General features: G+C 41.4%; 62 protein-coding genes and 3 tRNA genes (1 of these 65 only partly in view). 36 read left to right on the forward strand and 29 right to left on the reverse strand.

Going from position 1 to position 55431, the window contains the following annotated elements; all coding sequences use genetic code 11:
* Positions 1-191: 191 nt before the first annotated feature.
* On the forward strand, positions 192-1448 hold the full coding sequence (lysA, locus tag V7P40_RS03165) for a diaminopimelate decarboxylase (protein WP_333784656.1): 1257 nt from the start codon (positions 192-194) through the stop codon (positions 1446-1448).
* Positions 1435-2151: an LPS export ABC transporter ATP-binding protein gene (gene lptB / locus V7P40_RS03170; protein ID WP_333784657.1), complete on the forward strand. Its 717-nt coding sequence runs from the start codon at positions 1435-1437 to the stop codon at positions 2149-2151. The genes lysA and lptB overlap by 14 nt, the downstream gene beginning before the upstream one ends.
* Here lptB and topA read toward each other — a convergent pair.
* From topA to speD, 8 genes are all read right to left on the reverse strand, one after another.
* A complete protein-coding gene (gene topA / locus V7P40_RS03175) occupies positions 2114-3718 on the reverse strand; it encodes a type I DNA topoisomerase (RefSeq protein WP_333784527.1) in 1605 nt (534 codons plus the stop codon). The genes lptB and topA overlap by 38 nt on opposite strands.
* Positions 3715-4464: a tRNA (guanosine(37)-N1)-methyltransferase TrmD gene (trmD, locus tag V7P40_RS03180; protein ID WP_333784528.1), complete on the reverse strand. Its 750-nt coding sequence runs from the start codon at positions 4462-4464 to the stop codon at positions 3715-3717. The genes topA and trmD overlap by 4 nt, the downstream gene beginning before the upstream one ends.
* A complete protein-coding gene (locus tag V7P40_RS03185) occupies positions 4461-5321 on the reverse strand; it encodes a site-specific integrase (RefSeq protein ID WP_333784529.1) in 861 nt (286 codons plus the stop codon). Before V7P40_RS03185 ends, trmD begins: the two co-directional genes overlap by 4 nt.
* A gap of 16 nt (positions 5322-5337) precedes the next feature.
* Positions 5338-5409, reverse strand: a tRNA-Val gene (locus V7P40_RS03190).
* Between the two features lie 2 nt (positions 5410-5411).
* A tRNA-Arg gene (locus tag V7P40_RS03195) sits at positions 5412-5485 on the reverse strand.
* 11 nt (positions 5486-5496) lie between these two features.
* Complete coding sequence (gene pdxJ, locus V7P40_RS03200) at positions 5497-6231, reverse strand: pyridoxine 5'-phosphate synthase (RefSeq protein WP_333784530.1); 735 nt, start codon at positions 6229-6231, stop codon at positions 5497-5499.
* 3 nt (positions 6232-6234) lie between these two features.
* Positions 6235-7050, reverse strand: a complete 816-nt coding sequence (gene moeB, locus V7P40_RS03205; protein WP_333784531.1) for a molybdopterin-synthase adenylyltransferase MoeB — start codon at positions 7048-7050, stop codon at positions 6235-6237.
* Positions 7051-7075: 25 nt separating this feature from the next.
* Positions 7076-7471, reverse strand: a complete 396-nt coding sequence (gene speD, locus V7P40_RS03210) for an adenosylmethionine decarboxylase (RefSeq protein ID WP_333784532.1) — start codon at positions 7469-7471, stop codon at positions 7076-7078.
* A 95-nt stretch (positions 7472-7566) separates the two neighbouring features.
* Here speD and V7P40_RS03215 point away from each other — a divergent pair, with 95 nt between their 5' ends.
* Complete coding sequence (locus V7P40_RS03215; protein ID WP_333784533.1) at positions 7567-8049, forward strand: RsmD family RNA methyltransferase; 483 nt, start codon at positions 7567-7569, stop codon at positions 8047-8049.
* Positions 8018-8500 (forward strand): pantetheine-phosphate adenylyltransferase, encoded by a 483-nt coding sequence (coaD, locus tag V7P40_RS03220; RefSeq protein WP_333784658.1) that lies wholly within the window; start codon positions 8018-8020, stop codon positions 8498-8500. The genes V7P40_RS03215 and coaD overlap by 32 nt, the downstream gene beginning before the upstream one ends.
* Here coaD and V7P40_RS03225 read toward each other — a convergent pair.
* Positions 8497-8937 (reverse strand): glycine cleavage system protein H, encoded by a 441-nt coding sequence (locus tag V7P40_RS03225; protein ID WP_333784534.1) that lies wholly within the window; start codon positions 8935-8937, stop codon positions 8497-8499. The genes coaD and V7P40_RS03225 overlap by 4 nt on opposite strands.
* Before the next feature lie 38 nt (positions 8938-8975).
* Between V7P40_RS03225 and V7P40_RS03230 the strand changes: the two genes are divergently transcribed.
* The 5 genes from V7P40_RS03230 to mazG are packed head-to-tail and all read left to right on the forward strand — an operon-like array spanning position 8976 to position 14820.
* The gene (locus tag V7P40_RS03230) at positions 8976-9605 is read left to right on the forward strand and encodes a phosphoribosyltransferase family protein (RefSeq protein ID WP_333784535.1); all 630 of its coding nucleotides are present in this window, start codon (positions 8976-8978) and stop codon (positions 9603-9605) included.
* Positions 9606-9653: 48 nt separating this feature from the next.
* A complete protein-coding gene (gene rpoD, locus V7P40_RS03235) occupies positions 9654-11369 on the forward strand; it encodes an RNA polymerase sigma factor RpoD (RefSeq protein ID WP_333784536.1) in 1716 nt (571 codons plus the stop codon).
* Positions 11356-12282, forward strand: coding sequence for a tRNA (adenosine(37)-N6)-dimethylallyltransferase MiaA (miaA, locus tag V7P40_RS03240; RefSeq protein WP_333784537.1), 927 nt, complete (start codon positions 11356-11358; stop codon positions 12280-12282). Before rpoD ends, miaA begins: the two co-directional genes overlap by 14 nt.
* A complete protein-coding gene (aspS, locus tag V7P40_RS03245) occupies positions 12269-14059 on the forward strand; it encodes an aspartate--tRNA ligase (RefSeq protein WP_333784538.1) in 1791 nt (596 codons plus the stop codon). The genes miaA and aspS overlap by 14 nt, the downstream gene beginning before the upstream one ends.
* Entirely contained in the window at positions 14056-14820 is a 765-nt protein-coding gene (gene mazG / locus V7P40_RS03250) for a nucleoside triphosphate pyrophosphohydrolase (protein WP_333784539.1), read from the forward strand. Before aspS ends, mazG begins: the two co-directional genes overlap by 4 nt.
* Here mazG and V7P40_RS03255 read toward each other — a convergent pair.
* From V7P40_RS03255 to V7P40_RS03315, 13 genes are all read right to left on the reverse strand, one after another.
* On the reverse strand, positions 14768-16033 hold the full coding sequence (locus V7P40_RS03255; protein ID WP_333784540.1) for an epoxyqueuosine reductase QueH: 1266 nt from the start codon (positions 16031-16033) through the stop codon (positions 14768-14770). The genes mazG and V7P40_RS03255 overlap by 53 nt on opposite strands.
* Positions 16030-17490, reverse strand: a complete 1461-nt coding sequence (locus V7P40_RS03260) for a leucyl aminopeptidase (protein ID WP_333784541.1) — start codon at positions 17488-17490, stop codon at positions 16030-16032. Before V7P40_RS03260 ends, V7P40_RS03255 begins: the two co-directional genes overlap by 4 nt.
* Before the next feature lie 19 nt (positions 17491-17509).
* Positions 17510-17585: transfer RNA gene (locus V7P40_RS03265), tRNA-His, on the reverse strand.
* Between the two features lie 22 nt (positions 17586-17607).
* Positions 17608-20856: an AAA domain-containing protein gene (locus V7P40_RS03270; protein ID WP_333784542.1), complete on the reverse strand. Its 3249-nt coding sequence runs from the start codon at positions 20854-20856 to the stop codon at positions 17608-17610.
* 1 nt (position 20857) lies between these two features.
* Positions 20858-21202 (reverse strand): hypothetical protein, encoded by a 345-nt coding sequence (locus V7P40_RS03275; protein WP_333784543.1) that lies wholly within the window; start codon positions 21200-21202, stop codon positions 20858-20860.
* Positions 21203-21578: 376 nt separating this feature from the next.
* Positions 21579-22472: an acetylglutamate kinase gene (argB, locus tag V7P40_RS03280; protein WP_333784544.1), complete on the reverse strand. Its 894-nt coding sequence runs from the start codon at positions 22470-22472 to the stop codon at positions 21579-21581.
* A complete protein-coding gene (gene murA / locus V7P40_RS03285; protein ID WP_333784545.1) occupies positions 22453-23745 on the reverse strand; it encodes a UDP-N-acetylglucosamine 1-carboxyvinyltransferase in 1293 nt (430 codons plus the stop codon). The genes argB and murA overlap by 20 nt, the downstream gene beginning before the upstream one ends.
* Positions 23717-23890, reverse strand: coding sequence for a hypothetical protein (locus V7P40_RS03290; RefSeq protein WP_333784546.1), 174 nt, complete (start codon positions 23888-23890; stop codon positions 23717-23719). Before V7P40_RS03290 ends, murA begins: the two co-directional genes overlap by 29 nt.
* Positions 23887-24186, reverse strand: a complete 300-nt coding sequence (locus tag V7P40_RS03295) for an Lrp/AsnC ligand binding domain-containing protein (protein ID WP_333784547.1) — start codon at positions 24184-24186, stop codon at positions 23887-23889. The genes V7P40_RS03290 and V7P40_RS03295 overlap by 4 nt, the downstream gene beginning before the upstream one ends.
* The gene (gene hemA / locus V7P40_RS03300; RefSeq protein ID WP_333784548.1) at positions 24125-25360 is read right to left on the reverse strand and encodes a glutamyl-tRNA reductase; all 1236 of its coding nucleotides are present in this window, start codon (positions 25358-25360) and stop codon (positions 24125-24127) included. Before hemA ends, V7P40_RS03295 begins: the two co-directional genes overlap by 62 nt.
* Before the next feature lie 149 nt (positions 25361-25509).
* Complete coding sequence (locus V7P40_RS03305) at positions 25510-26538, reverse strand: bifunctional oligoribonuclease/PAP phosphatase NrnA (protein WP_333784549.1); 1029 nt, start codon at positions 26536-26538, stop codon at positions 25510-25512.
* Positions 26539-26574: 36 nt separating this feature from the next.
* The gene (gene lpdA / locus V7P40_RS03310; protein WP_333784550.1) at positions 26575-27969 is read right to left on the reverse strand and encodes a dihydrolipoyl dehydrogenase; all 1395 of its coding nucleotides are present in this window, start codon (positions 27967-27969) and stop codon (positions 26575-26577) included.
* On the reverse strand, positions 27959-28168 hold the full coding sequence (locus tag V7P40_RS03315; RefSeq protein WP_333784551.1) for a hypothetical protein: 210 nt from the start codon (positions 28166-28168) through the stop codon (positions 27959-27961). Before V7P40_RS03315 ends, lpdA begins: the two co-directional genes overlap by 11 nt.
* Before the next feature lie 49 nt (positions 28169-28217).
* Here V7P40_RS03315 and atpB point away from each other — a divergent pair, with 49 nt between their 5' ends.
* The 14 genes from atpB (at position 28218) to V7P40_RS03385 (ending at position 39104) form a co-directional block, all read left to right on the forward strand.
* Positions 28218-28877, forward strand: a complete 660-nt coding sequence (gene atpB, locus V7P40_RS03320; RefSeq protein WP_333784552.1) for a F0F1 ATP synthase subunit A — start codon at positions 28218-28220, stop codon at positions 28875-28877.
* Positions 28878-28903: 26 nt separating this feature from the next.
* Positions 28904-29206 carry an ATP synthase F0 subunit C gene (gene atpE, locus V7P40_RS03325; protein WP_333784553.1) on the forward strand — a complete coding sequence of 101 codons (303 nt, stop codon included), beginning with the start codon at positions 28904-28906 and terminating at the stop codon, positions 29204-29206.
* A 34-nt stretch (positions 29207-29240) separates the two neighbouring features.
* Positions 29241-29387: a 50S ribosomal protein L34 gene (rpmH, locus tag V7P40_RS03330; protein WP_333784554.1), complete on the forward strand. Its 147-nt coding sequence runs from the start codon at positions 29241-29243 to the stop codon at positions 29385-29387.
* The gene (gene yidD, locus V7P40_RS03335) at positions 29384-29590 is read left to right on the forward strand and encodes a membrane protein insertion efficiency factor YidD (RefSeq protein WP_333784555.1); all 207 of its coding nucleotides are present in this window, start codon (positions 29384-29386) and stop codon (positions 29588-29590) included. The genes rpmH and yidD overlap by 4 nt, the downstream gene beginning before the upstream one ends.
* Positions 29590-31083: a YidC/Oxa1 family insertase periplasmic-domain containing protein gene (locus tag V7P40_RS03340; RefSeq protein ID WP_333784556.1), complete on the forward strand. Its 1494-nt coding sequence runs from the start codon at positions 29590-29592 to the stop codon at positions 31081-31083. Before yidD ends, V7P40_RS03340 begins: the two co-directional genes overlap by 1 nt.
* On the forward strand, positions 31080-31994 hold the full coding sequence (gene rfaD / locus V7P40_RS03345) for an ADP-glyceromanno-heptose 6-epimerase (protein ID WP_333784557.1): 915 nt from the start codon (positions 31080-31082) through the stop codon (positions 31992-31994). The genes V7P40_RS03340 and rfaD overlap by 4 nt, the downstream gene beginning before the upstream one ends.
* Positions 31991-33010 carry an ATP-binding protein gene (locus V7P40_RS03350; protein ID WP_333784558.1) on the forward strand — a complete coding sequence of 340 codons (1020 nt, stop codon included), beginning with the start codon at positions 31991-31993 and terminating at the stop codon, positions 33008-33010. Before rfaD ends, V7P40_RS03350 begins: the two co-directional genes overlap by 4 nt.
* A gap of 20 nt (positions 33011-33030) precedes the next feature.
* Positions 33031-33711, forward strand: coding sequence for a phosphate signaling complex protein PhoU (phoU, locus tag V7P40_RS03355; protein ID WP_333784559.1), 681 nt, complete (start codon positions 33031-33033; stop codon positions 33709-33711).
* On the forward strand, positions 33711-34325 hold the full coding sequence (tmk, locus tag V7P40_RS03360; protein ID WP_333784560.1) for a dTMP kinase: 615 nt from the start codon (positions 33711-33713) through the stop codon (positions 34323-34325). Before phoU ends, tmk begins: the two co-directional genes overlap by 1 nt.
* Positions 34326-34335: 10 nt before the next feature.
* A complete protein-coding gene (locus V7P40_RS03365) occupies positions 34336-35790 on the forward strand; it encodes a glycogen/starch synthase (protein ID WP_333784561.1) in 1455 nt (484 codons plus the stop codon).
* Positions 35780-36250, forward strand: a complete 471-nt coding sequence (rfaE2, locus tag V7P40_RS03370) for a D-glycero-beta-D-manno-heptose 1-phosphate adenylyltransferase (protein ID WP_333784562.1) — start codon at positions 35780-35782, stop codon at positions 36248-36250. Before V7P40_RS03365 ends, rfaE2 begins: the two co-directional genes overlap by 11 nt.
* A gap of 95 nt (positions 36251-36345) precedes the next feature.
* Positions 36346-38019, forward strand: a complete 1674-nt coding sequence (gene carB / locus V7P40_RS03375; protein WP_333784563.1) for a carbamoyl-phosphate synthase large subunit — start codon at positions 36346-36348, stop codon at positions 38017-38019.
* An 18-nt stretch (positions 38020-38037) separates the two neighbouring features.
* Complete coding sequence (locus V7P40_RS03380; RefSeq protein WP_333784564.1) at positions 38038-38679, forward strand: site-2 protease family protein; 642 nt, start codon at positions 38038-38040, stop codon at positions 38677-38679.
* Complete coding sequence (locus V7P40_RS03385) at positions 38676-39104, forward strand: hypothetical protein (protein WP_333784565.1); 429 nt, start codon at positions 38676-38678, stop codon at positions 39102-39104. The genes V7P40_RS03380 and V7P40_RS03385 overlap by 4 nt, the downstream gene beginning before the upstream one ends.
* Here the strand turns inward: V7P40_RS03385 and V7P40_RS03390 are convergent.
* The gene (locus V7P40_RS03390) at positions 39096-39578 is read right to left on the reverse strand and encodes a bifunctional nuclease family protein (RefSeq protein WP_333784566.1); all 483 of its coding nucleotides are present in this window, start codon (positions 39576-39578) and stop codon (positions 39096-39098) included. The two genes, V7P40_RS03385 and V7P40_RS03390, sit on opposite strands and share 9 nt — an antisense overlap.
* Before the next feature lie 35 nt (positions 39579-39613).
* Between V7P40_RS03390 and V7P40_RS03395 the strand changes: the two genes are divergently transcribed.
* From V7P40_RS03395 to V7P40_RS03420, 6 genes are read left to right on the forward strand one after another with little or no spacing between them, the layout of a single operon-like run.
* Positions 39614-40264, forward strand: coding sequence for an ABC transporter ATP-binding protein (locus V7P40_RS03395; RefSeq protein ID WP_333784567.1), 651 nt, complete (start codon positions 39614-39616; stop codon positions 40262-40264).
* Positions 40245-41069, forward strand: a complete 825-nt coding sequence (nadC, locus tag V7P40_RS03400) for a carboxylating nicotinate-nucleotide diphosphorylase (protein ID WP_333784568.1) — start codon at positions 40245-40247, stop codon at positions 41067-41069. Before V7P40_RS03395 ends, nadC begins: the two co-directional genes overlap by 20 nt.
* A gap of 10 nt (positions 41070-41079) precedes the next feature.
* The gene (glgP, locus tag V7P40_RS03405) at positions 41080-42759 is read left to right on the forward strand and encodes an alpha-glucan family phosphorylase (RefSeq protein ID WP_333784569.1); all 1680 of its coding nucleotides are present in this window, start codon (positions 41080-41082) and stop codon (positions 42757-42759) included.
* Positions 42760-42763: 4 nt separating this feature from the next.
* Entirely contained in the window at positions 42764-43654 is an 891-nt protein-coding gene (locus tag V7P40_RS03410) for a ferritin-like domain-containing protein (RefSeq protein ID WP_333784570.1), read from the forward strand.
* Positions 43647-44210, forward strand: coding sequence for a D-sedoheptulose 7-phosphate isomerase (locus V7P40_RS03415; RefSeq protein ID WP_333784571.1), 564 nt, complete (start codon positions 43647-43649; stop codon positions 44208-44210). Before V7P40_RS03410 ends, V7P40_RS03415 begins: the two co-directional genes overlap by 8 nt.
* A complete protein-coding gene (locus V7P40_RS03420; protein WP_333784572.1) occupies positions 44207-45004 on the forward strand; it encodes an NAD(+)/NADH kinase in 798 nt (265 codons plus the stop codon). Before V7P40_RS03415 ends, V7P40_RS03420 begins: the two co-directional genes overlap by 4 nt.
* Here the strand turns inward: V7P40_RS03420 and V7P40_RS03425 are convergent.
* From V7P40_RS03425 to V7P40_RS03435, 3 genes are read right to left on the reverse strand one after another with little or no spacing between them, the layout of a single operon-like run.
* Positions 44939-46015, reverse strand: coding sequence for a PHP domain-containing protein (locus V7P40_RS03425; protein ID WP_333784573.1), 1077 nt, complete (start codon positions 46013-46015; stop codon positions 44939-44941). The genes V7P40_RS03420 and V7P40_RS03425 overlap by 66 nt on opposite strands.
* A complete protein-coding gene (trpS, locus tag V7P40_RS03430; RefSeq protein WP_333784574.1) occupies positions 46012-47193 on the reverse strand; it encodes a tryptophan--tRNA ligase in 1182 nt (393 codons plus the stop codon). The genes V7P40_RS03425 and trpS overlap by 4 nt, the downstream gene beginning before the upstream one ends.
* Positions 47194-47248: 55 nt before the next feature.
* Entirely contained in the window at positions 47249-47449 is a 201-nt protein-coding gene (locus tag V7P40_RS03435; protein WP_333784575.1) for a protein kinase, read from the reverse strand.
* Between the two features lie 154 nt (positions 47450-47603).
* Between V7P40_RS03435 and V7P40_RS03440 the strand changes: the two genes are divergently transcribed.
* Positions 47604-48698, forward strand: a complete 1095-nt coding sequence (locus V7P40_RS03440; RefSeq protein ID WP_333784576.1) for a S41 family peptidase — start codon at positions 47604-47606, stop codon at positions 48696-48698.
* On the opposite strand, the gene V7P40_RS03445 is transcribed toward V7P40_RS03440, so the two are convergent.
* Both V7P40_RS03445 and V7P40_RS03450 read right to left on the reverse strand, forming a co-directional pair.
* Positions 48655-49167, reverse strand: coding sequence for an AAA family ATPase (locus V7P40_RS03445; RefSeq protein WP_333784577.1), 513 nt, complete (start codon positions 49165-49167; stop codon positions 48655-48657). The two genes, V7P40_RS03440 and V7P40_RS03445, sit on opposite strands and share 44 nt — an antisense overlap.
* Positions 49168-49172: 5 nt before the next feature.
* Complete coding sequence (locus V7P40_RS03450) at positions 49173-49673, reverse strand: DsbC family protein (protein ID WP_333784578.1); 501 nt, start codon at positions 49671-49673, stop codon at positions 49173-49175.
* A gap of 14 nt (positions 49674-49687) precedes the next feature.
* Between V7P40_RS03450 and murD the strand changes: the two genes are divergently transcribed.
* Genes murD through V7P40_RS03465 form a run of 3 tightly spaced genes read left to right on the forward strand, consistent with a single transcriptional unit; the run spans position 49688 to position 53411 of the window.
* Entirely contained in the window at positions 49688-50947 is a 1260-nt protein-coding gene (gene murD / locus V7P40_RS03455) for a UDP-N-acetylmuramoyl-L-alanine--D-glutamate ligase (protein ID WP_333784579.1), read from the forward strand.
* Entirely contained in the window at positions 50928-52271 is a 1344-nt protein-coding gene (locus V7P40_RS03460; RefSeq protein ID WP_333784580.1) for an MFS transporter, read from the forward strand. The genes murD and V7P40_RS03460 overlap by 20 nt, the downstream gene beginning before the upstream one ends.
* A 3-nt stretch (positions 52272-52274) precedes the next feature.
* A complete protein-coding gene (locus V7P40_RS03465) occupies positions 52275-53411 on the forward strand; it encodes a hypothetical protein (protein WP_333784581.1) in 1137 nt (378 codons plus the stop codon).
* Between the two features lie 3 nt (positions 53412-53414).
* On the opposite strand, the gene V7P40_RS03470 is transcribed toward V7P40_RS03465, so the two are convergent.
* Positions 53415-53660 (reverse strand): curli assembly protein CsgG, encoded by a 246-nt coding sequence (locus tag V7P40_RS03470; RefSeq protein WP_333784582.1) that lies wholly within the window; start codon positions 53658-53660, stop codon positions 53415-53417.
* A 51-nt stretch (positions 53661-53711) separates the two neighbouring features.
* Here V7P40_RS03470 and V7P40_RS03475 point away from each other — a divergent pair, with 51 nt between their 5' ends.
* The 3 genes in view from V7P40_RS03475 to ispG are tightly spaced (at most 11 nt apart) and all read left to right on the forward strand, a layout consistent with a single transcriptional unit that may run on beyond the window.
* Complete coding sequence (locus tag V7P40_RS03475; RefSeq protein WP_333784583.1) at positions 53712-54044, forward strand: hypothetical protein; 333 nt, start codon at positions 53712-53714, stop codon at positions 54042-54044.
* 10 nt (positions 54045-54054) lie between these two features.
* Positions 54055-55251 carry a phosphoglycerate kinase gene (locus V7P40_RS03480; RefSeq protein WP_333784584.1) on the forward strand — a complete coding sequence of 399 codons (1197 nt, stop codon included), beginning with the start codon at positions 54055-54057 and terminating at the stop codon, positions 55249-55251.
* 11 nt (positions 55252-55262) lie between these two features.
* Positions 55263-55431, forward strand: the beginning of a protein-coding gene (gene ispG / locus V7P40_RS03485) for a flavodoxin-dependent (E)-4-hydroxy-3-methylbut-2-enyl-diphosphate synthase (RefSeq protein WP_333784585.1). The gene runs 902 nt beyond the window's last position; only the first 169 of its 1071 coding nucleotides appear in the window; the start codon lies at positions 55263-55265; the stop codon falls past the right edge of the window.

Below are 55431 nucleotides of genomic sequence, written 5' to 3' on the forward strand. Positions count from 1 at the left end.
CGTTCCCAGCCCACCGTGTGGGATGGAGACTTTGCCTTTTGTTGTGTTTGTGTTGTACTTGTATTAGTTCCTAGCCCACCGTGAAAGTTAAGGCTTTTCTAAGATCACTCGTTGGGAATCCTTTCAAAGTCTTAATTCCAAAAGCTTTTTTCTGCCGTGAGTGAGCAACTGTGGTAGAATAAAAAACTATGCTGTTGAAAGAGTATAATCCCTACCTTGAGTACAAAGGTGGAGAACTTCATTTAGAAGAGGTTTCTTTGAAAGAGTTGGCAAAGGAGTTTGGCACTCCGCTTTACGTCTATAGTGCTTCTTACATCAGAGATAGAATAAAAGCTTACAGAAAAGCCTTCCCGGATGCTCTCATATGCTATGCGGTAAAGGCAAACTTTAATCCTTCAATAATAGCCTTAGCCAAAGAGGAAGGAGCTGGTGCGGATGTGGTTTCTGGTAGTGAGCTTTACTTGGCTTTAAAGGCAGGAGTAGAGTCTTCTAAGATAGTCTATGCGGGTGTGGGAAAGACAGTTCAGGAAATAGAGTTTGCGGTTAAGCAAGACGTTTTGATGTTCAACGTGGAGTCCTCTATGGAACTTGATGTGCTAAACGACGTGGGGCAAAAGCTAGGCAAGAAAGTCAGAATAGCCATAAGGGTAAATCCAGACGTAGATCCTAAAACCCATCCTTACATATCCACTGGTATGAAGAAAAGTAAATTTGGCATAGACATAAAGCAGGCAAAGAAGGAGTACGAATACGCAAGGAAGCTGAAAAACTTAGAGATCGTCGGGATACACTGTCACATTGGCTCGCAAATACTGGACGTTTCTCCTTACATAGAGGCGGCGGAGAAGGTAGTAGAACTTTACTGGGATTTAAGCAAGTCTGGGTTTGATATAAAGTATTTAGACCTTGGTGGTGGCTTGGGTATAAAGTATCAGCCAGATCAGGCAAACCCAGAGCCAGAAGATTTAGCCCACGCCATAATGCCAAGCCTAAAAGATGTAAAAGCTCAGATAATTTTAGAGCCCGGAAGGTCCATAGTGGGGAATGGGGGCATCTTGATAACTCAGGTGCAGTTTCTAAAGGATAAAGGACACAAGCATTTTGTGATAGTGGATGCGGGTATGAACGACCTTATAAGACCAGCTATATATTCTGCCTACCATCACATAGTGCCTGTGATGGAAAGAAACTCAAAATACATAAAAACTGATGTGGTGGGTCCCATATGCGAAACTGGGGACTTTTTGGCTCTGGATAGGGAAATTCCTTACGTTGAAAGGGGAGATTATCTGGCGGTGCTTTCTGCGGGAGCTTACGGCTTTGCCATGTCTTCCCAATACAACGCAAGACCAAGAGCTTGTGAGGTTTTGGTGGAGAAAGGAAGCGTGAAGGTAATAAGAAGAAGGGAAACTTACGAAGATATAATTGAAAGAGTTGCTTGTTGCTGACGGTATAAAGAAAAGATACAAATACAGGGAAGTTTTAAAGGGGGTTAGTCTATACGTAAGAAGGGGAGAGGTGGTTGGACTTTTGGGTCCCAACGGTGCGGGAAAAACCACACTTTTTAACTGTCTGGTGGGCTTTTTACCGGTAGATGAAGGAAAAATAGAGCTGGAAGGTAAAGATATAACAAACATGCCTGCCCACAAAAGGGCAAAGGAAGGCCTATCCTTTCTTCCACAGGAGCATACGCTCTTTGAAGATCTAAGTGTTATGGAAAACTTGCTCATCTTTTTAGAGTTCTTTGAAGAAAGCAAAGAAGGCCAGCTGGCAAGGGCAGAAGAGCTTTTAACAGACTTTGGACTTTACGAGTTAAGAAATCAAAAAGCGGGAAGCTTGTCCGGAGGCCAAAAGAGAAGGTTAGAAGTTGCCCGCTGTCTTATACCAAAACCCAAATACATACTCTTTGACGAGCCCTTTGCGGGCATAGACCCCATAATGGTAGCGGACATAAGGCAGCTAATTCTTAACCTAAAAACCCAGGACATAGGCATTCTCATAACAGACCACAACGTCAGAGAAACCATAAAGGCGGTGGATAGGGTGTATATTATTTCAGAAGGGACCATTTTAGCCCAAGGAGAACCTTGGCAGGTAATAGAAAATCGAAAGGTTAGAGAAGTTTATCTTGGTAAAGACTTCCAGCTGTGATTTCGTTAAAAAGATGTCTCACCGTTTCTTTCCAATCCTTTTTACCTTCTTCCACCAGGTCCAAAAGCTCTTCCATCTTAGCGGTATAGCTGTAATCTACGAGCTTTGGAGAGTTTTGCATAAGAAAGTCCATCACCTGAAAGGCTATAGGAGTAGGCTTTAGCTCACCCTTTTCTACCACCACATAACCCCTTTCCTTTAGGGTTTTTACTATAGTGGAGTAGGTTGATGGTCTTCCTATGCCCAGGTCTTCCAGTTTTTTTACAAGGCTTCCTTCTGTGTATCTCCTGGGTGGTTGGGTTTGTCTTTCTTCCAAAAGGACCTGCTTTGGCTTTAGGATTTGTCCCTTTTCAAGCTCTGGCAGTTTTTGCTGTAGAAAGTCGTGCGGATAAAATTTAGACCAACCGTCAAAGATCAGCACCCTTCCTTTGGCAACTATTTCAAGGTTTTCTTGCCCTATGGGAACCAAAGTTACCCTTTGGTTTTCCAAGATGGCAGGCGTGGATAGGCTTGCCAAGGTCCTCCCAACTATCAACTCAAAGAGCAAGAGTTCTTCTTTGCCTTCCGGTTTTTTGTAAAGGTTTGTGGGTCTTATGCACTCGTGGGCGGATTGCACGTGAGCTTTCTCTTTAAACCTTCTGAGGGTTCCCACGTAATCCTTTCCGTGGTGCTTTTCTATCCAAGCCAAAAATTCCTGAGCCTTTTTTTCGTTCATGCGGTGGGCATCCGTTCTTGGGTAAGTTATAAAACCCTCTTCGTAAAGCGCCTGGGCAATCTTCATCGTTTTATCCACACTCAGCTTTAACCTCTCGTTGGAAGCTCTTTGAAGCTCTGGAGTGTTAAAAGGCTTTGGTGGTGCTACCTTTTCCTGCCGCTTTTCCACCCGCTTTACTTCAAAGAAGGCGTCTTTTAGCTTTTCCATGTAAGGTTTAGCATTTTCCGGCTTTTCAAACCTTACCTCCAAATAGGCATGGAAGTCCTCAAAAAGGACCTTTACATAGTAAAACTTTTTCTTCTTGAAAGCTTGTATTTCCCTTTCCCTTTCAACTATCAGCCTCAAAGCAGGAGACTGTACCCTTCCCACAGAAAGTCCCTTTTGCCTAAGCTTTTTACAAAGCTCAGGGGAAAGTAAGTATCCGATCAATCTGTCTAAAACCCTTCTTGCAAACTGGGCTTTAACAAGGTTGAAGTCTATACCCCTTTTTTCCCTTATGGCCCTTTTTATTGCCTCCTCCGTCACTTCGTAGAAATAAACCCTATATATTGGTTTTTTCGTCTTCCTTAGCTCTTCCCAGAAAAAGTAAGATATGGCTTCCCCCTCTCTGTCTGGGTCTGTTCCAAGGAGAATAAGCTCAGAATTTATGGCATGCCTTTTTATGTCTTCAAAGACCTTTCTTTTGCCTCTTCTCCACCCAAAAAAAGGAGTAAGAGTTTCTAAGTCAACTCCTAGCTCATCCTCTGGTAGGTCTTTGATATGTCCTCCCGAAGCCTTTACCAGATATTCCTTTCCTAAATACTTGCTTATGGTCTTTGCCTTTGTGAAAGATTCTACTACAAAGAGAATCATGGTTTCTTTCCTTCCATCCACTCTTCAAAAGAAAGACCTTTTTTTATGGCTTTTAGCATATCCTCCTCCAGGGGGGACAGATCTTCAGGTACAAGGTCTGGTCTTTTTTCAACGGTTCTTTTTATGGAGTGCCAAAGCTCCCAAAGCTCAATCAGCTTGTGATTGCCAGACAGTAAAACTTGGGGCACCTTCATTCCCTTAAACTCAGCTGGTCTTGTATAGACAGGTGCGCCCAGCCACCTTCTGAAAGAATCTTTTTTTATGCTCTCTGGCTCACTCAAAACGCCGGGCAAAAGTCTTGCCACTCCTTCCAAAAGGGCTAAAGCAAAGATCTCCCCTCCGGAAAGCACAAAATCCCCCAAAGATAGCTCCTCGTCCGCTAAAAAGCTAACTCTCTCGTCAATGCCCTCATACCTTCCGCATATTACCAGCAGACTGTCTAACTTAGAAAGCCTGTCTAAGTCCTCTTGGGTAATTGGCTTGCCCCAAGGTTGGGCTATTACAGTATAAGGTTTTCCATACTTAGAAACTAAGTCTTCGTAAGCCAGCAGTATAGGTTCAGGCTTTAGAACCATTCCTGGATGTCCGCCGTAGGCATAGTCATCCACCTTACCCTTTGGTGCATAGTTCCTGGGGTTTATGGTTATCACTTCTAACATACCTTTTTTTATAGCCTGAGAAACTATTCCGTATTGGCAAAAGCATTCAAACAAGTTTGGAAAAATGGTGATTGAGAAAAACTTCATCCTTTCAGAAAGTTCTCTACTACAGCCTTTGCCCTCTCTGGACTGAAACGATAGTAAATGTCTATGGTGGTTTTAATGTTGGCGTGCCCTGCAAATTCTTTAACCAGTTCTGCAGGGAATCCTTGGTTTATAAGGTTTGTGATGTACGTATGTCTGAAACTGTGTAAAGAGAAGTGAAAACCAAGCTTCTTGGAAAGCCGGTTTGTGTAAACTTGTAGAGAAGCTGCATTTACGCTTAGCGTATCTTCGTAGTTTTCCAAAAATCTGCTTAGACCTTCAGTAAATCTGTAAGTTTCTTCCCTTGAGGGGCCTATCAAGGGCGCCATTCTTTCCTTTTTTCTTTTAGTTATCTCCGCAGGTAGATGTATCCAGTATATACCGCTCTTATCCAAGAAAAAGTGCTCAGGCCTAAGACTTTTATATTCTGAAAGTCTTATTCCACTGTATAAGAATAGTCTGTATATGTTCTCGTACTTAGAGCCTTTAACTTTTTGGAAGATCCTTTCTAACTGACTTTTTTCTAACGCCTTTGGCTTTCTGTAAAGTGTGTGCAAACCATAATCTTCCTTTATATCCTCTATAGCTTCTTCTATTTCAGAAAAGCTATCCTTAGGTAAAAATCCTCTTCTGGTCAAAAATTTATAAAAATGTCTGATGGCAGAAAAGTGAGTTAAAAGGGATGCAGCAGAAAGCTCTGACAGATCTGCATACTGGTAAAGTTCTTTTGAGGAAACTTCAAGTGGGTTATCTGTGCTGACTCTCTTCAGAAAGGACTTTACAGCATTGACGTAAGTTATAGTAGTCCTTTCGCTTCTCGTCCTTTCTAAGTGCTTCTTCCAAAGTTCTAAGAGCTCCACATAGTAAATTATAAAATGGGCGATGGAGGAGTCGAACCTCCGACCTCCATCGTGTGAGGATGGCGCTCTACCACTGAGCTAATCGCCCAACGTCCCCGGGAGGAGTCGAACCTCCGACCTCGAGATTAGGAATCTCGCGCTCTATCCTCCTGAGCTACGGGGACTAATAGACATATTATAATCCCGATTTTATTCTATCAATGAACTCTCTTACCGCCCTTTCAAAGCCAAAGAGAACCGCATTGGAAACTATGGAGTGTCCAACATTTAGCTCTTCTACGTAGTCTTTTAGCTCTTTTACTAAGTCTGACACGTTCTGGTAAGTTAGTCCGTGTCCTGCGTAGACTCTCAAACCTAGTTCTTTAGCCAGTATGGATGCTTTTTTCAGCCTTTGAAGCTCCTCTCTTGCTTCCTCTTTTTTGTGTTCGTTCCAAAGGTTGGCGTATCTTCCGGTGTGTAGCTCTACCGCATCTGCACCAACCGCCTTTGAAGCAATTATCTGCTCTTCTTCTGGTTCCACAAAAAGAGACACCTCAATGTTAGCAAGTTTTATTTCTTTAAGGTAGTCTTTCAAAAAGCCTTCTAACCTTACCACATCCAAACCGCCTTCCGTAGTTATCTCCTCCCTTCTTTCTGGCACTAAGGTTATTCTGTTTGGTTTCACTTCAAGGGCTATGTTTTTCATCTCCTCCGTAGGTGCCATCTCAAGATTTACAGGAATTTTAACTAACTGTTTTATGAGCCTTAGGTCTTCGTCTTGGATGTGTCTTCTGTCCTCTCTTAAATGCAGTGTTATCTGATGAGCACCCGCCTGCTGGGCTATCAGGGCAGCAAACACCGGACTTGGCTCAAAGGTCCTTCGGGCTTGTCTTAGTGTAGCTACGTGGTCTATGTTTACACCCAATCTCATACTTTAGAAATGTATATCGCAGACCTGCTCGTATTCCACGAGCTCTTTGATGACTGCCTTTTCACTGCAAAGTGGACAGCTTGGATCCTTTCTTAATTTAACCTTTCTGAATTCCATAGAAAGGGCGTCCATTATGAGAAGCTTACCCACCAGTGGCTCACCTATTCCAAGAAGGAGCTTTATGGCTTCTGTGGCCTGTATGCAACCCATGATGCCACCTATGGATCCAAGGATGCCTGCTTCTTGGCAGGAAGGGACCAAACCTGGTGGGGGAGGCTCTGGAAACAGACATCTATAACAAGGTGACTCTTCCTTCTTTCTAAAGTCAAACACTGAGATTTGACCTTCAAACCTAAGCATGGCTGCGGAAACCAAGGGCTTTCCCGCAAAGTAGCACGCATCGTTTATTAGAAATCTGGTGGGGAAGTTATCGGTCCCATCCAAAACCACGTCGTAGTCCTTGATTATGTCCAAGATGTTTTCTTTATTTATGCGAGTGTTGTAAGTTATTACCTTCACGTCTGGGTTTAGTCTCTCCACCGTTTGCCTTGCAGACTCTACCTTTGGAATCCCCACTCTATCCGTGTTGTGGATGATCTGTCTTTGCAGGTTAGAAAAATCCACCACGTCAAAATCTACTATGCCAATGGTTCCAACACCAGCGGCGGCTAAGTATAGTATGGAGGGAGAACCCAAACCTCCCGCACCTACGACCAAGACCTTTGACTTCAGAAGCTTTTCCTGCCCTTTACCACCTACCTCGGGCAGTATAATGTGCCTAGCATATCTTTTTATTTGCTCTTCTGTAAAGTTAAACATTTTTTATCTCCCAAGAATGTAAAATTTATACCTTTAAAAGAACGCTTTGCAAATCTGAACCCTCGTAACTACCTATCAATCCCCTCTCATGCACTTGCTTGTCTATCCTAGTGGGCTCTAAGGTAGATATTATGTAATCCATGGCTTTGTAAGCCTTAGATGGATCCCCGCAGGTATAAACATCCACAGTAGCTAAACCATGTTCTGGCCAGGTATGGATGGATATGTGCGATTCAGCCAAGAGGATAACCCCCGTAGCTCCATGTGGTTGGAATTGATAGTAGTGAGAGGAGATCTTGGTAAGACCTGCTACTCTTACTGCGGTTTCCAAGAGGTGTTTAATATCTTCCACCCTGTCAATCAGATCAGGGTTAATGCCGTGCAGGTCCGCTAAGATATGCAGTCCGAGGGTCTTTGCCATTTCCTTTCCTCCTTGTCAAGGTTTTTTAAAATTTTGACAAGCCAAACCATAACAAAAACCTCCTTTAACAAAGAATACAAATTATAATAACTTTTATGAAAAAATCAAGTAGAAGATCTAAACTTAGACCCACCTCTTCTATGGTTAAGCAAGCTGTGTTCAACATGTTGGGAGATATAGAGGGAAAGCTATTCATAGACCTATTTGCCGGAAGCGGTCAGATGGGTTTTATGGCTATGGAAAGGGGGGCTAAGGTAATTTTTGTGGAAAAAAACAGAAAGTTAGCTCAATTAATAAAAGAAAAAGGCGGCAATGCGAAAGTTTCCGATGCTATAAAATTTTTAGAGTCCTTTGAAAGCTCACCAGACATAATTTTTGCAGATCCTCCATATGATTATCAGAATTACAAAAAATTAATAGAAGTTGCGCTTAAAAAGCTCTCTAAAGGTGGTATTTTTATACTTGAACACAGAAAAAATCAAAACTTTGAAGCAGAAAAGGTAAAAACTTATGGAGATACCGCCCTGTCTATCTGGAGGAAAGAAGATGATGAGTGTGGTCTATCCGGGGACCTTTGACCCACCCCATTTGGGACACCTTGACATAGTCAAAAGAAGCTGTGCGTTGTTTGACAAGGTAGTGGTAGCCATAGCTAAAAGCCCCAGAAAACACCTGCTGTTTGACCTTGAGGAAAGGCTGGACATGTTCAGAGTTATGGTTGAGGACCTGGGTACGAAGGTGGAGGTAAAGGGCTTTGAGGGCTTGCTTGTAGATTTTATGCAAAGAGAGGGTATAAAGGTAATAGTCAGGGGAGTTAGGCTATTTACCGATTTTGAATACGAGCTTCAGATAGCATTAAATAACAACAAGCTTGCAGGCGTAGAAACCATATTTATGATGCCTTCTCAGGAATACATACACATAAGCTCTACCATAGTCAGAGACATAGCCAGCTACTGCGGAAAGTTAGAAGGCTTAGTCCATCCTTACGTCGCTAAGAAAATAAGGGAAAAGTTTGGATGTCTTTAACCTTTGCACTCCACCCCTTCTCTATCTATGTATTCCTTCATTCTCTCTAAGGCTATCTCTCCAGTTACCAAGTCCTTTAGATCCCTTTCAAGGTTAGTGGGTTTTATTACAGCTATCCATCCCTCTCCATAGGGATCTTCGTTTATAAGTTCAGGCTCGTCAAAGAGCCTTTCGTTTCTTTCCACTATCTCCCCCTCTATGACAGCAGGTATAGGACCTGTCCATTTACCGCTTTCCAAGGAGGCAATGGGTTTTCCCTTTGGCACCTGTTTGCCCGGTGGTTTTATCCTCACATTTACCATCTTACCTGCCCTTGTTTGTCCTACGTCCGTTGCCCCCACACGGACCAAGCCCTTTTCTTCTATTTTATACCACACTTGATTTTCTATATCGTAATAGAGTTCCTCCGGTATCTTGCATCCTTTGTATGTTTTCATGGCGGAAATATTTTAACGGCATAAATTAATACAAATGTATGATTTTTAGCAATAGGCAAGAGGCTGGTAGGATCCTCGGTGAGTGGTTAAAAGATAGATTGAAAAGGAAAGGAGCGTGTGTGGTCCTTGGTATACCCAGAGGGGGAGTGGTTGTGGCAAAGGAGGCGGCAAAGATTTTGGGTTGTCCATTGGGTGTTCTAATAGTCAGAAAGCTCGGTGTTCCAGAAAATCCAGAATTAGCCTTTGGTGCTATAGACCCAGATGGGGAAATATACTTAGACAAAAACACGGTTGAGTACTTTAGGCTAACACCAGAGACCATAAAGAAGGTCGCACAGGAAGAGCTGAAGAAGATAAGGGACAGAGAAAGGAAATTTGAAAAGGGTAAAATATCCCAATTTGAAGAAGTAGAGTTTATTGTGGTGGATGACGGTATAGCTACCGGTATGACCGTAGAAGCTGGAGTAAAGTATCTAAAGAGAAAGGGCGCCAAAAGGGTGATAGTGGCAGTGCCAGTCTGCCCAAAAGATACTGAAGAAAGATTAAAAAATTATGCAGATGAAGTTTATTGCTATCACTCTACTACCTCTTCTCCTTTTGCGGTAGGAATGTTTTACAGGGATTTTAGACAAGTGGAAGATGAAGAGGTCCAAAATCTGTTGCAATAATGCACGCCCAGACCTATATTATAAAGTTTTGAATAGAGGAGGTAAAGGATGATTAACAAAAGTCTTATGAAAAAGCTTATCTCCTTGGGAGAAAAAGGCTACGTTACTTACGATGAGTTGAACGAGGCATTGGGCGATAGTCTGATTGACACGGAGCTTTACGAAGAGGTAATGGATTTTCTTCAGGAAAGAGGTATCAAGCTTCTTGAAACTGAGGAAGAAGCTAAAGAAATAACAAAGGATGAGGATTTCTTGGTATCTACCGACCACCTTTTGCAAACGTCCAAGGACGGCGATCCTGTAAGGCTTTATCTCAGAGAAATGGGGAAAATACCCCTTTTAACAAGGGAAGAGGAGATAAAGTATGCTAAGCAGATAGAGATGGGTAGAAAGATAATGAGAAGGGGGCTTCTGAGAACTTCCTTTTTGGTGGAGAGAGTTTTGAGGGAGTGGGCAAATGTATGCAACGGAAAGCTAAGGGTTCAGGACATTATGGACACCTTTGACGAGAGCAAAACTGTGGAAGAGTATGAAGAATCACACGAACAGTTAGAAAGACAGTTTATACAAAAAGGCTTAGAATTGGCAAAGGCATACAAGGATGCGCTTTACTGGAGGGACCTGTATCTTTCTTACAAACTTCCTGAGTATAAAAAGGAGTACTTAAAAAAACACGCAAAAATGAACAGAATACTCAAGGAAATGAAGCTAAAATACTCAAAGTTTGAAAGGATAGCGGACGAGCTTCTAAACCTTTATCAAAAGTACAACAAAAAGCTAAAAGAATACGAGCAGAGAAAAGTAAAACTTGAAAAGATCCATCCAGACATAGAGCAGCTAATAAAGGAGTGCGACTATAACGTGGAGTTGCAGTTAAAGGCAGAAAGGGCTGGATACAACTTTGCAAGATTACAAATGCTAAAAAGTGAGTTCTTGGCAATACAAAAGGAACTTAAAGAGTTAGAAAAAGAACTTGGAATCTTGCCCGACGAAATAAAGAGAGTCACGCAAATAATAAAAGAAGGTAGAACGAAGGCAATTCAGGCAAAGCAGGTAATGGTAAAGTGCAACCTTAGGCTCGTGGTTTCTATAGCTAAAAAGTATGTAAATAGAGGTTTGCCCTTCTTGGACCTTATACAAGAGGGTAATATAGGTCTGATGAAGGCGGTGGATAAGTACGACTACAGAAAGGGATACAAGTTTTCTACCTATGCCACGTGGTGGATAAGGCAGGCGGTAACTAGGTCTATAGCAGACCAAGCAAGGACCATAAGAATACCTGTTCATATGATAGAAACGATAAACGACATAACCAAAGCTCACAAAAAGCTATTCCAAGAGCTGGGTAGGGAACCGCTGGCGGAGGAAGTTGCAAAGTATTTAGGAATACCTATAGAAAAGGCAAGAAAGGTCATGAGGATCTCCCAAGAACCGGTGTCGTTGGAAACTCCCATAGGAGACGACGAGGATGCCCATCTGAAGGACTTCATAGAGGACAAGAGCGTACCTTCACCGGAGGAAGAGGCTACCAGAAGATTGCTAAGGGAACAATTGATAAAGGTTCTCCAGACGTTGGGCGAAAAGGAAAGGGAGATTTTAATGTACAGATACGGCCTTGTGGACGGCACCGAATACACTTTAGAGCAAATAGGTAAGATGTTCAACGTAACGAGGGAGAGAATAAGGCAGATAGAAAACAAGGCTATCAGAAAGCTAAGACATCCCGCGAGGGCTAAGTACTTAAAAGACTTTGAATCAATTTAACATCCTGCTTATAGGGGGTCCTACGGGCAGCGGTAAGTCTGAGCTTGCCTGCGCTTTAGCCAGCAGGATAGGTGCAGAGATCGTAAGTGTAGATTCAATGGCAGTCTACAAGTACATGGACATAGGGACTGCCAAGCAAAAAGACTGCAGGGTAAAACAGCATTTAGTAGATATATTAAAACCGGGAGAGTACTTTGACGCCAAACTGTTTGAAAATTTAGCCCTGAGGGCTATAGAGGATGTAAAAGACAGGGGGAAGGTTCCCATTCTCTGTGGTGGCACTTACCTGTACTTTCAGGTTTTACTCTACGGTCTTGCAAACACACCAGAGCCAGATTGGAATCTGAGAAAAAGGCTGTATTCTGTAGCCGAAAGGAAGGGCAGCGCATACCTTTACCAAAAACTGAAGGCAGTGGACCCAACTTACGCAAAAAAGGTCCATCCTGAGGATACAAGGAGAATAGTCAGAGCCTTGGAGGTATTTCTTCAGACTGGAAAGCCTTTTTCTTTCTTTCACAGATGGCAAAATCCAAGGTTTAGTTTTGTTGGATTTTACATCAAGCGCTCTTGGGAAAGTTTATCCAGAAGGATTGAGCAGAGGGTAAAAAGAATGATAGAGGGAGGTCTTTTGGAGGAGGTTAAAAAACTTTTGGAAATGGGCTTTGAAAACTTTCTGACATCCCAGCAGGCTATAGGCTACAAAGAGCTTGTGCCGTACCTTAGGGGAGAAATAAAATTAGAAGATGCGGTCGAAAGGATAATAAAAAACACCAAAGAGTATGCAAAGAGACAGATAAGGTGGTTCAGAAAACAGGGATGGGTGGAAGTGGATATGGATCGCATGAGTTTGGAAGAAGGAGTGGATTTTGTCTTGAAGGTTTATAATAGATATCTTCGTGATGAAAAGAACTAAATACTGCGGGCTTGTATCGGAAGAGGATCTGGGAAAAGAAGTAGTGCTTTGCGGTTGGGTTCATAGGGTTAGGAACCACGGGGGAGTGGTGTTTTTGGACCTAAGGGACAGGGAGGGAATAGTGCAGGTGGTAGTGGAAGAGCTTATCTCTCCCGAAGTTTACGATATAGCGGACAAACTTGGTGTGGAAGATGTGGTGTGCGTGAAGGGAAAGGTGAGAAAAAGACCACCGGGAACAGAAAACCCAAAGCTAAAGACAGGAAAGCTGGAGGTTTTGGTTGAAAAAATAGAGGTTCTTAATACTTCTGAAGTGTTGCCTTTTCCCGTAGAAGAAGAAACGGCGGTATCTGAAGAGACAAAACTGCGCTACAGGTATATTGACCTTAGAAGGGAGGCAATGAAAAGAAACATCCTTTTTAGGCACAGAGCCTATCAGGTTATAAGGGATGTGTTCGTAAAGAACGGCTTTGTAGAGGTAGAAACACCTTTGCTTACTAAATCCACGCCGGAGGGAGCAAGGGACTTTTTGGTTCCTTCAAGGTTGCAACCCGGAAAGTTTTACGCTCTTCCCCAATCTCCCCAGCTCTTCAAACAAATTCTTATGATAGCTGGGTTGGATAGGTATTTTCAGATAGTAAAGTGTTTGAGGGATGAAGATTTAAGGGCAGACAGACAGCCGGAATTTACGCAGATAGACTTTGAAATGTCCTTTGTGGATGAGGAAGATGTCATTGGTATCACAGAGGAGCTAATAAAGACCCTATTTAAGGAGCTTTTGGGGATAGAGGTAAAAACACCTTTTGACAGGATCAGCTACTTTGAGTGTATGGAAAGGTACGGAACCGACAAGCCCGACAGAAGGTTTGGGCTTGAGCTGGTAAATCTGGAGGATGTTTTTAAAAACACCAACTTTAAGGTCTTTAAAGAAGCCATAGAAAGCGGTGGAACGGTAAAGGCTATAAACTTCAACGCTGGAGAACTGTCAAGGAGTCAGATAGAGGAGCTTACTGGTTTTGTTCAATCCTTAGGTGGAAAGGGCCTGGCTTGGATACGGGTAGAGGATGGTAAACTAACTTCTCCCATAGTGAAGTTCTTAAAAGAGGAAGAGGTAAAAGCTGTGCTTGAAAGAACAAAGGCGAAAGCAGGAGACACTATACTCTTTTCAGCAGGCAAAAAGGAATTGGTCTATAAAGTTTTGGGTAATCTAAGAGTTCATCTTGCCAAAAGCTTTAAACTTGCGAAGGATGGCTTTGATTTTCTGTGGGTTGTGGATTTCCCGCTTATGGAGTGGGACGAGGAAGAAGGAAGGTTCGTCTCTTTGCATCACCCCTTTACTTCTCCAAAAGAAGAAGACATACCAAAGCTTTATCAAGCTCTTCACACTCAAGACCTTGAGGAGAAAAAAAGGCTGGTGCATTCAATTAGAGCAAGGGCTTATGACCTTGTGATCAACGGCTACGAGGTGGGCGGGGGTTCCATACGTATTCACAGAAAAGACTTGCAAGAGAAAATTTTCAAACTCTTAAACCTGTCTGAAGTAGAGGTAGAAGAAAAGTTTGGTTTTCTTCTGAAGGCTCTCAGCTACGGAGCGCCACCCCACGGAGGCTTGGCCATAGGTTTGGATAGGCTTTTGGCAATCATGCTGGGCTTGGATTCTATAAGGGATGTTATAGCTTTTCCAAAAACTCAGAAGGGCACCTGTCCTTTGACAGGAGCGCCAGACTATGTTTCTCCAAAGCAACTTAAAGACGTGCATATAAAAACCTTAGAGGTATGACGCCCTTTGAAGAGCTTTTAAAAATAATGCAAACCTTAAGGGAAAAATGTCCGTGGGATAGCAAGCAAACTCACCAAAGCCTTAAAAAGTACATGATAGAAGAAGCTTATGAGCTTTTGGATGCGATAGACAGTAGGGACGACCAGAAGCTAAAAGAGGAGTTAGGAGATGTACTTCTTCAGGTGATCTTCCATTCCCAAATAGCAAAGGAGAGAGGTGCCTTTGATGTGTGGGAGGTGATAGAAACCTTGAATGAAAAGCTGGTAAAAAGGCATCCTCATGTGTTTGGAGCAGAATCTGCTCAAGAGGCTTTGAGCAAGTGGGAAGAAAATAAAGCAAAAGAAAGGGAGAGTGTTTTAGACGGAGTGCCAAAAAGCCTTCCTGCTTTGATGAGGTCCCAAAAGCTTCAGGACAGGGCAAGCTTGGTGGGCTTTGACTTTGAAAGCATAGAGCAAGTTTTTGAAAAGATAGAAGAGGAAATGAAAGAGCTGAAAGACGCCATAAAGGGTGGAAACACAAAGGAGATAAAGCACGAGTTAGGAGATGTGCTTACCGCTGTTGTGGAGCTTGCAAGGTTTTTAAAAGTAGATGCGGAAGAGTGCTTACAGGAGGCAAACAATAGGTTTGAAAGGCGTTTTAGATTCTTAGAAAGAAGGGCAAAGGAGCTTGGAAAGGATCTTAAAAGTATGACACTACAGGAAATGGACCTTATTTGGATGGAATCAAAGCGTTTTGACTACGATAATCCACAAGCATATTAGGCTCTCTTCCTACACGCTCCTTTAGGAACTTACTACCTGCTTTTGCAAAGGATTGGGCACCCAAAAGGGCTATACTTAACCTTTTTTCTTTTATTTCCATAAGCTTACTTTCTATAAATCTACACACTTGCTCAAGACTTACTCCGCTTCCGTCCTGCAGCGTATCTGCCGGAAAGCCTATCAGAAGTTCCGAGTTCTCATCTCCTATCAGCAAAACTGAAGATGTATCCCAACAGATTTCTGCTTGAAGCTCTGCAGATATGCGATTGTTTAAGAGTTTCTCCTTTTGTTCCATACTTACCAAAAAGGTGGGATCCGCCATAGGACTTACCTCTTCCAGGGGCATATCCTTTAGCTCTTCTACCAACACCACCTTCAACCCTCCCTTGTTGTAATATAAGGTATTTTCTATAACTTCTTCCACGTCAGCCTTCAGCGTACCCTTTATGGCCCTTGAAAAGGGTTGAACTAAAAAGGGTATAGAGCTTTCTCCAACTTTGAGGCTTGCGTGCAGGAGCTTCCAGTTTATGAAGGAAAACTCCCACTCTTTACACTTCAAACCCAAGTCTTCCGCAAAAAGTCTTAGCTCCTTTATAAAAAGCCTTTCCTCTTTGCTTGCTGGCCTTCTTCTGCCCAAAAAGGACACAAGGTCCCACATGGCTTTTTCCTTCTTTTGCTTAAAAAGACCGTAAATGCATCCGCAATAGTCTTGATGATAGATCTCCATATTTTTGGAAAGCCTAAACATCTCCTGCGTGCCCCCACCCTTTCTGTAGTCTAAGGCTAAGAACTCCACTCCAAAGTTTTTGGCAAGGTTAGAGCCCACTTCAGAGAGAACCTTAAAGTCCTTTTTCGGGCTCATAAGTAAAGTGGTGGTGTAATAAGAAGCTCCGACCTGCTTTGCATACTCAAGGGACCTTGAAAGTCTGTAGTCAAAGCACACCTCACACCGTTTGCCCCTCTCTGGCTCGTCCTCTAAGCCTTTCACAGCCCTGAGCCAGTTTTCCACATCATACTCTCCTTCCACCAGCTTTATCCCCAAGCTCTGACATACTCTTTTTGTCTCTACAAGCCGTAGTTTATATTCTTCGTAGGGATGTATGTTTGGGTCGTAGAAAAAGGCGGTTATTTCAGACTGAGGAAAGTCCTGCCTTAGCCTTTGGAGAAAATAAACCGCATCCGGCGCACAGCAAACGTGGACTAAAATCTTCATGAGTATTTACGAATAATATACTCCACACAGGTTCTAAGCCCAAAGCCTGTGGCTCCCTTTGAGTAATAACCAAATTCTTCTTTGAAGTAAGCAGGACCTGCTATGTCCAGATGGATCCACTTTATGCCCTCTTTAACAAACTCCTCCAAAAACATGGCAGCGGTTATAGCTCCGCCGTATCTTCCCCCACTGTTTAGCACGTCTCCATTTCCTTTTTTTATTTTTTCCCTGAGCTTTTTGTCATCCATCGGCAGTTTCCAAAGTCTTTCCCCTGTGTCCTTTGAGATCTTAAGAAACTCATCCCCAAACTCATCGTCGTTGGTGAAGAGCCCAGCGGTGTATTCTCCCAAAGCTACCACACAGGCTCCAGTGAGCGTTGCCATATCCACTATCCTGGATGGTCCAAGGTTAGAAGCATAAGAGAGGGCATCTGCCAAGGTTACCCTACCTTCTGCGTCGGTGTTGTCTATCTCTATGGTCTTTCCGTTCATAGCTCTTATTATGTCGTCAGGTCTGTAGGCTGTGCCACTTGGCATGTTCTCCGCCGCTCCTATTACTCCATGAACTTCTACCGGAAGCTTTAGCTCGGCTATCGCCCTTAGTATGCCAAGGACCGTGCATGCGCCCGCTTTGTCCATCTTCATCGTCCTCATGTAGTCTCCCGTCTTTATGTTTAGTCCCCCGCTGTCAAAGGTAAGCCCTTTACCCACAAAAACTATTCTGTCCTTTGGCTCCCCTTCTGGCTTGTAAGTAAGATGGATAAACCTGGGTGGTGTGGCAGAGCCTTTCCCCACACTCCAAAGGGCCATCATACCCATCTCCTGAATTTCCTTCTCGTCGTAGATCCTACACTCTAAATGGTATTCTTCGGCAAGTTTTTTGGCAATTTCCGCCAAGGTTATTGGATTTATCACGTTTCCCGGCTCATTTACCAAGTCCCTAACAAACCTCTGAGCTTCTGCCAGTATTTTGCCCACGGTTATTCCCCTCTCGTCTCCACCGTAAAGTTCAATCTTTGAGATCTTCCCTTTTTCCTCTTCGTTGTTCTTGGTTTTATACTTGTCAAAGGTGTAATCTCCCAGTATGGCACCTTCTACTATAGCCTTTGAAACTTCTTCGCTTAGCTTCTCTCCGGCATAAATAAGTAAATCTTTTACCTTGTCCCTCTTTGCCCTCTTTACGATCAGCGCAGTGGTTCTTCTAAAATTGTCAAGGCTAACCTTCTCTTTTTTACCCAAACCTCCCAAGTAGATGGTTACCACGTTTTGGTTTTTTATCAAGTTTATCTTGGATACAGAATCTTCTTTTCCCTTAAAGTTTTCTGCCTGCATAAGCATTTTTACTTCTTGCTGTAAATCACCAAGGTAGCTAAGGTTTGATTGATCATCCTCATAAAGTAGAACAGCGATAGGTATATCTAAGCTTTCTATACTTTTACTCACAGACAAGATTTCCATGTTTTCCTCCTTGAATAGATGGGGAGGGTGACGGGACTCGAACCCGCGACCCGTGGATCCACAGTCCACTGCTCTGCCAACTGAGCTACACCCTCCTAACGGATAATAAAATTATACTCAAGCTTGAGCTTTTTCAATGAACAAAAACTCTTCTATAACTTTCCTAAGGTTTTCAATTTCTCCTTTTAGAATAGGATTTTCCTTATCTAACCAGCCGTTTATGTACCATTTGTAGTATGGAGTGTGTATTATTTTCCAACCAGCTCTTTTGAGTCTTTTTGCCCTCTCCACATGCCAGTCTGCATATTCTAAGGTTTTATTCCCTAACATTCTAAAGTGGTGTGGGCCGTCAACTTCTACAGCAAGAAACTTTTTGAGCTGTTTGCAATATATAACAAAATCTAACCTATATCCGCAAGATTCATATTGGTTGAAAATTTTAATTTCTGTTTTGTATTTTTTCTCTAGTTCTTCAACAATTTCCTTAAGGTGGTAATAGACTGCTTCCTCCAGTTTAGATTCAAACTTACTAACATCCAAACTTCTATCCGACGGTTGTTCTGTGTGGTAACTTTCAAAGTGGAGTATGTATTTTTTTGTAAGATTAAAATTCTGCGGAAGCCCTGCATAAACTAAGAAGGTAAAATACTTTGCCCTGCTGGTAGCTACATTAAACCTGTTTTTTTGCTCATAATGATTCCTACTTTGAGAACATGATTCGTCTAAAGCGAGAGAGATTATCATAATATCCTTTTCATGTCCTTGAAACTCCTCGGGGGTTCCTACAAAAATATTATCGTAGCCTTCTTCCATAAGTCTTAGTCTTATGTATTCTACCTGATCCCTCACAAAAGAAAGAACACCTATCTCAAAGTCCTGAGGCACGTATTCAGGAAGTTTTACATCTTGATAAGCTCTACGGTCTTTCAAACTCTTTATTATTCTTAAGACCTCTTCCGCTTCAGCATCAACTATTTTTTGCCTTGTGGACCTTTTTCCTTCAACTTTTATAGATTTAAAAGCTATACCCTCCTTGGTGGGATCCCTTGTCATTATGTGGAGTTTTCCATCGTAAAACTCCCTTGAAGTAAAGCTTGCCAAAGGATAAACTGACCTAAAGTGTTCGTCCAACATAACTATTGCGTCTTCATTTACATAACTTAGCGAATCTGATTCTTCAGAATGTTTGTCAGGAGATAAAAACTCAAGGATGGAAGCTTTTGTTAGAACCAACCTTCTCTTTTTGGCTTTCTCGTAATCCATCCCTGCTGGTTTGTACCTTTCCCATACAAGTGTATCAAGTTTATTGCTAATCCTAAAGCCTAAGCCTACTGCTTCTAAATTAAGTTGCTTGTGATCCCCCACTACGCAAACGCTTTTCCCTCTGTAAAAAACAGGTATTATCTGAGCTAAATTTACCTGAGAAGCTTCATCCACTACAACTAAGTCAAACAAGTTCGGCTTCATAGGAAGTATTCTGTCCACGTTTGGTATATCAGTTATCCAGACGTTAAAGATCTTTAATACATTTTCGTAATTCACACGTTCCTGCGCTTCCTTAAGCAATCGGTCTTTTGTGTAATGAAATATTGACTTCAAATTAGAAAGGTCTTCCTTGTATTGCAAAGATATGCTGTATATTCTATCCAAAACCAAGGTTGCTATTCTTTTACGTGCAAGCTCCATTATCTCTTTCTCTAAGCCACTGAGGGTTTTGGAATAATCATGAAGCAATCCTTTAAGCTTATCCGCTGTATGCTGGATCTTACGGTATCTATCCAAGAGCTCGTCCAGACTTTTGGCGAAATAGGAAAGTCTTTTCCCTTTGTCAAAAGTTTTCATTCCTAATTTTTTCAAAAACCTTTTGCGACGCAGAATATATATACCAATTTTTGTTTTACCTTTTTCTTCCAATGTCTTAAAGGTTGATTGCTCGCTTTTCAGAAAATCCATGAACCTTTGAATTTCTCTCTTATAGGTCTGGTATAGCTTTTGGATGAAATCTCTTTGAATCTCGTATTCATATTCAAAGTTAGTTAAACTCCTCTCAAAGCTCTGAGTTTTTTCTGTGTATTCTTCGGTAAGCTTTAAATATTTTTTATATTCTTCAACAATTTTCCTATAATCTCTAATCTTTTGCTTAAGCTTATCTTCCGTATTCTTCAGATCTCGTTTTATTGAATCTATACTTATGTCGTCCAGCTGTTTGATGATGTTTTCTATGTTTTCTTTAGTCTTTCTTTTATGTTCCTTATAAAAGTATATGAAGGGCAAAAAGTTTTCGTCTGAGGAGAGTATTCTTGAAAGCTTTTCAAAGAGCACCTTTATGGCAGGAGCTTTTTGTGATACGATTAATATCTTCTTATCAAGCAGTATAGACAGGAGCGCCAAAGCGGTTATAGTATGGCTTTTGCCAGTGCCGGGTGGTCCTTGTATGTATGATACCTCATGATTGATAGCGTTTTCCAAAGCCCTCTCTTGGTTTTTAGAGAGAGGTATAGGAATTTCATACTTGAGGTCCCCCAAAGAAAAGGTGCCCAACTTTTCAAGATTCACTCTCTCTGACAAAGCGGAGCTTAGTAGTTTTTGCAAAACTTTGTTCTTCAAATCTCCCTGTTCTTTGATTTCTTCTATCAAAAGTTCCAAAGATTTATAAGTAGAAAGCTCCGTAGGAAAATTACTAAGAAACAGATAAATTCCGTCGTAATAATAATTCTGTTGGTTTGCTAAAATTTCAAAGGATAACTTTTCCTGTAAGGTGTTAATCTTTTCTTCAGATTCAAGCATATAGTTTATTCGTTCCACAACTTCTTCAGCTAAGTCTCTCAAAGATTCCAAATCAGCGCATGTTTCCACCTTCTCTTCTACTTCTTTAACAAAATCCAACAGATCATCCCTTACCCCGTATTCCTCATCTTGTCCCAAAGGAAGCTTATCAAAAATGTCATAGTTCAGAAAAAAATTTCCTATGCCCAAAGTTATTTTTCTTTCTTCTTCCCTTACGTCCAAATTAACCACAAATATAGGAGCAAAAACTCTTATCTCGTTTATAGTATCTGTTTTGATAAAATACTTCAAAAGACCCACACCCAAAAATAGCGCTTTATCATCAGAATTTGCTATATCCTTTAACTTTTTTTTCAAAAAGTTGTATAGATCTCCCTCGCTTTCCCTTGTAATTTCCAATCCATCGCCAAATTTTAAGTCTTCTTTTAGAAAGAATAGGTTTTCTTTAAGAACTTCAGGGTTTATCCTTTTTCTTCTGGGTGTAATAAGCAAATTACTAAAATCTACCCTAACACCTATCTTTCTACTAAGTTCTCTTAGATAGCTAAGATACCTTATAACATCATCTTTCCCAACCATTTCATAGGTCTTTATCAGTTATTTCTTCAGTAATTAATTTATACATTTTGTTTATACCATCTTTAAGTTCTTCAACCTCTTTTTGTGTAGTTTTTAATTGTTGATTTGTTAAGCTTGCATATTCCCCTAAGCATCTTACCAAGTTTTCTAAGTTGTTTTTTTCTAACCGGTTTAAAAGAGCCTGTAATTCTTTAAATTTTTCTTCCTGATTCCTTAGATTTTCCTGATTAATCTTCTGTATATAAACTTGAAGTCTATTAACATTCCTCTTTAAATCAAACAACAAAAACGCAAATAAAATTCCAACTCCTGCAACTGCAAGCGCTAAAAAAATTAAAGGTTCCATAAAGGAAAATTATACCGTACTCTAAATGGAGAAAACTGTGCGTTCTGTTAATTTCTCATACGATGCATATCGTTGATCTTTAGTAAGTGGGTATATAATTACTTTTATGTATTACGTGTCAAAGATAACTCCCCTCTTTTTGTTTAAAGCACTTATATTTCTTGGACTTTCTTTAGCCCTCAGGCGTACTGACTGGCTTCTTTCTATAGTATTTTTACTCTACGGATTTATCGCTTCTACACTGATCGGCGCTATGTATCAGATAGTCCCCAATTCCCAGAGCAGAAAGCTCTATTTTCCCAAACTACCTTATTTTAGACCTTCTTCTAGACACTGCCAGCCTTGTTTCTTCTTTCATCAGTATTACTAACCTTTTTTAAAGCACTATCTGCGTTCCTATACCTTCGTCGGTGAAAACTTCTAAAAGGATAGAGTGGGGGAGCCTTCCGTCTATTATATGAACTTTTCTAACTCCATTTTTAAGAGCTTCCACACAGCTTTTTAACTTGGGAATCATACCACCTTTAACAGTTCTCTCCTGTATTAGTTCTGAGACTTGATCAACCCTCAAGGTTGATATTAGCTTACCTTCTCTGTCTTTAACTCCTTCTGTATCCGTCAGGAATATAAGCTTTTCCGCCTTTAGTGCTTGGGCTATCTTAGATGCGCATATGTCCGCGTTTATGTTGTAAGCTTCACCGCTTTCGCCCACCCCCACTGGTGCTATAACTGGGATGTAGTTCTTTTCCAGAAGGGTTAGCAAAAGCTCCACGTTTACCTCTTTAACATCCCCCACAAAGCCCAGGTCTTCCTCTGGCACTTCTAAGCCAAGCTCCTTGAAGTAACTCTCTTTGTCTAATTTTTCTGCTTTTATAAGATTACCGTCCCTTCCAGAAAGACCGACTGCGTAAATGGTCTTTTTTGTGTGGGTATTTATAAGAGCTACGATGTCTTTGTTTATGTCTCCAGAGAGAACCATCTCCACCACGTGCATGGTCTCCTGATCAGTCTTTCTTATACCACCTACAAAGTGGGGTTTGTGTCCGAGCTTTTCTAAAATTTGACTTATATGGGGACCCCCTCCGTGAACTATCACCACCTTTATGCCCACGTAAGCCAAAAGCACAACATCCCTTGCAAAGCTGTCCCTTAGCTCGTCATTGAGCATGGCAGAACCACCGTACTTTATGACAAAGATCTTTTCGTAAAATTCCCTTATGTAGGGTAACGCGGATTGAAGTATTCTTGCTCTATCCAGTGCTTCTTGCATAGGTTACTCTTTCTATGCATGCTCCAAGGCTTTTTAACTTCTCCTCCAAACGCTCATAACCTCTGTCCAAGTGATAGATTTCTCTAACTATTGTGGTACCCTCTGCCACCAAGCCAGCCAAAACTAAACTGGCACTTGCCCTAAGGTCTGTGGAAAAAACCTCCGCACCGCTTAATCTATCCTGTCCAAAGACGATGGCTGTTTTCCCTCTTAAGGATATCCTTGCTCCCATCCTCTGAAGTTCATTTACGTGCTGAAATCTGTTTTCAAAGATGTTTTCCGTTATCTGAGAGATGCCATCGGCAATACAACAAAGAACCATAAACTGGGCTTGCATATCTGTTGGAAAACCTGGATATTCAGAGGTGGATATTTCCAACGGATTTATCTTACCACCGCCTATTACTCTAATCCTGTCTAAACCAAGCAGTTCTACTGTGGCTCCAGCTTCCTTTAGCTTTTCCAACTGGCTCCCCATATGTTTTGGACAGACCCCCTCTAACACTACATCTCCACCAGTTATAAATCCTGCCACAGCCAAAGTCCCCGCTTCAATCCTATCTGGAATAACCGTGTGATCAAAACCTCTCAGATCCTCATTACCCCTTATAATCATAGTTCTTCCTTCCACCTCAATCTCCACTCCCATTTTTCTGAGCACTTCAACCAAGTCCATAACTTCTGGCTCCAAAGCCACGTTTCTAAGCACACTCCTTTTTTCACACCTACTCAAAAACATAAGGGCATTTTCTGTGCCCGTTACGGTTATCACCTCAAAGGTATGTTCAACTGGCCTTATATTTTCAACCTCCATATGAATGTATCCACCCTTTACGTTTATGGTCGTTCCCCCCTTTTCAAAAACCTTAAGATGCTGATCTATTGAGCGCGCTCCTATAGAACAGCCTCCTGGCATGCCTACCACTGCCCTGCCAAGACGTGCCAAAAGGGGACCAGCCACAAGTATTGATGCCCTCATTCTTCTGACCACATAATCCGGCGCAAAGTAGCTTCCTACATTCTTTGCTTCCACATAAACAGTGTGGTTTTCAAACTTCACATCAACCCCCAAGATTTCTAAAAGTTCAATCGCATTCTTCACATCAAGAAGTATGGGCACATTCCTAATAACACAGGGCTCCTCTGTCAAGAGAGTAGCCATCATGATGGGTAAGGATGCGTTTTTTGAACCAGAAACTCTGACTGTACCCTTAAGTCTCTCCCCTCCTCTAATTAGAAAAAAATCAGAGTCGGATAATGTGGTGTTTGTCATCTTTCTTGATAATTATTTTAACTACTTCCCAAAGCTTTGAGTAATATATGGTAATACCGTTGTCTTCTTCCACGTACTGATGGGGCTCATGGGAATACACAACTACTATCTTTTCATCATCCTCAAAGATCATGGGATAATTCATATTCTCACTACTACGCAGGTGAGCGCCTCCTTCACCCCCTCTAAAGAGTGTATTTTGTTTATCACAAGCCTTCCTAGCTCATCCTGATTTTTCACTTCCACGAATACGATAATGTCATAGGGACCTGTTACCACATCCGCAGTCTTCACCCCATCAAAGGTAGATAGAGCTAACATGATTGAAGGTATTTCCCTCGGATCCGCTTTTATGAGTATGTATGCTTTTATAGAGTATTCAGATTCTAACTCCATCAGCTCTGTTATAGACATCGGATAATTTTCTGACCTTGTTTCCATCTTCGTCCTCCTGGAGAAGTATTTTAATCAACTTTTCTGAACCCATAGGGTCTTTCTTTATCTCCCTGAATGCACAGTAGAGAAATCTTCTAAATTTGGGCTCCCTTCTTTCCACATCAGCCCAAAAGCTTTTTATCTTCAATATATTGTCTTCTATCTTAAGAAACTCAAGCCATTTGAAGAACTTGTCCACTTCATCCCATACGATGATCTCGCCTTTTTCCTTTTCCTTTAGTCGCTCCTTTAGGTTCTCCTGAGATATAGTTTTTAGATCATCTATGTTGTAAAGGAATGCCTGATCTATATCGTTTATGTCTGGTTCTGCGTTTCTGGGCACGGATATGTCTATGATAAACATAGGTTTGTAGTCCCTTTTTTTCATAGCCTTTTCAACCATGTTTTTTGTAAGCACATAGCTTTTAGCACCAGTGGACAGAAGGACTATGTCAAACTTGTGTAGATGATCTTCCAGCTCATTATACACTATCACATTACCTTCTAACCCCTTAGCTAATTCCAAAGCCCTTTCATAAGTTCTATTAGCTATAAAGATATTGGCCTTTAACTTTTTGAAATATTTAGCCGCTAATTCTGCCATTTCTCCAGCCCCTACCAGTAGAACCTGAGCTTTACTGAGATTGCCAAAGATCTGTTTTGCTAATTCTACAGCCACATAACTTACAGACACGGCGTTTTTACCTATGCCCGTTTCCGTTCTTACCCTTTTGGCAGTTCGGAGGGCTTTTTCAAAAACTCTGTTTAAGATCTTCCCAACAGTGCCCATCTCCCTTGCTATCTGAAAGGCTTCCTTGAACTGAAATACTATTTGACTTTCCCCTACCACCATAGAATCAAGGCTGCTTGCCACCTTAAAAATGTGGGCTACTGCTTCTTTGCCCTCCAAAAAGAAAGAGTGTTTTCTGTAAGTCCGACTAACACCCTTTATATCCAAAAAATTTTCCACAATGGAGTATACCTGAGCGTAGTCTTCACAGACGGTGTAAATTTCAACTCTATTACATGTGTTTAAAATCACCAGTTCCTTGGCATTAGAGTAAGATTGTATAGCCGGCAAGAGATTTCTTATCTCCTCTTTACTACAGGCTAAGAGTTCCCTAACACTTATGGGGGCAGTCTTGAAGTTAAACCCCCATACGAATATGTTTTGCATCATTATAATAATATATCCCTTCTATTACATTGGATTAAAAAATTGGGGAATTGGTGCAGGTGGAATGGAAAGCTCTTTTAAGTTTTATTTCTTTCTCAAAACTTCTTGCTTGGCTCCGAATAGTTGAAACTTCTCAACTCAAACTCAAGAAACTACTCAAATGGTACCGACGGCATAGAAAAATTTAATTTAGGTAAAAACTTTCCAATACCTGGAGTGGAATAAAGCTCCTCTTTAATTGCTGATAGTAGTATGTCTAAGGCGTGTTGATAATCGGTGGTTTTTATCTTACAACCGCTTGCGTATTTGTGCCCACCACCGCCCAGTCTTTCCGCAACTTTTGCCACATCTACCTTTCCCTTAGACCTTAGAGAAACTTTAAAAACTCCCTCATCTGCTTTTTCTATCAGAGCAAAGGCTACTTCCACACCCTCTATAGACCTGGGATAATTCACCAAACCCTCGCTGTCTGAATATTCTGTGGCTGTCTCTTTGAAAAATCTATCAAATACAGTTATACCGGCTACTAAACCATCCTCGTAGCAGGCTAATGTATCAAGAACCTTTGATATAAGCCTTATCTTGTTTAAGGATTCCCTTTCGTTAAACATAACAAAGGTTTTGTGCGGATCTGCACCCAACTGAACCAGCTCCTTAGCCATTTCAAACACCTCTGAGGTGGTATTAGAGTACCTGAAAAATCCAGTATCTGTTGCCAAACCGGCGTAAAGACACTGAGCTATTTCTGCGTCAATACTATCCTTATCCCAATACTTTAGAAGGTTATATACCAGACTTGCAGTAGATGGGGCGCTATGGTCTATGTAATCAAATTCTCCGTAAAATTCACCACCTATGTGATGGTCTATTCGAACCTTCTTTATTGCCTTCACCTCTGCTCCCACCCTGTAAAAACCAGAAGCGTCGGACACTATGGCAAGGTTAAAAATTTCATCGGTTGGAAGCCTGATAACTTCCTCCGCACAGGGCAGAAAATCAAGAGAGTGAGGCACCCTGTCCTTACACCCAACCTTCACGTTTTTCCCTTTCTTCTTCAGAAAAATGTAGAGTGCTAACGCACTTCCAAGGGTATCTGCATCTGGGTTTTCGTGGCATGCTATAAGTATGGAACCCTCTTCTTCTCTGATCAAGTCAACCAAGGGTATGGTTTCTATTTTCATCTCCAAGCACCTCCGAAAGATATTAAATATAACATCCTAACCTTTCCTTATCCATGTCATCGGACCATAGTAAACTTCCATAGCAGATTGAATTATAGACTCTGACAAAGATGGATGAGAAAAAACAGCCTTGGCGAGGGAATCCACACCCATACCAGCCTTCATGAGATGGATCACTTGATGCAAGAGCTCTCCTGCATGCGGCCCTAAAATGTGGCATCCCAATATTTTACCCGTATGATCATCCACCACCAGTCTGACAAATCCCTCATCTTCCCCATCGTCCATGGCTTTTGGGTTTGACATAAAGGATACCACTCCCACCCGATAATCGTAACCCTCGTCCTCAGCCTGATCTTCCGTTAGACCCACAGACGCAATCTCGTAAGCACTGTAAATAACCTTTGGTATTAGGTTTTCGTTTCTTCTCCAATCACCGTTCCCAAGCATGTGACTAACTGCTACCTTTCCCTCGTACATCGCTTTGTGAGCAAGCATCAAAGGTGAGGTTATATCCCCACAGGCATAGATGGTTTTTATAGAAGTCTGACAGTACTCATTTACCTTAACAAAACCTTTCCCATCCTTTTCCACACCCACCTCTTCCAGACCTATCCCTTCTGTGTTTGGTTTTCTCCCAATGCCTAAAAGGATACAGTCCACCTCCACTACCGAACCATCGGATAGATTGACCTTTAGCCCCTCCTCCTCCGAATAGCTTAAGATGTGAGTTTTTAGTCTAACATCCACTCCCAATCTTTTAAGTTTTCTTGCAAGATATCTGGAGGACTCCTCCGGTATGCTCGGGTAAGGAAGTAGCCTGTCCATAATTTCCACCACGACCACATCCACTCCATACATTCGGTATATGTAGGCAAATTCCACACCTACCGCACCACCACCCACAATAAGCATACGCTTTGGAAAGTCCTTTAAACCCCATATCTGGTCCGTGTTAAATATCCTTTTGCCGTCAGGCTTTAGATTTCCAAGAGATGTACAAGAGGAGCCAGTAGCCAAAAGTATAAACTTTGCCCTTATTTCCCGCTCCTCTCCTTCCACATAAACCGTGTTCGGATCCTTGAGAATACCTCTACCATAAAAGATTCTAATGCCAAGCTTTTCAGCAAATTTTTTAAAGTTTTCCCTTATAGTATTCACAACCTTATCCCTACTTTCCGCAAGCTTCTGAGGGTCAAGCTTTAGTCCATCAAAGAGTATGCCGTATTTCTCTCCTTTACTAAGCTTTTCTAAAAGATAGGCTCCGTGTCTCATGTATTTGGAAGGAATGCATCCCCTGTTTAGACAAGAGCCTCCTACTGTTTCTGGTGATAGCTCCACGAAGGCAACTTTCATACCTCTGCGATAAGCGTACAGCCCAGCCTCGTAGCCCCCACTGCCCGCACCTAAGATCACAAGATCAAACTCCATCTTTCCTTTTCCTCCTTCTTTCCTTATATACCTCTTGCCTACACTGTTTTATGACAGTTCTGTACTTATAGTACACGGAAGGCACCTTTATCGGCAGTTTGTAATAACGCTCCAAAAGAAGCATGATCTCCTCTGAGGTAAGGTATCTGTGATTTCTTATCAAGCCCTTTATGTACTTAATTATCTTGGTTTCCTTCATATGAGAATAAGTATATCATTCAAAGTTTATGATATAATATTCCTCCGATATGGAAAGCTTAAGTTTGAAACACGTATACCTTGGTATATTGTCTATGCTAATCTCTATAGTTCTGATTGGTTTGGTTGGTAGGCCTTCCATAAAGCCTACGAAGTTTCAAGCTCTTTGGGAAGGATACGTTAGGTTTGTGCGCAACATGATACTGGAAAATATGGGAGAAAAGGGGCTAAGATATCTGCCGCTTATTTCTTCCATAGGGCTATTTGTGTTCTTCTCCAATCTTTTGGGCATGGTTCCCGGGCTTGAAGCTCCTACAGCTAACGTAAATACAAACTTAGCTCTTGCCTTGATTGTCTTTATCTTCTACAACATAGAGGGTTTTAGATTGCATGGATTGGGATATCTAAAGCACTTTATGGGACCAAATCCATACCTGGCACCTGTTTTCTTTCTCATAGAGGTGATATCCCATCTGGCAAGGCCCATAACTCTAACCTTAAGGCTTTTTGCCAACATGAAAGGCGGTGCCATGCTCTTGGTAGTGCTTGTAGGGCTTGTAATTCAAAACTACTTTATCATGGCTCTTTCACCAATAGCTTTGTTGTTTATAATAGCAATAAAGTTTTTGGCTGTTTTCATACAAGCTTACATATTTATGATACTCTCTGTAGTTTATTTAGCTGGTGCGGTAGCACATGAAGAGCACTAAAAAACTAACAGATAGGAGGTCATAAAATGAGGAAGATACTTCTTCTGAGCTTGTTAGTTCCCGTGTTAGCATTGGCTGCGGAAGCAGGCCAAGGAGAAACGCTCAAGCAAGGGCTTATGTATTTAGGAGCTGGGCTTGCGATAGGCTTGGCAGCTCTGGGCACAGGTGTGGGTATGGGGTATGCAGTTAGGGGCACTCAAGAGGGTGTGGCAAGGAATCCCACCGCGGGCGGTAGGCTCCAAACAATAATGCTTATAGGTTTGGCGTTTATAGAAACTCTTGCTTTGTATGCTCTGTTGGTTGCTATAATACTGCTTTTTGTAAAATAACTTTTAAGGGGGCTTGCCCCCTTGGAGGTAAAGGATGGCTACCCAGAGAAACATAACTCATCTGTCCAACAGAAAAAGAAGGCGCAAAAGTGGCTTTTTGGCTCGTATGTCCTCCAAGAGCGGAAGGAAAATAATAGCCAGGAGAAGGAAGAAAGGAAGGAAGGTGCTGGCACCCAATTGAAGAAGCTCGCAATATACCTGATAAAACTGTGGCAAAGGTTTATATCTCCTCTTTATCCACCCTCTTGCAGGTATTATCCCACTTGCTCTAACTATGCCATCATGGCTATTGAGAAGTATGGACTTTTTAAGGGAAGTCTTAAAGCTTTTTTGCGCATACTAAGATGTAACCCATTTTTTAAAGGAGGAGTGGATTATCCCTAATGCAAAAGCCAGATATTGACACCAAAAATTTGTTCATCATAGTGGTCTTAGCCACACTGTTTATATTTGCTTACCAAGCCTACCTTATCTTCTTTACTACTCAAACATCCCAGCAAACTCAAACTTCTCAGGAAATAAAAAATCCAGAACCTTTGCCACAGCTTATGCTTGGAACTTCCAGGGAGAAGGTAAAACCTTCCAACCTTACAACTTACAAATCTCAGCATTTTGAGTTGGTGCTATCAGAGGAAGGGGGAAGGATAGTAAGCTTTAAGGACCTAAAGTATAACAAGGATTTAATAACAGAAGAAGAAAGAAAACTAAACCTTTATCCCTTGGAAGTCTTCACAGGAGATCCGCAGATAGATAGCGTGCTCAGCTCCGAAAGATACCAGATAAAAATAGAGAAAAACAAGATAACTCTAAGTTTAAACAGGGAAGACTGGAGTTTAGTTAAAGTCCTGGAGGACAAGGGAACTTACTTTAAGGTCAATATAAAAACTAAAAACCTTCCGGCTGTTTTTGTGTCCGCCGGCACCTACGTTAAAGAGGATGAATTCTACACCCATTCTGGTCCTGTAATTAAGTTGGGGGAAAAAACTCTTAGATTGGATATAAAGGACGTAAAAGCTAAGGAATTCATAACTGGAGACATAAAGTTTGCAGGAGTGGAAAGTAGATACTACTATAAGGGCTTTTCAGGAAACATACCGGCGGTTGGTATATACAAACAAGATGAAACAACTTTCCTTTTGGTCAAGGCTGTAGAAGAGCTTAATCTATACATGGGAGCCAAAGAGTATGCTAAGCTAAAACCGCTGGGACTCTCTGATGTGATAGATTACGGATCTCTTAAGCTTATAGTCAAACCTCTTTTTATTTTTATGTATTGGATATACCAAAATCTTCACTCATGGGTTTTCTCTATTCTAGCCTTAACTCTTCTGGTAAGGGTTCTGATGTTTCCCCTAACATACAAAAGCACCCTTTCTATGATGAAGCTATCTGAGCTGGCACCAAAGATGCAACAGCTAAAAGAAAAATACAAAAATGACCCTGCAAAATTCCAAGAGGAGATGATGAAGCTATACTCTGAGGTTGGCTTTAATCCGGCTTCTGGTTGTTTGCCCATACTCTTGCAGATTCCCGTATTCTTTGCACTATATAAGGTTTTAACAATTACCGCCGACTTGCAACTGGAAGGTTTGCTATGGATTCCCAGCTTAGCAGAAAAAGACCCCTTTTACGTGTTACCTATACTCATGGGTCTGACGATGATAGCCCAGCAGTTTATAAGCCCTTCTCCCGAGAAATCCCAGAACCTTGTAATGTACATCTCTGCAGTAATCTTTACCTTTCTCTTTGCTAGCTTTCCTTCAGGACTTGTGCTTTACTGGACATTCAACAACATCATAAGTTTAGCCCAAAGCTACGTAATCAAAAGGCTAACCACAAAACCACAAACTAAACACACTAAAGGTAAGAAAAAATGAGAATACTCATAACTGGTGGGGCAGGCTTCATAGGCTCAAACTTGGCTAAGGAGTTGGAAAAGGTATATCCAAAAGCTAAGGTTTGGGTGTTAGACGATTTCTCATCTGGACACTTTAAAAATCTAATAGGGTTCAAGGGAGAAGTAATAACCGGGGACCTATCGGATCAGTCCCTTTGGGAATATTTGAAGAAAAAAATCAAGTTTGACGTGGTTTTTCACCAGGGTGCTATAACGGATACTACTGTAATGGATCAGGCAAGGATGATGAGAGTAAATGCAGACAGCCTAAGGTATATTTTGGACTGTGTGTTGCACTGGCAGGCAAAGCTTATCTATGCCTCCTCCGCAGGAGTTTATGGCAATAGTCCTTCTCCCATGAAAGAAGGAGAGGGAGAAGTGCCAGAAAATCCTTACGGTTTTTCAAAGCTCATGATGGACAGAATAGCAATGAACTTTTTGGCAGAAAATCCACACATCCAAGTGGTAGGACTAAGATACTTCAACGTGTATGGTCCAGGGGAAAGCTTTAAAGGAAAGTCCGCAAGTATGATTTATCAGCTTTACAGGCAGATGAAGGAGGGGAAAAGGCCAAGGCTGTTTAAGTGGGGAGAGCAAAGAAGGGATTTTGTTTATATAAAGGATGTTGTAAAGGCAAACCTACTAGCTTTGGAAAAGAACATTTCGGGAATATTTAACATAGCCACGGGGCAAGCCCGCAGTTTTAACGAGATAGTATCCATCCTCAACCAAGCCTTAGGCACAAACTTAGAACCAGATTACTTTGACTGTCCCTATGACTTTTATCAAAACTACACTCAAGCTGACATTTCAAAAGCCGCTCAATTACTTGGATATGAACCAAAGTTTAGTTTGGAGGATGGTATAAGGGATTATCTTAAATATCTGTGAATTGGAAAAAGGTACTGAACTCTCTTGAAGAGGGTGTTCTAATAATCAGCGGCTCCAAAGTGCTCTTTGCCAACAATTTTCTCTTGGAAAACCAGATCATCAGGGAAGACTGGGAAGATAAAAACTACTATGAAGCTTTGAAAAGCTTATCCCTTATATCTATAATAAGCAAGGCTTTAAACAATCAAGAATCTTTTTCTGAAGAATTCCAACACATGGAAAGATTTTACAAGGTAAAACCTAAAAGGATAGACGATCTTGTCATCTTTGAAATATACGATATCAGTTTTTTGAGGAAGTATGAACTATCAAGAAAAGAATTTGTAGACAATGCTTCTCACGAACTAAAGACTCCCATATCAGTGATAAAGGGTATATTGGAAACCCTTTTTGAAGAAGAAGACCAAGAGAGAAAAAGAAAGTTTTTAGAGAAGGCTTTAAATAGAGTAAATCAGATGCAAAATTTAGTAGAAGACCTTCTAACCCTTACCAAGCTTGAGTCTGGTAAAGAAAAACTAAATCTTTCTGAGTTCAACCTTAAAGAATTGGTGGATGAAATATACGAAGACTTAAAAGAAGAATTTGCAAAAAGGGAGGTAACTTTTGAGAATTTAGTGGATAGCTCCTTTAAAATTACCGCAGACAGGCAAAAGTTTTATCTTCTCCTTAGAAACTTAATAGACAATGGGGTAAAGTACAACAAAAAAGGGGGAAAGGTCTGGGTGTTCTCAGAAAGGGATAAAGAAAGTTGGATAATAGAGGTAGGTGATACAGGTATAGGCATTCCAAAGGAACACTTGCCTTTTATCTTCGAGAGATTTTATAGGGTGGATAAAGGAAGGTCAAGAGAGGTGGGAGGAACTGGTCTTGGTCTTTCCATAGCAAAGCATATAGTCCTTCTTCATGAAGGACAGATTAAGGTCCACAGTGAGCTTGGCAAAGGAAGTAGGTTTATAGTCATTATACCATTTTCTCTTAACAGAAAATTAACAAAATTAGGGTTATATTATACTTAATATCTGATTAGAGGGCTTATATGAAGTTACATACTGAGCTTGAAGAAACTAAACAGCTGGTTTTGAAAATGGCCGATGCAGTAAAAACTGCAGTGGAAAAGGCTATAGATTCCCTCAATAAACAGGATACCATCCTTGCTGAGGAGATAATAAAGGGAGATGACGTTATAGATCAGTTAGAGGTTGAAATAGAGAGACGTTGCATAAGAATGATAGCTCTATATCAACCAGAAGCTGTAGACCTCCGGCTCATCATGGGCATATACAAGGTAGTCTCTGACTTGGAAAGGATAGGAGATGAGGCGGAGAATATAGCAGAAAGGTCTATCCTATTATCTCAAGAGCCTCCGCTCAAGCCCTATTTAAACTTAACGCTTATGGCAAACACTGTAAAGACAATGATAGAGGATGCAGTGATAAGTTTTTTCCACAGAGATGCAGAACTTGCAAAAAAGGTTATAGAAAGGGACGACATGGTGGACGAACTCTATCATCAATTAGAGAGGGAGCTTATAACCTATGTGATGGAAGACCAAAGGAACATAAAGAGGGCTATCAGTCTCTCCTTCATAGCAAGGCACTTTGAAAGGATGGCAGATCATGCAGAAAACATAGCGGAGATGGCAATATATTGGTCCAAAGGTGAAGTGGTAAAACACCAGCACATAAAAGAAAAAATTGAAGGAGAAACCAAGCAGTAGTGAAAGGCTTTATCATAAGCTTTGAGGGAATAGACGGGTCTGGGAAGAGTACGCAATCAACTAAGCTTTACCAATTCCTAAAAGGACTTGGGTTAGACGTTTCCTTGTACAGAGATCCAGGCTCAACTACTATTGCAGAACAACTAAGGCAAATAGTGCTAGAGAACAACTTAGACCCAATAACAGAGCTACTTGTCTTTGAAAGCGCAAGGTCGAGTCTAGTTTGGGAACACATCCTTCCGGACCTAAGGGATGGGAAAATAATCATAATGGACAGGTTTATAGACTCAACCACCGCCTATCAGGGCTACGGTAGGGAAATAAACTTGGGAACAGTAAGTATTCTAAATCACATAGCCTGTAGGGGAATAAAGCCAAACCTTACTTTTTTGTTGAACGTGTCCTTGGAACTGGCTATGCAAAGGATAAACAACAAAAAAACCAGATTTGAGGACGTTCATTATTTAAAGAGGGTAAGAGAGGGGTATCTTCAAATTTTTCACTCTGAAAAAGAAAGGGACATAGTCCTAATAGATGCTGACAGATCAGAAGAAGAGGTTTTTGAGGACATAAAAAAGATAGCTATAGAAAGGATTGAAAAGGTAATAAAATAGGAGTTCAGCTATGAAAATAGTTATGGTGGCTACCGAGAGCGCACCATATCTAAAAACTGGGGGATTGGGGGACGTTATTCACTCCCTTGCTAAGGTACTCATTAAACTGGGACATACAGTATATGTGATAATGCCTAAGTACACAAAGCTAAGAAGAGAGGTATCAAGAAGAGCAAAAGAAAGGGTAAGCTTATACTTTGACCACAGGTGGCTTACCTTTGACATCTACGAAGATATACTGGACCACGTGAGATACTTTTTTATAGACTACAAGGACTATTACAACAGAGAATACCCTTATGCACCACCTAAGGGGGATTATTACGATAACGCCCTTAGGTTTGGTTTTCTTTGCTTAGCCAGTCTTCAGGCTATAAGAGAGCTAAAACTAGATCCTGATATTATCCACATACATGATTGGCACACGGGACTTTTACCACTATACAAAAATCTTTACTACCATGATTTAGAAAAAGTGCCCGTTGTTTTTACTGTGCATAATGGTATGCATCAGGGCATATTTGACGCTCAATTTTTGCCTTCCTTAAACTTGCCATGGGAAGTATTCCATCCTTACGGTGGGATAGAGTTTTACGGAAAGATAAACTTTATGAAAGCTGGAGTGCTCTTCTGCGATGTTTTGACTACCGTGAGCCCTTCTTATGCAGAAGAGTTAAAGCAGTCTTGCTACGGACTAGAAGGAGTCTTTAGAGAGAAAAAATACTTTTTTGGCATATTAAACGGCATAGACTACGACGTGTGGAATCCAGAGAAGGACCAGCTGATAATTTCAAAATACAACGTAAGAAACTTTAAGAAGGGTAAGCTAAAAAATAAGGCTCATATTAAAGAAATATTCGGTTTAAAAACTGATCACTACAGGCCATTAATAGGCATTGTGGCAAGGCTTACCGCTCAGAAAGGTTTTGACCTTTTGGCTTTGGCTGTGGAAGAGATAATAAAAGAAGAGTTTGACATGATAGCATTGGGCTCGGGAGAAGATAAGTATCAGGAGATACTAATGGAACTAAGCAGGAAGTTTCTAAATTTTAAGGTGCGTATTGAATATTCTGAAGAGTTAGCCCATAAAATATACGCAGGGTCGGATATGTTTCTTATGCCATCCCTTTTTGAACCTTGCGGTATATCCCAGATGATAGCCATGCGTTATGGGACGGTGCCGATAGTTAGGCGTACAGGAGGTCTGAAGGACACGGTGAAGGATGTGCTGGAAGATCCAAAAAACGGCACGGGTTTTAGTTTTGAAGAATACGAGCCTAAGGATATGATGAATTCCCTGCTTAGGGCGAGGGTGTTTTACGATATGGAGTTTTGCAACTCGCACAGGAGATGGTCGGATATTGTAAAGAGATGTATGAAACAGGATTTTTCGTGGGAAAAAAGCGCAAAGGAGTATGAATCTGTCTATTCTACCGCAAGGATGCTAAGGCTCTATGATCATTGAACTGAACGAACTTCTTGGTGTGTTAGAAGATTTAAGGGGGAGGAAAAGGATAGTTTTTACAAATGGATGTTTTGACATACTCCATGCAGGGCACGCAGATTATCTAAAAAAGGCTAAATCCTTGGGAGATGTACTTGTTGTAGGTATAAACTCTGACGAGTCCATAAAAAGAATAAAGGGTGAAAAAAGGCCCATAATACCGCAGCATTTGAGAGCTTTTCTTTTGGACAGTTTAAAACCGGTGGATTACGTAGTAATTTTTGAAGAGGACACACCTTTGGAGCTCATAAAAGCCATAAAGCCAGATATTTTGGTAAAGGGTGCAGACTGGGACTTAGATAAGATAGTTGGTGCAGATTTTGTGCTGTCTTACGGCGGAAAAGTAGAAAGGATAGAATTTTCCTTTGACATTTCTACCACTAAGATCATCGAGAAAATATTGAATCTGAACTGCTTCTAAATTATATTTATCCCTGTGCTAAGCTTTGCTTTTGCTTTGCTCGTTTGTTGAGCCTAAGATTTGTCAGAAGAAGCGGTGATATAATTATACTTTTAATGCCCAAAGATACGTCCATAAGGAAAATTCTAATAATCGGTTCTGGTCCAATAGTAATAGGTCAGGCTGCTGAGTTTGATTACTCTGGCACTCAAGCCTGTAAGGCTCTAAAGCAAGAAGGATACGAGGTAGTGCTGATCAACTCTAACCCAGCTACTATCATGACAGATCCACACATAGCAGACAAGACTTACATAGAGCCTCTTGTTGTTGAGGTAATAGAAGAAATCATAAAGAAAGAAAAGCCCGATGCTCTTCTTCCTACCCTTGGGGGGCAGACTGCCCTTAACTTAGCGGTAAAGCTCTATGAAGAGGGGGTTTTGGAAAAGTATGGAGTTAGACTCATAGGTGCCAACTACGAAGCAATAAAAAAGGGAGAAGATAGGGAACTCTTCAAACAGGCTATGAGAAAGATAGGACTTAAAGTTCCAGAAAGTGCGGTAGTTTCTTCTTTGGGAGAGGGCTTAAAGGCTGTAAAGGAAATAGGCTTTCCGGTTATTCTAAGACCAGCATTTACTCTTGGGGGCACAGGTGGTTCCATAGCCTTCAACGTGGAAGAGTTCAAAGAAAAGCTGGAAATAGCCCTTAGGACTTCTCCCATACATCAGGTGCTTTTGGACAAATCCCTTATAGGTTGGAAAGAATATGAGTTTGAAGTGGTTAGAGACAAAAAGGACAACGTGATCATAGTGTGTTCCATAGAAAACTTTGATCCAATGGGTGTGCATACGGGCGATTCTATAACAGTAGCTCCAGCTCAAACGCTTACTGACAAGGAGTATCAAGTCCTAAGGGATGCATGCATAGAGATTATGAGAGAGATAGGAGTGGATACAGGAGGATCCAACATACAGTTTGCTGTAAGTCCAGAAAACGGAGACTTTTACGTTATTGAGATGAATCCGAGAGTTTCAAGGTCTTCAGCCCTTGCGTCAAAAGCAACAGGCTTTCCCATAGCAAAGGTGGCGGCAAAGTTGGCAGTGGGTTATACCCTGGACGAGCTAAAGAACGAAATAACAAGGCATACGCCCGCCAGCTTTGAGCCTTCCATAGATTACGTGGTTGTTAAAATCCCACGCTTTGATTTTGCCAAGTTTCCAGAGGCGGATAGAACCTTAACCACTATGATGAAGTCCGTGGGAGAAGTTATGGCTATTGGAAGGACTTTCAAAGAAGCTCTGATGAAAGCGGTCAGGAGCTTGGAAATGGACAGATACGGTTTATACATGCCTTCAATAGCCAAACTGCCGGACGAAGAGCTAAGAAATGCCATCAGAACACCAAACCCAGACAGGCTATGGCACATAGCGGAGGGCTTTAGAAGAGGTTTTAGCGTAGATGAAATCTACGAGCTTTCATACATAGACAGATGGTTTTTATACCACATAAAGCAGATAGTGGATTTTGAAAAGGTTCTTTTTGAAAGGCCTTTGGATGAAGAGGTGCTAAGGCAAGCAAAGGAAATGGGCTTTTCTGACAGAGAGATTGCAAGAATAAAGGGCATGTCCGAAGAAGAGGTGAGAGGTCTGAGAAGCTCTTACGGTCTTTTCCCTGCATTTAAAGGGGTAGATACCTGCGCTGGAGAGTTTTTTGCCTACACGCCCTACTATTACTCTTCCTACGAAAGACCATACTATCACATAGACGGCACAGTTCTGATTGACGAAGATTAAGGTTAAAATTTAGTGGCTATGAACGTTCAAGAGCTTGTAATAGCAATCCCAGCAATTATGGTGGCAGTTATACTCCATGAGTATGCCCACGGATGGGTTGCTTACAAAATGGGAGACCCAACCGCAAAGGAGGAAGGAAGACTTACCATAAATCCAATCCCGCATGTTGACCTTTTGGGAACCATAGTTTTTCCAGCTATACTTTTGCTAATTGGTTCAAATATACTCTTTGGTTGGGCAAAACCGGTTCCTGTAAATCCTTTTAGGTTCAGAGACCTAAAAAAGGGAACGTTTTTTGTATCTGTGGCTGGTGTGTGTATGAATTTAGCCTTAGCATCCACCTTTGGACTTTTGTATAGAATCGCAGAAGCAGGCTATTTGGACTTTCTAACTCCGGCGGTGGTCCAACCCCTTGTGATCTTCTTTGTTAAATCGGTGATGATAAACACCGTATTGGCAGTTTTTAACATAATACCAATTCCTCCATTGGATGGCAGTAGGGCGATCATGAGCTTTTTTTCCTTGAAACATTGGGAGCTTTTTTACAGGTTTGAAATGTATGGTTTTCTTATCATTATGCTCCTTCTCTTTACAGGCATTTTGCAAAGGATCATTGCTCCCATTGTGATATTCTTATATGGGGTATTCTTAGGATTATGAGGTCTTGGAGCTATCTGATTCAAGTTAGGGCTTATTCTAAGGAAGGCTTAACAGAAGAATCTGCTTTGTATGTTGTTTCCCTTCCGCCAGACCCAGAACTGCTAAAAAAGGTAGATTTAGAGTGTTATGCGTCCTCTTATCTTCCCATTCAAACGGTTATGGAGGTTGCCCATGCTTACGCAATAGGTACAGACGAGAAGATAGAAAACCTTGATAGGTATTCTCTGCTGGGCTACAGAGAGGACATGGACCTATACATATTCAAAGAAGGAGTAAGTTTTAAAGAAGGACTAACAAAAGTTTTTCTTTTGATATTGGATACACTAAAGTCCAAGAGAGAATACGAAAAAATAGAACCAGTGGTGGATGTGGGCACGCCTCCTTTGGAGCTTATGCTTGAGTGCTTAAAGCTTGCCTCAGCTTAGACCTTTTCCAAAGTCCTCTGGTTTTATGTTCTCCAGCCAATCTTTCAGCTTTTCTTTCTCTTCATCTTCCTCCGGTTTAGGTACCTTTGATTTTTCTATTACAGTTTCTTCCACAAATATTGGGACCGAGAATCTCAGGGCTATGTTTATAGCATCGCTCGGCCTTGAATCAACTACAATAAGGTTGTTTCCTTGAAGTATATGAATTTCTGCGTAGTAAGTGCTATCCCTTAGATCACTTATCACCACCTTATCTACCACTCCTCCCATTTGCAATATAATGTTCTTCATAAGCTCGTATGTCATCGGTCTTGGGGGTTCTACCTTTTGAAGCTCCCGAAGGATGCTGTCCGCCTCAAAAATGCCTATCCATATGGGGAGTATGACATCCTCCTCTTCCTTAGACTTTAGAACCACTATGGGCATTTGGGATACTGGGTCTAAGGTTACACCATGTACCACCATCTCAAACATTTTTTCAACCTCCTCACTATTTAAAATATAAGTCTGTGATCCTCGTTGAGAATCTGTCTAAGGTATATCCAGACGGCACTAAGGCTTTAAAGGGGGTTAGCTTTAAAGTAGCCAAAGGTGAGTTTTTAGGTCTGATGGGACCTTCTGGCTCCGGCAAAAGCACACTGCTTCACATGATAGCTGGTTTAGAAAAACCCACCACTGGAAGGGTTTTTGTAGAAGGGATAGAAATAACCGCTATGGACGAGGATCAGCTCTCTGAATTTAGAAAAAATAACATTGCCTTTATATTTCAGTTTTACTACCTTTTGGAAGACTTCAGCGTTTTGGAAAACTTGACGATTGTGGGGGAGCTGGCAGGCCAAAAGGAACCAAAAAAGAAAGCTTTGGAAGTATTGGAGTTTTTAAGGCTGTCCCACAGAAAGAATCACAAACCTTACCAGCTATCGGGAGGGGAACAGCAAAGAACTGCCATTGGAAGGGCACTTATGTTAGAACCCAAGATCATACTTGCAGACGAGCCAACGGGAAACTTAGACTTAGAAGAAGGTAAAAAGATCTTTGAGCTTTTCTTAGAGCTCAGAAAGCAAAATGGTATAACCTTTATAGTAGCTACCCACAATCAGGAGATGAAAAACTACTTTGACAGGATTTTGAGGTTGAAGGATGGAGTTTTGGAAAATTGATAGGATACTACTTAACTTCTTGGAGGAAGACGTAGGATTTGGAGACATAACCACAGAAACCATATGCAGGGGAGAAAGGGCTAAGGCGGTATTTTTAGCCAAAGAAAAGGGTGTGTGCGCAGGACTTGATTTTTCTATAAGAATTTTTCAACTGCTTGGAGACGTAAAAGTAATAAGAGCTTGGGAGGAAGGAAAGGAGTTCAAAAAGGGGGATGTGCTTTTGGAAATTGAGGGAGATGCACAGATACTTTTGAAAGGAGAAAGGACTGCTTTAAATCTACTTCAGAGACTAAGCGGTATTGCTTTTCTGACGAGGGAGTTTGTCAAAAGGCTTCAAGGAACAAAAATAAGACTTTTGGACACAAGAAAAACTACACCGGGACTTAGATACTTTGAAAAGTATGCGGTAAGGATGGGAGGAGGAACGAACCATCGCTTTGCCCTGTACGATATGGTGCTCATAAAAGACAACCACAAGCGCATAGCAGGAGGTATAGGGGAAGCTATAAGAAGGGTAAAGGAAAGAGTAGGACCTGCTTACAAAATAGAGGTGGAAGTAGAGAGTCTGGAGGAATTAGAAGAAGCCTTAAGGTGGGAAGTGGATATTGTTTTGCTTGATAACTTTAGTCCGCAGATGGTAGAGGAAGCGATAAAGCTAATAAAGGGAAGGGCTGAGGTTGAAGTTTCTGGAAATATAACCCTTGATAACATAAAAGACTACGCTATAGAGGGTGTGGATTATATATCCAGTGGGTCAATCACCCACTCCGCAAGATGGTTGGATATTAGTATGAAGATCTTATAATAACTTTGCTATGATAGCTTACTTTGCAATGGAAATAGGATTGGAAGATAGGATACCTACCTACAGCGGAGGACTGGGCACGCTTGCTGGGGATACACTTTACGCATACGCAGATATTGGAATACCTGCGGTAGGTATAACCCTTCTTTACAAAAAAGGATACGTTTCTCAAAAAATAACTCCAAGCGGTATGCAGTTAGACTTTGACACGCCATGGGACTACAAAAAGATTCTAAAGCCTACTAATCTGCAATTGCAAATAAGCTTTGGGGAATTAGTTCAAGAATTCACCGCTTGGGAATACTCAATAATAGGCAGAGAGGAGATTAAGGTCTTTTTCTTAGATGCAAGTTTACCAAATAACCATCCAGAAATAAGAAAACTAAACGACAGACTGTATTACGACGATGGCATACTTAGACTGCGCCAAGAGATACTCTTAGGAATAGGTGGATACAGACTTTTGAAGGCCCTTGGATACAACATAAGTGTTTATCACATAAACGAGAGCCATTCTGCCTTTTTGGTTGTTGAGCTCATAAAAGAACTTGGAAGTAAAGAGGAGGTTCGTAAGAAGTGTGTCTTTACTACACATACACCCGTGCCTGCAGGACACGACAAGTTTCCGGTGGATATGGTAAAGCAAGAGCTAAAGTCCTACGATCATATAGATTGGGATAAGGAGGCTGAGGAAGGCTTTATAAACCTCTCTAAGCTTTCGTTAAACTACAGCGGAAAAGTAAATGCGGTTTCTTACAAACACATGTTTGTGTCCTCAAACCTCTTCCCCGAATGCTCTGTTTTTTCAGAAGGTTACTGTAAGATGGATTATGTGACCAACGGTGTTTATCACAAAAGGTGGATACATCGGGAAATTCAAGAGCTGTTTAACGAATACATACCAGGCTGGGACGAAAATCCCATCCTTCTTGGACAAGCATACTACATTCCCTCCGAGCTACTCCTAAAAGCCCACATGAGGATAAAGAGTGATCTGGTAAATTTGGTAAATAAGCTAACAGACTCTAGCTTCTCTGACGATGTTTTTACAATATGCGTAGCAAGAAGGGTCACTGCTTACAAAAGGAACAACCTAATACTTTCTGATATAGAAAGGCTAAAATACATAGCAGAGCACAACGGAGATATGCAGATTATCTTTGCGGGCAAGGCACACCCAAAGGACACCTTTGGAAAGGAAATGATAGCAGACATAATCCACAAGTCTAAGAAGCTCAAAGAGATGACCAAAAGCATAAAGGTTGCCTTTTTGGAAAATTACAGCATTGAAATGGCAAAACTTTTGGTCGCGGGGTGTGACGTGTGGTTGAATAATCCAAGAAGGCCTTACGAGGCGTGTGGAACGAGCGGAATGAAAGCTGGAATGAACGGAGTGCTGAATTTTAGCACCTGGGACGGCTGGTGGTTGGAGGGAGGCATTGAAGGTATAAACGGCTGGGGTATTGGTCCAAAGCCAAAGTGGGATGATCTTTCTGAGTCAAACGATAAAGAAGACTTAGAGGACATCTATGGAAAATTAGCCCATATAATACTGCCTATGTTCTACCGCAGAAAGGACGAATGGGTAAGGATGATGAAAAACAGCATTGCAACCATAGGACCTTACTTTAATACTTACAGAATGGCTTACGAATACTTAGGTAAAATTTATCAAATTGGTTTGAGGTGAGATCATGAGCAAAAAAGAGCTTATAAGCTTACTACTTTATGATGTTGCCTTAGAACACTCTGCCATAGTGCAGTATCTTTATCACATATTTCTTATAACCGATGCCAACATAACCTCCGAAATAGAAGAGATAGCCAGGCAAGAGATGCGCCACCTAAAGTGGTTTGCCCAAAAGGTAGTTCAGCTTGGAGGAGAGGTAGTCCTTGACAGGTTAGAGGACATGATAATGGTGGGTGGTCCAGACTGGGCAGACATGCTCTCAAAAGATGTGCTTGCGGAAGAGATGGCTATAGAGATATACACAAAGCAGTTGGAGATTGTAAAAGACGACTCGGTGAAAAGGCTCTTAGAAAGAGTCATAAAGGACGAAAACACCCATAGGTTTGAGTTTAGTGAGTTAAGAGACAAGGTTAAAGAGGGGATGATTTGTTACCAAGAAGAAAGACAAAAAGTAGATCCAAAAACCTTAGAGGTGCTCAACAAGTTCCTACAGGAGGAGTATGCAAGCATAATAAAATACCTTTATCAGTTCTTCCACTCAAAGGACATAAACCACAGGGATGTTATGCTTGATGTGGCCATAGAGAGCATGGTGCATATGGGGAAGATAGGAGAAAAGATAGGAGAGCTTGGCGGTATGCCCAATATGAAGACGGACTTCTCACCTATAAAATACAAGAGCATGCAGGAAAGTTTGAAAGAAGATATAGCTTTTGAACAGCAAGCTATGGGTGAGTATGAGAAGGACATAAAAAGCTCAGCAGACCCAGAAATAAAAAGGCTTTTTGAATTTATAGAGCACCAAGAAGAGTATCACAGACATATGCTGCTGGAACTTTTTAAGAAGATGAGAAAACTCACGGTGGGAGATCTGAGAAAGAGCAAAAATGATTGATTTGGTGATAAATTCCTTCAGGGAAAGTGCGGACGTAAAGCTTGCCTTTGTGGAAACTTACGCAGAAAGGCTCTTGGAAGTGGGGAAAATAATAGCCAACGCACTGAAGGATGGAAACAAGGTCTTACTTTTTGGAAACGGTGGAAGCGCAGCGGATGCCCAACACATAGCGGCGGAGATCGTGGGAAGGTTTAAGAAAGAAAGAAAAGCATTGCCAGCTATAGCTCTAACAACCGATACTTCTATACTTACTGCAGTGGGAAATGATTACGGCTTTGAAACCATATTTGAAAGACAGATAGAAGCCCTCTGCATGCCCGGAGACATAGCCATAGGCATAACCACTTCTGGCAATTCAGAAAATGTTATAAGGGGTCTGAGAAAAGCCCACGACCTTGGAGCTACAACTGTAGCTCTGACTGGAAGGAACGGAGGAAAGGTAGTAGATATTGCCCATTATTCTTTTGTAGTCCCATCTTACGACACAGCAAGAATACAAGAATGCCACATAACCATCGGACATGTGCTTTGTGAAATAGTAGAGCATCTTTTATGAAAGTGCTTTTGTTTGTAAAGAACTCTCCCAATGCCTTAGATACAGCGGAAAGTATTCGGAAGTTTTTAGAAGACAAAGGTATTGGAGTAAAAATCTTCATCAACGAGCCAGGGAAAGCTCCAGAAGAAGAGAACTACAAGCTAACCATAGTGATAGGAGGGGATGGCACCTTTTTGGCTGGAGCAAGGTTTTCTGCAGTCCAAGGCATACCTGTTTTGGGCATCAATGAGGGTAAGTTCGGTTTTTTGACGGAGGTTGATAGGGACGAATGCTTTAGTATTATTCAGGAAATTTTGGAAGGAAAGCTAAGACCTCAAAAAAGGATGATGATCTCCGCCTTTGTGGAAGATAAGTTAATAGGACACTATCTTAACGATGTGGTCCTTTCTAAGCTCAGTTTGGCGAGAATGGTGGATGTGGAAGCTTTTGTAGATGGGGAATTTATGGTAAGGGTTTATGGAGATGGTATCTTGCTTTCCACACCAACAGGTTCTACAGCCTACGCACTGTCTGCAGGAGGACCCATAGTCCATCCTTCTTTAGAAACCATTTTGTTTGTTCCCATATGCCCTCACACCCTATCTAACAGACCCGTGTTAATCCCACCCAATTTAGAGATAAGCCTTGTCTCTAGCTCTCCTACCTTCTTGACCCTTGACGGACAGGAGGGAATGGAAGTAGAACCTAAAAAAAAGATCACTGTCAAAAAATCGCCCTATTACTGCACCCTATATACCCATCCCAGAAGAAGCTTTTTCTACATTCTTAGAGAAAAGCTCAGGTGGGGAAGATAAAACAAAAAGCAAAGCTGGTTTTATTCCAAAGTAAATGTTTTTGAGCTTGAAAGAATAAAGAAAACCCACGTATACATTCCTGCCTTCCTCAATCGGTAAGCGTAAATTACAGCCTTGGTAATATCTCTTTGATCTTTCTGTAATATGCAAAGCTAAAAAGTTTTCGTAAGGAGAGAGAACCCTGACATTGGCTCCGTCTTTGTAAGCCAAAAACACCTTTCTCTGGAAGGAGATAAGGTTTAAACCTAATAGCATAGCGTCCAGGAGCTCAGTTGCTGAATTTACGGGCCTGTTGGTTATCAAAAAGTTTCTCATAAGATAGAAAGACTGAGAATAAGAGGGGAAAAGAATTCTTTTGCCTACCTCCCTTACGTAGATTTTGGTGTGGTGGTCCAGTCCTCCCAAGATGGGATTGTTCCAACCCTCTTGGATGTATCTTACAGCATAACTTTTTACATCTATAACCTTCTTTAGAATTTCAAGGGATTTTTCTTTGATAAAGGGATACAGAAGCATTACCGCAGGCAGGAAGAAAAACAGCTTCTTTTTGTCTTCAAGAAGGGCGTCTTTTAGGTCTATTAGTTCCAAAAAATAACCTTCTTTGTTGAGTTTCCACCTGTATTTTTCCTTAAAGGGATGGGCTATGATTTTAAGCTTGCCAATCTCTAAGAGGTCTCCCAGTATCCCGTCTTTGCCATTTATCTTCCTTTCCACTCCAGCAATGGTTTTGTTGTTGCAAAAATGCTTAAAGCTGTCATTATCGTGGTCTGTTATCAGAGCAAAGTCTATACCTTCCCTTTCCATTGCAGAGAAAATGTCTTCTGGTTTTCCCAAAGAGTCGTAAGAAAACTGGGTGTGAATGTGAACTTGGTAAGAATAGACAAAAAGGTTGGGGATTTTCTCAGGCAGGTCATTTACATGCTCAGCCTTTATCCATTTAAAAGGAAAAAGGAAAACCACCAGAATGTAAAGCGCAGATGCAAAGATAATTAAAAGGACAGTATCTATCACAGCTTCATCTTTTCCCTAACTTCCTCTAAGGTTTGTTTTGCAATCTGCTTAGCTCTTTCGGAACCTTCTATAAACACTTCTTTAATGTCTTTAATGGATTTTTCCACCTCCAGTCTTTTTTCCCTTATGGGTTCTAAAAAGCTTTCCAAACCTTCAAACATGATCTTTTTACAATCCACACAGCCTAAGGTTCCGCTCATGCAATCAACCTCTATCTGCTGTGTGGTCTCACTGCTGGTAAATAGGCGATGGTAAAAGAAAACTGGGCATAAGTGAGGTCTTCCGGGATCTCCCTTTCTGAGCTTTTGGGGATCTGTGAAAAACTTCATAACCTTCTGCCTGACCTCCTCCTTTTCATCCGCAAAAAATATGGCGTTGTTATATGACTTACTCATCTTTCTTCCGTCTGTTCCCAAAAGCTTTGGAGTTTCTGTTAGCAATGCCTTTGGTTCTGGAAAGACCTCTCCGTAAAGTTGATTGAATCTTCTGGCAATTTCCCTACTTAGCTCTATGTGCGGAAGTTGGTCTTCTCCCACAGGCACAGCTTCAGCCTTGTATATTAAAATGTCCACAGCCTGCAAAACTGGATAGCCCAAAAAGCCGTATGTGTCCGTATCGTAAAAGTCCTTCCGTGAAACGTTTAACCTGCTTAGTATCTCAGGTTCCAAAAAACCATCAAAGACAGCCCTTATGAAGCTATCAGATAAAGCGTCTAAAAGCACCTCTTCCAAAGCTTCAAAATCAACTATCTTGTATGGGACCTTGGCAAGAAACTCTTTAACTAAGTCTCTCAATCCCCCCTTAAAACTAAGCTCCAAGTCTGAAATCCTCAGAAGGTTTAACTTCATGTCTTTGTAGGTTGGGTTCCACTCAAGCCAGCTTTTTGGCGTGATCATAGAAAAGATGAGAAAGAGTTCTAACTCTTCCTTTACTTGGGATTGGATGAAAAGCGTGCTTTTGTTTGGGTCCAAACCAAGGGCTATCCAATCTATCATTACCTGCTCTATGTTTTCCTTTATTTGCTCCGTGCTTTTGTATCCTGTAGTTAGCGCATGCCAGTCTGCTATCATGTAAAAGGTCTCGTGCTTTTCCTGGAGCTCCAGCCAGTTTTTGATAACGCCAAAGTAATGACCTAAGTGAAGTTTGCCTGTAGGCCTCATGCCACTAAGCACTTTCATAGCAATATCTATTTTAAAAACTTCTTAACTAAGCAACTTCATATCAATCTTTCTCCTAACATAAGGGTGACTTTCCAACAAGCATGATGTTTTCCGGCTTTACATCCCCATGTATATAGCCTCTGCTGTGTAAGAACTCCAACCCTTTGCCTACTTGAAATATTATTTTCAAGGCTTGATCTTCCGAAAGCACTCCAAAGGTGTTTATGTAGTGTTTTAGATTTCCCACATCCATAAGTTCGTATAGTAAAGACAACCCTCCTCTATTATTAGTATCACGTCTCCTTTTTCGTAGGTAGCCATACCCTTAATCAAATATTAAACGCAACGCGAGGGACATTAACATAAACTAAACCACTGGTAAAAATACACAAAGTTTATAATTTCTCTATCTCATGAGCCTACCATTCTTGTTACTATTGCTTTTGGTCTATGTCTCTTACGCCCAGGAACATTGTACAAAAGAAGAGATAGTTTCTAAGCTTAGGGATTATATCTCGCGCTACTATCTGTGGAAGCACAAAATAGACACACTCCCAGAATGGAAGGACGAATCGGATGCTATAGCTTTCCTAAGATCAAAGGGGGATAGATGGACTACTATAACTAAGTTAGAAGACGACAGAAACTGGTATTCTGGATCAAAAATCCTTGGCATAGGCATCAGGTGGGATGAGGACGGCACCATAGTTAAGGTGTTTGACAACTCGCCCGCTCAAAGGGCTGGCTTAAAACCAAAAGACATAATCTATTCAATAAACGGTGAAACTGACAGAAGTAAATGGAGCACGGTCATAAGAAGCACGCCTGCGGACAAACCCGTCAAACTGGTAGTTATTAAAGACGGTATTTTTGTAGAAATGGAGATCTTCAAGGACTATTTTGTCGTAAGTCCCATTGAAGAAAAACGAATAGTACATTTGGGCAACAAAAAATTAGGCTACATCCATCTTGTTAATTTTACCAATCCTGCGGTAAAGGGTTTTGCAGAGGCTCTGCAGTATTTTAAAGAGGAAGGTGTTGATGCCCTGATAATTAACCTAAGCAACAACAGTGGAGGGCTTATATCGGTGGCAAAGGCTATAGCGGACATGCTCATAAGTGGGGAGGGCGTAATGTTCTACTTGGAAAGTTCAACAAACGGTATAAGCGTGTATGAATTTAAAAAGGAGAAAATGCTTGATAAACCCATTTTCGTTATAGTGAACAAAAACACAGCTTCAGCGGCAGAGCTTTTGGCGAGTTTGCTTAGAAGATACGCAGGGGCAATAGTTGCAGGAGAACCAACAGTTGGAAAATACGTTGGGAGTAACATGTATCCTTTGAACGACTGCGGTTTAGTTTTGAGGTTAATCACCTTTGCAATGAAACTTCCAGATGGCAGTTTTGTAGTTGGAGAGAAGGGCTTGGAACCAGACTGTAGAGTAGAAAAAGGTAATTTAGAAAAGGCATTAGATTGTTTTAAGAGTGTGATCGCTCCAGAATCTCTTTCAGCCTCTCCCTAATATAACCGGAGTTTTTTGTAGTATCCAGTATGAAGGCTTCTTGCGGGGGTTCAAAGATTTCTTTTTGTTTTAGGTATATTTCAACGTCCGCATCGGATATGTCTTCCCTTGAGTTAAGTCTTTTTAATATCTCCTCTTCGCTGGCTGTTATCCAGATGAGCACCGCATCGGGAAACTTTTTTAATACCATCTGTCTTTGCCACTTCTTTAGAAAGGTGGCGTCCAAAACTACACTTTTGCCTTGCCTGAGTTTTTCTTCAGCAATCTCCAGCATACGCTCATAGACCTTTCTCGTCCAATCTTCCGCATAGATGCCCTCTGAAAAACCAACCTTTACCTTTTTGGTAAGTTCCAAACCAGCCATTTCTTTCCTTATCTGGTCGCTCCTTATCCACTCAAAACCAAACTCTTTATGCAGAATGTTTGCTACAAAGGACTTTCCACTTCCAGACAGTCCAATTAGAACCACTAAAGTCACTTCTTCACACCTATAATCTCAAGCATTCGTGGGTTGTACCCTTCTATAACTTTGTAGTCCTTTAGGATTATGTTGTACGGGGTAGCGTTTATGTTTAACGTCTTTGCTATCTCTATGTGCTCATCCACAAGACCACACTTTTTAACATCTAAAGACTTTCCGTCCATCCTACCAGAGAGCACCTCATCTAAGGCTTTTATTCTGTCCTTTGAACATGCTATATAGTCAGACTTTGCTCTGCTTTCTGGAAGGTTAGCAAAAGGAAGGAGAAATATATAAACCTTTATCTTATCGGGATGCTTTTTTAGGTCCTGCCACTCTTTCCTACAGTGGCCACAGTCCGGGTTTATAAAGGTGATAATTTCTACCTTTCCTTTCCCAAACACTATAGCCTTGCTTAGGGGTATTTGTTTTACCTGTTCTTTGACAAACTCACTGTATAGGTCTTGAGAAAAAACAACGGAAATTAAAGCAAAAAGTACAAACCAGAGTCTCATATTAAAATGATACCATGTCTAAGTTCTTGGTGTGGGGCTTGGGAATAAGCGGGCGAGCAGTGGTAAGGCTCTTAAAAAGCAAAGGCTACGAGGTTTATGTAGGAGACGATAAAGATAAAGCGGACTTTAGAGAATTCTTGCCTTTGGTGGATACAGTGGTTTTATCTCCAGGAATACCTCCTAACCATCCACTTTGGAAAGAAGCTTTAAGGCTTGGGTTAGACGTTATAGGTGAGCTGGAGCTTGCCTGGAGGTTTTTTAGAGGAAGGGCTATAGCCATAACTGGCACAGACGGAAAATCTACAACCACAAGGCTAACCTATCTGATGCTAAGTAAGTTTTTCAAAGAGGTTGAGGAAGGTGGCAATATAGGAGTTCCCTTTTCGGAGGTAGTTTTAAAAAATCCAGAGTGTTTGGCGGTTTTAGAAGTTTCTTCCTTTCAAGGGAAGACCTTAAAAAGCTTTCGCCCCATAGGGGGTGCCTTTTTAAACTTTTCTACGGACCACTTGGACTGGCATCCCAATTTAGAGGACTATCTTCAAAGTAAATACAACATATTTTCAAGGCAGAGGGAAGAGGACTTTTTAGCTGTGAATGCCTTTCAAGAAGAGACGAAAAACACACCTACCAAAGCACGAAAGATTTTAATAGGTGAAAAGGAAGCTCACATAAAGGACGGAAAAGCTTACATTTTTGGAAGGGAGGTTTTTAGCTTGGATAGGTTAAACATAGTTGGCGTGCACAACGCTTTTAACATGCTAACCGCTGCGGTCATAGCTCAAATGCTCGGTGTTCCAGAAGAGGTCATAAAGGATGTGGCTTACACTTTTAGAGGACTTCCCTACAGGCTGGAGTATATGGGAGAGTTCAACGGCATTAGAATATACAACGATTCTAAATCCACCACGCCCAACGCACTTAGGTCCGCCCTTGAGAGCATGCCAGACCATAAGGTTATACTCATAGCGGGTGGCAAGGACAAAGGCTTGGACTTTGAAAGTCTGTCTTCTTTGGTTAGAAAGAAGGTAAAAGCCTGTCTATTGATAGGAGAAGCAAAAGAAAAGATTGCCAAAGCTTGGAACAAAGCCACGGATGTTTACCTTCTTAGCAGTTTGGAAGAGGCAGTGGAGAAAGCTTTACGCATTGCCCAAAGGGGAGACGTGATACTCTTCTCTCCTGCTTGCGCTTCCTTTGACATGTTCAGAGATTACAAGGAGAGGGGAGAGAGGTTTAAGTCTCTTGTGGAGGAGTTCTATGAGGTTTATAAAAACTGATCTAACCTGTAGGTTGGATGCGTTGCCCTGGACGGGTTTTCATACAAGATTCGTAGTTGCTTTGGGCATTACTTGGGTTTTGGATGCCTTTGAGGTGGTCATAGTGAGCGCGGTTCTCAAGCCTATGGCAAAACAGCTGGAGCTTTCTACTCAACAGGCATCCCTTTTAGTAAGTGGCTTTCTCATAGGTGCCATAATAGGTTCTTTGCTGTTTGGATACCTTGCGGACAAGTTCGGCAGAAAGAGCCTTTTTATCATAACTCTTCTTCTATACTCTGGTGGAACTTTTTTGACAGGCTTTGCAGATAGCTTTGAGTTTGCGATGTTATGCAGAATACTCGCTGGTGCAGGCTTAGGTGGAGAGTTTGCAGCTATTCAGTCAGCCATAGATGAGTTTGTGCCTGCACGCCACAGAGGAAAGGTAGATGGAACCATAACTGCTCTCTGGAACTTGGGTAGCATAATGGCTTCCCTGTCTGGTCTCTATCTTCTTAAAACCTTTGACGAATCCTTTGCCTGGAGGGTAGCATACTTTTTAGGAGGAATTCTTGCCTTGTTGATAGTCTTTATAAGGCTTTACGTGCCAGAATCCCCAAGGTGGCTAATAGCCAAAAACAGAATAAAGGAAGCGGAGGAGATAGTCAAAAGGGTAGAAAAAGAAGCTGGCTTTTCTCCAAAGGCAGAAAGCTGTGATATACCAGTATTTGAAGGCAGCATCTTTGATGCTACAAAGATAATCCTTACAAGGTACAGATGGCAGTTCATATTTAGCGCATCCATGAGCTTTACTATTTTGACTACTTACTACGGCATGATAACTTTCTTGCCACTGGTTCTTTCAAAGGTTTATAACCTTTCTTCTCTGGAAGTGTCCAGCGTGCTGTTTTTTGGAAGCGTGGGTGGCTTGATAGGTGGTTTAACAGTAGCCTTTTTAAACGATAATCTGGGAAGGAAACCCTTGGGCATAGGTATAAGCTTTTTGTCCATGCTTGCTGTTTTTCTCTTTCTGTTAAAAGGCGTAGATCCAAGAGTATTGTACTTTGTGTATTCCTTGATTGCATTTTCCTTTGCGTCCGTGGCTTATGTGATAGCTACCGAGATATATCCTTCCTACATAAGAGCATACGCCATAGGCGTGCTTTCTGTAATTGGCCGATTGTCTGGTGCCTTTGCTCCGGCGGCAGTGGTCTCCATAGCAAACCAAGACTATAGGTTGGGCATTTTTACTATTGCCAGCTTTTGGCTAGTTGGTTTTACAAGCTTTTTAATCTACTCAATAAAGGGCAAAGAGACAAAAGGAAAACCTATAGAGCAGATAAGCTAAATCATGAAAAGGATACTCTATCTTACCACCATTTTTATGCTCCTTTCCATCTCGGTGTTTGAAGGGTTTGTGATTGTTCTTATGGCTTACACTTTCTACTTAATAGCCAGAGGAGGGCTAAAGCCCTACGGAAGACTCCTGAGCCCTCTCTTGCTTCACGCCATTCCCACCATCCTTTCAACCTTTCTTTACACACCTTCCCAAACAGGAAAGGCCATAGAGAGGTCGCTCTTTCTTCTGATATATCCCTTAGGTGGTAAAGAAAAGCTAAGTTATGAGTTTTTTAAAAAGTTCAACCAGCTTTTGATTTTTACGGGTGTTTTGTTAATACCTGTGGTGCTTTACAACTTCCACAAAGATGGAATACTTGCACCTTTGTGGGGTGGAGTGTTTGAAGTAGGGTTTCTTTATTCTTTTTTCTCCATAAGCGCCTTGTCCATGTTTCTATTTACCAAAAGAAAGATTTATTTCGTTCTTTTCCTGATTTTTATGGAGTTTGTGTTTGCCAGCATGAGAAGATCTGCCGTAATGGGATTGGTCTTTACTCTACTTTTGATCATCTACTTAGTGAGAAAGATAGTTTCTAAGAAGTTTGTGATTGCTACTTTGACTTTCATGGGTTTTAGCATGGTGATAACTTTTAGCGTTCTTGTTCAGAAAGACCAGCGTTTTTCTACGATGACTGAGGTATTGCTTGGGCAAGAAGCCTTGAACGAAGAAACCTTAGACGTGATTTCAAGCATAAGATGGACCATCTTCAAGGCAGGCTTGGAGGTGATAAAGAAAGACCTTAAGGAAGGAAACTACCTTCCGCTGCTTATTGGACGCGGTCTAAACTCAGGATACTACCTTGAGCCCAAGTCTCCAGTAGGTGGAACTTACGAGTCTGTCTTTTTGCTTTCCGAATTCATAGAAAAAGGTATTTTGGGACTTTTGGGCATCCTATGGCTTTGGTGGGCTTATTACTCTTACATCCTGAAGTTAAAATTGAGAAAAGAAGAAGATTTCCTTCTTATTCCTTCCCTTTCTTTTTTATCTACCATGCTGATAGGCAGCGTATTCACCATGTTTTGGGATGCTATGCTACCTTGGACACTTTTGGTCTTCAGAGTGGCGGAAAAACATCTGGAGAGCTCTTAAGCTTTACTCCGTCTTTCTGTAAAACCTAATTAGCTTTCCGCTGTTTACATCTACCAGAGCGGTTCCTTCTGAACCCCTAACCCTATAGTAGCACTCCCCTTTTTTGTTCCTTGAAAGATTTATACTGTAGACTTTCCCAACAAATTGGGATGCCTGCCTGCTTGCATCTTCCACGCTGAGCCTTGGGTTACACTGGTCCAGGGATGCGAAACTCAAGCTAACTATCAACAAAATACCTGCAAACACCATAATAATATTATACGCTAGACACTGTTAAAATATTTGGCAGGAGGTTTGATTATGAAAAGTTCCATAGACGTTCAACTTCTTGAAGAGCTTTCTAGCTTAGAGTATTACATTGTGAAAACTCCCATCAACTCAAAAGACTTTTGGAAAGAGTGGCAGGAGAAGTTCTCCAGAGTTTATATGGCAAAAGTTGCAGCAAAGAAACTTTTAAAAAGCAAGAAGATGAGTTACGATGAGATTTCCAAGTATAAATCCATACTTGCGGTTTATGAAGAAATCCTATACTACTTAGAAGTTTTAAAAGCCCTTGCTTTGCAGGTCAGAGGTTTCTACTCTGCTGGACAGGACATAGAGCTTGACGACGAAGATATTGATATAGATTTTTAGGGGGTTAAAAATGCCCTTCGGAAAAAAGACTTTGAGGGATGTGGAAGTTTCTGGCAAGAGGGTTTTGGTCAGGGTAGATTTTAACGTGCCCATAGATGAATTTGGGAACATAGAGGATGATACGCGCATAAGGTCATCCATGCCAACCATTGAATACTTGCTGGATGCAAAGGCTAAGGTAATTCTTATGTCCCATCTTGGAAGACCAAAGGGTAAAAGGGATCCTAAGTTCAGTCTAAGTCCTGTGGCAAAAAGACTCTCCAGATATCTAAACAGAGAGGTTAAGTTGGCTCCTGCCTGCGTGGGAGAAGAGGTTAAAAAGATGGTTCAGGAATTAAAGGAAGGGGAAATACTGCTTCTTGAGAACCTACGCTTTAATCCTGGAGAGGAAAATAAAGACGAAGAGTTTGCAAAAGAGCTTGCAAGCTACGCAGAAGTTTACGTAAACGACGCCTTCGGCACATGCCACAGAAAGCACTCATCGGTCTATTTGGTTCCTAAGTTTCTCAAACCGGCTGTGATGGGCTTTCTTTTGGAAAAGGAAATAACATACTTTGAAAAAGCTATGGTCAATCCCCAAAGACCAGTAGTTGCCATCATAGGTGGTGCGAAGGTATCTTCTAAGCTTGGTATACTGAAGAACTTGCTAAGAAGGGTAGATAAACTCTTTATAGGTGGGGCTATGGCTTTTACCTTTATAAAAGCTATGGGCTATTCTGTAGGTAATTCCTTAGTGGAACAGGAGCTTTTGGAAACTGCAAAGGACATAATAGATGTAGCAAAGAAGCTGGGAGTTAAGTTTTACCTACCAGTTGATTTTGTTGTAGGCACAGAGATCTCAGACCAGACCCACACAAAGGTAGTCCCTTGGCAGGAAATACCGGAAGGGTGGATGGGTTTAGATATAGGACCTGTATCTATAAACCTCTTGAAAGAAGTAATTTCTGACGCTCAGACTATAGTTTGGAACGGTCCTATGGGAGTTTTTGAGCTGGACAGGTTCAAGGACGGCACATACGAAACTGCAAAGATGCTGGCGCAGTCCCCTGCCCTAACCATAGCAGGTGGGGGAGACACGGACCATGCCATACACAAGGCAGGCGTGTATAACGCCATAGACTTTGTTTCTACGGGCGGTGGAGCCTTTCTTGAACTTTTAGAAGGTAAAACCCTTCCTTGCATTGAAGTTCTGGACGATAAGGTTTAACTTTAAGAAGTATGATTCACCGAAGGAAGACAAGACAGATCAGCGTAGGTTGGGTAAAGGTAGGCGGATCTGCACCTGTAGTAGTGCAGTCTATGACTTCTACAAAGACTCACGACGTAGAAGCTACCCTGTCTCAAATAAAAAGGTTAGCTAAGGCTGGATGCGAGCTGATAAGGGTGG

It is taken from the genome of Thermocrinis sp. (assembly GCF_036781485.1).
Lineage (GTDB): Bacteria > Aquificota > Aquificia > Aquificales > Aquificaceae > Thermocrinis.

Excerpts from the sequence above, each read along its gene's own strand:
- topA (WP_333784527.1), bottom strand. The coding sequence starts at position 3,718 with ATGATTCTCTTTGTAGTAGAATCTTTCACAAAGGCAAAGACCATAAGC.
- trmD (WP_333784528.1), bottom strand. The coding sequence starts at position 4,464 with ATGAAGTTTTTCTCAATCACCATTTTTCCAAACTTGTTTGAATGCTTT.
- pdxJ (WP_333784530.1), bottom strand. The coding sequence starts at position 6,231 with ATGAGATTGGGTGTAAACATAGACCACGTAGCTACACTAAGACAAGCC.
- moeB (WP_333784531.1), bottom strand. The coding sequence starts at position 7,050 with ATGTTTAACTTTACAGAAGAGCAAATAAAAAGATATGCTAGGCACATT.
- speD (WP_333784532.1), bottom strand. The coding sequence starts at position 7,471 with ATGGCAAAGACCCTCGGACTGCATATCTTAGCGGACCTGCACGGCATT.
- V7P40_RS03215 (WP_333784533.1), top strand. The coding sequence starts at position 7,567 with ATGAAAAAATCAAGTAGAAGATCTAAACTTAGACCCACCTCTTCTATG.
- coaD (WP_333784658.1), top strand. The coding sequence starts at position 8,018 with ATGATGAGTGTGGTCTATCCGGGGACCTTTGACCCACCCCATTTGGGA.
- V7P40_RS03225 (WP_333784534.1), bottom strand. The coding sequence starts at position 8,937 with ATGAAAACATACAAAGGATGCAAGATACCGGAGGAACTCTATTACGAT.
- V7P40_RS03230 (WP_333784535.1), top strand. The coding sequence starts at position 8,976 with ATGATTTTTAGCAATAGGCAAGAGGCTGGTAGGATCCTCGGTGAGTGG.
- rpoD (WP_333784536.1), top strand. The coding sequence starts at position 9,654 with ATGATTAACAAAAGTCTTATGAAAAAGCTTATCTCCTTGGGAGAAAAA.
- aspS (WP_333784538.1), top strand. The coding sequence starts at position 12,269 with ATGAAAAGAACTAAATACTGCGGGCTTGTATCGGAAGAGGATCTGGGA.
- mazG (WP_333784539.1), top strand. The coding sequence starts at position 14,056 with ATGACGCCCTTTGAAGAGCTTTTAAAAATAATGCAAACCTTAAGGGAA.
- V7P40_RS03255 (WP_333784540.1), bottom strand. The coding sequence starts at position 16,033 with ATGAAGATTTTAGTCCACGTTTGCTGTGCGCCGGATGCGGTTTATTTT.
- V7P40_RS03260 (WP_333784541.1), bottom strand. The coding sequence starts at position 17,490 with ATGGAAATCTTGTCTGTGAGTAAAAGTATAGAAAGCTTAGATATACCT.
- V7P40_RS03270 (WP_333784542.1), bottom strand. The coding sequence starts at position 20,856 with ATGGTTGGGAAAGATGATGTTATAAGGTATCTTAGCTATCTAAGAGAA.
- V7P40_RS03275 (WP_333784543.1), bottom strand. The coding sequence starts at position 21,202 with ATGGAACCTTTAATTTTTTTAGCGCTTGCAGTTGCAGGAGTTGGAATT.
- argB (WP_333784544.1), bottom strand. The coding sequence starts at position 22,472 with ATGCAAGAAGCACTGGATAGAGCAAGAATACTTCAATCCGCGTTACCC.
- murA (WP_333784545.1), bottom strand. The coding sequence starts at position 23,745 with ATGACAAACACCACATTATCCGACTCTGATTTTTTTCTAATTAGAGGA.
- V7P40_RS03290 (WP_333784546.1), bottom strand. The coding sequence starts at position 23,890 with ATGAATTATCCCATGATCTTTGAGGATGATGAAAAGATAGTAGTTGTG.
- V7P40_RS03295 (WP_333784547.1), bottom strand. The coding sequence starts at position 24,186 with ATGGAAACAAGGTCAGAAAATTATCCGATGTCTATAACAGAGCTGATG.
- hemA (WP_333784548.1), bottom strand. The coding sequence starts at position 25,360 with ATGATGCAAAACATATTCGTATGGGGGTTTAACTTCAAGACTGCCCCC.
- V7P40_RS03305 (WP_333784549.1), bottom strand. The coding sequence starts at position 26,538 with ATGAAAATAGAAACCATACCCTTGGTTGACTTGATCAGAGAAGAAGAG.
- lpdA (WP_333784550.1), bottom strand. The coding sequence starts at position 27,969 with ATGGAGTTTGATCTTGTGATCTTAGGTGCGGGCAGTGGGGGCTACGAG.
- V7P40_RS03315 (WP_333784551.1), bottom strand. The coding sequence starts at position 28,168 with ATGAAGGAAACCAAGATAATTAAGTACATAAAGGGCTTGATAAGAAAT.
- atpB (WP_333784552.1), top strand. The coding sequence starts at position 28,218 with ATGGAAAGCTTAAGTTTGAAACACGTATACCTTGGTATATTGTCTATG.
- atpE (WP_333784553.1), top strand. The coding sequence starts at position 28,904 with ATGAGGAAGATACTTCTTCTGAGCTTGTTAGTTCCCGTGTTAGCATTG.
- rpmH (WP_333784554.1), top strand. The coding sequence starts at position 29,241 with ATGGCTACCCAGAGAAACATAACTCATCTGTCCAACAGAAAAAGAAGG.
- V7P40_RS03340 (WP_333784556.1), top strand. The coding sequence starts at position 29,590 with ATGCAAAAGCCAGATATTGACACCAAAAATTTGTTCATCATAGTGGTC.
- rfaD (WP_333784557.1), top strand. The coding sequence starts at position 31,080 with ATGAGAATACTCATAACTGGTGGGGCAGGCTTCATAGGCTCAAACTTG.
- phoU (WP_333784559.1), top strand. The coding sequence starts at position 33,031 with ATGAAGTTACATACTGAGCTTGAAGAAACTAAACAGCTGGTTTTGAAA.
- V7P40_RS03365 (WP_333784561.1), top strand. The coding sequence starts at position 34,336 with ATGAAAATAGTTATGGTGGCTACCGAGAGCGCACCATATCTAAAAACT.
- rfaE2 (WP_333784562.1), top strand. The coding sequence starts at position 35,780 with ATGATCATTGAACTGAACGAACTTCTTGGTGTGTTAGAAGATTTAAGG.
- carB (WP_333784563.1), top strand. The coding sequence starts at position 36,346 with ATGCCCAAAGATACGTCCATAAGGAAAATTCTAATAATCGGTTCTGGT.
- V7P40_RS03380 (WP_333784564.1), top strand. The coding sequence starts at position 38,038 with ATGAACGTTCAAGAGCTTGTAATAGCAATCCCAGCAATTATGGTGGCA.
- V7P40_RS03385 (WP_333784565.1), top strand. The coding sequence starts at position 38,676 with ATGAGGTCTTGGAGCTATCTGATTCAAGTTAGGGCTTATTCTAAGGAA.
- V7P40_RS03390 (WP_333784566.1), bottom strand. The coding sequence starts at position 39,578 with ATGTTTGAGATGGTGGTACATGGTGTAACCTTAGACCCAGTATCCCAA.
- nadC (WP_333784568.1), top strand. The coding sequence starts at position 40,245 with ATGGAGTTTTGGAAAATTGATAGGATACTACTTAACTTCTTGGAGGAA.
- glgP (WP_333784569.1), top strand. The coding sequence starts at position 41,080 with ATGATAGCTTACTTTGCAATGGAAATAGGATTGGAAGATAGGATACCT.
- V7P40_RS03410 (WP_333784570.1), top strand. The coding sequence starts at position 42,764 with ATGAGCAAAAAAGAGCTTATAAGCTTACTACTTTATGATGTTGCCTTA.
- V7P40_RS03415 (WP_333784571.1), top strand. The coding sequence starts at position 43,647 with ATGATTGATTTGGTGATAAATTCCTTCAGGGAAAGTGCGGACGTAAAG.
- V7P40_RS03420 (WP_333784572.1), top strand. The coding sequence starts at position 44,207 with ATGAAAGTGCTTTTGTTTGTAAAGAACTCTCCCAATGCCTTAGATACA.
- trpS (WP_333784574.1), bottom strand. The coding sequence starts at position 47,193 with ATGAAAGTGCTTAGTGGCATGAGGCCTACAGGCAAACTTCACTTAGGT.
- V7P40_RS03450 (WP_333784578.1), bottom strand. The coding sequence starts at position 49,673 with ATGAGACTCTGGTTTGTACTTTTTGCTTTAATTTCCGTTGTTTTTTCT.
- murD (WP_333784579.1), top strand. The coding sequence starts at position 49,688 with ATGTCTAAGTTCTTGGTGTGGGGCTTGGGAATAAGCGGGCGAGCAGTG.
- V7P40_RS03460 (WP_333784580.1), top strand. The coding sequence starts at position 50,928 with ATGAGGTTTATAAAAACTGATCTAACCTGTAGGTTGGATGCGTTGCCC.
- V7P40_RS03465 (WP_333784581.1), top strand. The coding sequence starts at position 52,275 with ATGAAAAGGATACTCTATCTTACCACCATTTTTATGCTCCTTTCCATC.
- V7P40_RS03470 (WP_333784582.1), bottom strand. The coding sequence starts at position 53,660 with ATGGTGTTTGCAGGTATTTTGTTGATAGTTAGCTTGAGTTTCGCATCC.
- V7P40_RS03475 (WP_333784583.1), top strand. The coding sequence starts at position 53,712 with ATGAAAAGTTCCATAGACGTTCAACTTCTTGAAGAGCTTTCTAGCTTA.
- V7P40_RS03480 (WP_333784584.1), top strand. The coding sequence starts at position 54,055 with ATGCCCTTCGGAAAAAAGACTTTGAGGGATGTGGAAGTTTCTGGCAAG.